The 57,671-nt window shown below is 28.8% G+C and carries 63 protein-coding genes, 2 tRNA genes and 1 other annotated feature (2 of these 66 cut by a window edge); of the genes, 11 read left to right on the top strand and 54 right to left on the bottom strand.

The features are described 5' to 3' along the window. The 27 genes from ACQZHJ_RS04660 to ACQZHJ_RS04530 all read right to left on the bottom strand — a co-directional run. Window positions 1–2,389 carry the 5' portion of a phage tail tape measure protein gene (locus ACQZHJ_RS04660; RefSeq protein WP_430484374.1) on the bottom strand. Its footprint begins 1,403 nt before the window's first position, so 2,389 of the gene's 3,792 nt are visible here — the first part of the coding sequence; its start codon is at window positions 2,387–2,389; its stop codon lies off the left edge, out of view. A gap of 235 nt (window positions 2,390–2,624) precedes the next feature. Further along, window positions 2,625–2,948, bottom strand: a complete 324-nt coding sequence (locus ACQZHJ_RS04655) for a hypothetical protein (RefSeq protein ID WP_430484373.1) — start codon at window positions 2,946–2,948, stop codon at window positions 2,625–2,627. 43 nt (window positions 2,949–2,991) lie between these two features. Beyond that, complete coding sequence (locus tag ACQZHJ_RS04650; RefSeq protein ID WP_430484372.1) at window positions 2,992–3,573, bottom strand: major tail protein; 582 nt, start codon at window positions 3,571–3,573, stop codon at window positions 2,992–2,994. A 20-nt stretch (window positions 3,574–3,593) separates the two neighbouring features. Next, entirely contained in the window at window positions 3,594–3,905 is a 312-nt protein-coding gene (locus ACQZHJ_RS04645; RefSeq protein WP_075810615.1) for a hypothetical protein, read from the bottom strand. Window positions 3,906–3,909: 4 nt separating this feature from the next. Further along, a complete protein-coding gene (locus ACQZHJ_RS04640; RefSeq protein WP_430484371.1) occupies window positions 3,910–4,329 on the bottom strand; it encodes a hypothetical protein in 420 nt (139 codons plus the stop codon). Next, window positions 4,329–4,664 carry a phage head closure protein gene (locus ACQZHJ_RS04635; protein WP_430484370.1) on the bottom strand — a complete coding sequence of 112 codons (336 nt, stop codon included), beginning with the start codon at window positions 4,662–4,664 and terminating at the stop codon, window positions 4,329–4,331. Before ACQZHJ_RS04635 ends, ACQZHJ_RS04640 begins: the two co-directional genes overlap by 1 nt. Continuing rightward, window positions 4,661–4,930 carry a hypothetical protein gene (locus ACQZHJ_RS04630; protein WP_430484369.1) on the bottom strand — a complete coding sequence of 90 codons (270 nt, stop codon included), beginning with the start codon at window positions 4,928–4,930 and terminating at the stop codon, window positions 4,661–4,663. The genes ACQZHJ_RS04635 and ACQZHJ_RS04630 overlap by 4 nt, the downstream gene beginning before the upstream one ends. Window positions 4,931–4,954: 24 nt before the next feature. Then, complete coding sequence (locus ACQZHJ_RS04625; protein ID WP_430484368.1) at window positions 4,955–6,145, bottom strand: phage major capsid protein; 1,191 nt, start codon at window positions 6,143–6,145, stop codon at window positions 4,955–4,957. 22 nt (window positions 6,146–6,167) lie between these two features. Next, window positions 6,168–6,908, bottom strand: a complete 741-nt coding sequence (locus tag ACQZHJ_RS04620) for a head maturation protease, ClpP-related (RefSeq protein ID WP_430484367.1) — start codon at window positions 6,906–6,908, stop codon at window positions 6,168–6,170. Next, the gene (locus ACQZHJ_RS04615) at window positions 6,901–8,166 is read right to left on the bottom strand and encodes a phage portal protein (protein WP_430484366.1); all 1,266 of its coding nucleotides are present in this window, start codon (window positions 8,164–8,166) and stop codon (window positions 6,901–6,903) included. Before ACQZHJ_RS04615 ends, ACQZHJ_RS04620 begins: the two co-directional genes overlap by 8 nt. Window positions 8,167–8,181: 15 nt before the next feature. Beyond that, complete coding sequence (locus tag ACQZHJ_RS04610; protein WP_430484365.1) at window positions 8,182–8,367, bottom strand: hypothetical protein; 186 nt, start codon at window positions 8,365–8,367, stop codon at window positions 8,182–8,184. An 11-nt stretch (window positions 8,368–8,378) separates the two neighbouring features. Then, window positions 8,379–10,109 carry a terminase TerL endonuclease subunit gene (locus ACQZHJ_RS04605; RefSeq protein WP_430484364.1) on the bottom strand — a complete coding sequence of 577 codons (1,731 nt, stop codon included), beginning with the start codon at window positions 10,107–10,109 and terminating at the stop codon, window positions 8,379–8,381. Then, window positions 10,096–10,569 carry a P27 family phage terminase small subunit gene (locus tag ACQZHJ_RS04600; protein ID WP_430484363.1) on the bottom strand — a complete coding sequence of 158 codons (474 nt, stop codon included), beginning with the start codon at window positions 10,567–10,569 and terminating at the stop codon, window positions 10,096–10,098. The genes ACQZHJ_RS04605 and ACQZHJ_RS04600 overlap by 14 nt, the downstream gene beginning before the upstream one ends. 99 nt (window positions 10,570–10,668) lie before the next feature. Next, window positions 10,669–11,100: a hypothetical protein gene (locus tag ACQZHJ_RS04595; protein WP_430484362.1), complete on the bottom strand. Its 432-nt coding sequence runs from the start codon at window positions 11,098–11,100 to the stop codon at window positions 10,669–10,671. After that, on the bottom strand, window positions 11,097–11,579 hold the full coding sequence (locus tag ACQZHJ_RS04590; RefSeq protein ID WP_110003713.1) for a Xaa-His dipeptidase: 483 nt from the start codon (window positions 11,577–11,579) through the stop codon (window positions 11,097–11,099). Before ACQZHJ_RS04590 ends, ACQZHJ_RS04595 begins: the two co-directional genes overlap by 4 nt. A 257-nt stretch (window positions 11,580–11,836) precedes the next feature. Continuing rightward, window positions 11,837–12,496: a tyrosine-type recombinase/integrase gene (locus ACQZHJ_RS04585; RefSeq protein WP_430484361.1), complete on the bottom strand. Its 660-nt coding sequence runs from the start codon at window positions 12,494–12,496 to the stop codon at window positions 11,837–11,839. Window positions 12,497–12,590: 94 nt separating this feature from the next. Beyond that, a tRNA-OTHER gene (locus tag ACQZHJ_RS04580) sits at window positions 12,591–12,690 on the bottom strand. Window positions 12,691–12,761: 71 nt separating this feature from the next. Then, window positions 12,762–12,834, bottom strand: a tRNA-Ile gene (locus ACQZHJ_RS04575). Beyond that, window positions 12,820–13,284 carry a hypothetical protein gene (locus ACQZHJ_RS04570; protein ID WP_430484360.1) on the bottom strand — a complete coding sequence of 155 codons (465 nt, stop codon included), beginning with the start codon at window positions 13,282–13,284 and terminating at the stop codon, window positions 12,820–12,822. Before ACQZHJ_RS04570 ends, ACQZHJ_RS04575 begins: the two co-directional genes overlap by 15 nt. 148 nt (window positions 13,285–13,432) lie before the next feature. Further along, window positions 13,433–13,774, bottom strand: coding sequence for a sigma factor-like helix-turn-helix DNA-binding protein (locus tag ACQZHJ_RS04565; RefSeq protein WP_061414436.1), 342 nt, complete (start codon window positions 13,772–13,774; stop codon window positions 13,433–13,435). Between the two features lies 1 nt (window position 13,775). Next, complete coding sequence (locus ACQZHJ_RS04560; protein ID WP_430484359.1) at window positions 13,776–14,078, bottom strand: sporulation transcriptional regulator SpoIIID; 303 nt, start codon at window positions 14,076–14,078, stop codon at window positions 13,776–13,778. Between the two features lie 8 nt (window positions 14,079–14,086). After that, entirely contained in the window at window positions 14,087–14,362 is a 276-nt protein-coding gene (locus tag ACQZHJ_RS04555; RefSeq protein ID WP_430484358.1) for a winged helix-turn-helix domain-containing protein, read from the bottom strand. 77 nt (window positions 14,363–14,439) lie between these two features. Continuing rightward, complete coding sequence (locus tag ACQZHJ_RS04550) at window positions 14,440–14,673, bottom strand: glutamate racemase (RefSeq protein ID WP_430484357.1); 234 nt, start codon at window positions 14,671–14,673, stop codon at window positions 14,440–14,442. A gap of 19 nt (window positions 14,674–14,692) precedes the next feature. Continuing rightward, window positions 14,693–15,409, bottom strand: a complete 717-nt coding sequence (locus ACQZHJ_RS04545) for a hypothetical protein (protein WP_430484356.1) — start codon at window positions 15,407–15,409, stop codon at window positions 14,693–14,695. Window position 15,410: 1 nt separating this feature from the next. Then, window positions 15,411–16,178: an ATP-binding protein gene (locus tag ACQZHJ_RS04540; protein ID WP_430484355.1), complete on the bottom strand. Its 768-nt coding sequence runs from the start codon at window positions 16,176–16,178 to the stop codon at window positions 15,411–15,413. Beyond that, the gene (locus tag ACQZHJ_RS04535; protein WP_430484354.1) at window positions 16,129–16,953 is read right to left on the bottom strand and encodes a hypothetical protein; all 825 of its coding nucleotides are present in this window, start codon (window positions 16,951–16,953) and stop codon (window positions 16,129–16,131) included. The genes ACQZHJ_RS04540 and ACQZHJ_RS04535 overlap by 50 nt, the downstream gene beginning before the upstream one ends. A gap of 36 nt (window positions 16,954–16,989) precedes the next feature. Then, window positions 16,990–17,163, bottom strand: coding sequence for a hypothetical protein (locus tag ACQZHJ_RS04530; RefSeq protein ID WP_430484353.1), 174 nt, complete (start codon window positions 17,161–17,163; stop codon window positions 16,990–16,992). Window positions 17,164–17,566: 403 nt separating this feature from the next. Here ACQZHJ_RS04530 and ACQZHJ_RS04525 point away from each other — a divergent pair, with 403 nt between their 5' ends. Further along, window positions 17,567–17,863 (top strand): hypothetical protein, encoded by a 297-nt coding sequence (locus tag ACQZHJ_RS04525; protein WP_430484351.1) that lies wholly within the window; start codon window positions 17,567–17,569, stop codon window positions 17,861–17,863. A gap of 53 nt (window positions 17,864–17,916) precedes the next feature. Here the strand turns inward: ACQZHJ_RS04525 and ACQZHJ_RS04520 are convergent, their stop codons facing one another. From ACQZHJ_RS04520 to ACQZHJ_RS04500, 5 genes are all read right to left on the bottom strand, one after another. Continuing rightward, window positions 17,917–18,096, bottom strand: a complete 180-nt coding sequence (locus ACQZHJ_RS04520) for a hypothetical protein (protein ID WP_430484350.1) — start codon at window positions 18,094–18,096, stop codon at window positions 17,917–17,919. A gap of 11 nt (window positions 18,097–18,107) precedes the next feature. After that, the gene (locus tag ACQZHJ_RS04515; protein ID WP_430484349.1) at window positions 18,108–18,302 is read right to left on the bottom strand and encodes a hypothetical protein; all 195 of its coding nucleotides are present in this window, start codon (window positions 18,300–18,302) and stop codon (window positions 18,108–18,110) included. A gap of 141 nt (window positions 18,303–18,443) precedes the next feature. Then, window positions 18,444–18,698: a hypothetical protein gene (locus ACQZHJ_RS04510; RefSeq protein WP_430484348.1), complete on the bottom strand. Its 255-nt coding sequence runs from the start codon at window positions 18,696–18,698 to the stop codon at window positions 18,444–18,446. Between the two features lie 12 nt (window positions 18,699–18,710). Then, window positions 18,711–19,463: a phage antirepressor gene (locus tag ACQZHJ_RS04505; RefSeq protein WP_430484347.1), complete on the bottom strand. Its 753-nt coding sequence runs from the start codon at window positions 19,461–19,463 to the stop codon at window positions 18,711–18,713. After that, entirely contained in the window at window positions 19,460–19,669 is a 210-nt protein-coding gene (locus tag ACQZHJ_RS04500) for a helix-turn-helix domain-containing protein (protein ID WP_430484346.1), read from the bottom strand. The genes ACQZHJ_RS04505 and ACQZHJ_RS04500 overlap by 4 nt, the downstream gene beginning before the upstream one ends. A gap of 275 nt (window positions 19,670–19,944) precedes the next feature. Here ACQZHJ_RS04500 and ACQZHJ_RS04495 point away from each other — a divergent pair, with 275 nt between their 5' ends. Both ACQZHJ_RS04495 and ACQZHJ_RS04490 read left to right on the top strand, forming a co-directional pair. After that, the gene (locus ACQZHJ_RS04495) at window positions 19,945–20,304 is read left to right on the top strand and encodes a helix-turn-helix domain-containing protein (RefSeq protein WP_430484345.1); all 360 of its coding nucleotides are present in this window, start codon (window positions 19,945–19,947) and stop codon (window positions 20,302–20,304) included. Window positions 20,305–20,524: 220 nt separating this feature from the next. Continuing rightward, complete coding sequence (locus ACQZHJ_RS04490; protein WP_430484344.1) at window positions 20,525–22,087, top strand: recombinase family protein; 1,563 nt, start codon at window positions 20,525–20,527, stop codon at window positions 22,085–22,087. A 23-nt stretch (window positions 22,088–22,110) separates the two neighbouring features. On the opposite strand, the gene ACQZHJ_RS04485 is transcribed toward ACQZHJ_RS04490, so the two are convergent. The 5 genes from ACQZHJ_RS04485 to ACQZHJ_RS04465 all read right to left on the bottom strand — a co-directional run bounded on the left by ACQZHJ_RS04485 (window position 22,111) and on the right by ACQZHJ_RS04465 (window position 30,954). Beyond that, window positions 22,111–22,866, bottom strand: a complete 756-nt coding sequence (locus ACQZHJ_RS04485; protein WP_430484343.1) for an MATE family efflux transporter — start codon at window positions 22,864–22,866, stop codon at window positions 22,111–22,113. Window positions 22,867–23,204: 338 nt separating this feature from the next. After that, window positions 23,205–24,113 carry a LysR family transcriptional regulator gene (locus ACQZHJ_RS04480; protein ID WP_430484342.1) on the bottom strand — a complete coding sequence of 303 codons (909 nt, stop codon included), beginning with the start codon at window positions 24,111–24,113 and terminating at the stop codon, window positions 23,205–23,207. A 16-nt stretch (window positions 24,114–24,129) separates the two neighbouring features. Then, window positions 24,130–25,113 (bottom strand): biotin--[acetyl-CoA-carboxylase] ligase, encoded by a 984-nt coding sequence (locus ACQZHJ_RS04475; protein ID WP_430484341.1) that lies wholly within the window; start codon window positions 25,111–25,113, stop codon window positions 24,130–24,132. 171 nt (window positions 25,114–25,284) lie between these two features. Then, window positions 25,285–30,168, bottom strand: coding sequence for a S8 family serine peptidase (locus ACQZHJ_RS04470; protein ID WP_430484340.1), 4,884 nt, complete (start codon window positions 30,166–30,168; stop codon window positions 25,285–25,287). A 429-nt stretch (window positions 30,169–30,597) separates the two neighbouring features. Next, on the bottom strand, window positions 30,598–30,954 hold the full coding sequence (locus tag ACQZHJ_RS04465; protein WP_430484339.1) for a hypothetical protein: 357 nt from the start codon (window positions 30,952–30,954) through the stop codon (window positions 30,598–30,600). A gap of 365 nt (window positions 30,955–31,319) precedes the next feature. Between ACQZHJ_RS04465 and ACQZHJ_RS04460 the strand changes: the two genes are divergently transcribed. Next, window positions 31,320–31,883, top strand: a complete 564-nt coding sequence (locus ACQZHJ_RS04460; RefSeq protein ID WP_430484338.1) for an NUDIX hydrolase — start codon at window positions 31,320–31,322, stop codon at window positions 31,881–31,883. A 163-nt stretch (window positions 31,884–32,046) separates the two neighbouring features. Here the strand turns inward: ACQZHJ_RS04460 and ACQZHJ_RS04455 are convergent, their stop codons facing one another. The 5 genes from ACQZHJ_RS04455 to ACQZHJ_RS04435 form a co-directional block, all read right to left on the bottom strand. Beyond that, the gene (locus ACQZHJ_RS04455; protein ID WP_430484337.1) at window positions 32,047–32,781 is read right to left on the bottom strand and encodes a nitrite reductase; all 735 of its coding nucleotides are present in this window, start codon (window positions 32,779–32,781) and stop codon (window positions 32,047–32,049) included. A gap of 377 nt (window positions 32,782–33,158) precedes the next feature. Beyond that, window positions 33,159–34,415, bottom strand: coding sequence for a chloride channel protein (locus ACQZHJ_RS04450; RefSeq protein ID WP_430484336.1), 1,257 nt, complete (start codon window positions 34,413–34,415; stop codon window positions 33,159–33,161). Window positions 34,416–34,542: 127 nt separating this feature from the next. Beyond that, window positions 34,543–34,722 (bottom strand): hypothetical protein, encoded by a 180-nt coding sequence (locus ACQZHJ_RS04445; RefSeq protein ID WP_430484335.1) that lies wholly within the window; start codon window positions 34,720–34,722, stop codon window positions 34,543–34,545. A 27-nt stretch (window positions 34,723–34,749) separates the two neighbouring features. After that, window positions 34,750–34,917 carry a hypothetical protein gene (locus ACQZHJ_RS04440; RefSeq protein ID WP_430484334.1) on the bottom strand — a complete coding sequence of 56 codons (168 nt, stop codon included), beginning with the start codon at window positions 34,915–34,917 and terminating at the stop codon, window positions 34,750–34,752. A gap of 240 nt (window positions 34,918–35,157) precedes the next feature. Further along, on the bottom strand, window positions 35,158–35,304 hold the full coding sequence (locus ACQZHJ_RS04435) for a hypothetical protein (protein ID WP_430484333.1): 147 nt from the start codon (window positions 35,302–35,304) through the stop codon (window positions 35,158–35,160). 251 nt (window positions 35,305–35,555) lie between these two features. Further along, window positions 35,556–35,763: a binding site (T-box leader), on the top strand. Between the two features lie 92 nt (window positions 35,764–35,855). Between ACQZHJ_RS04435 and leuS the strand changes: the two genes are divergently transcribed. Further along, the gene (gene leuS, locus ACQZHJ_RS04430; RefSeq protein WP_430484332.1) at window positions 35,856–38,306 is read left to right on the top strand and encodes a leucine--tRNA ligase; all 2,451 of its coding nucleotides are present in this window, start codon (window positions 35,856–35,858) and stop codon (window positions 38,304–38,306) included. A gap of 145 nt (window positions 38,307–38,451) precedes the next feature. On the opposite strand, the gene ACQZHJ_RS04425 is transcribed toward leuS, so the two are convergent. Then, on the bottom strand, window positions 38,452–39,450 hold the full coding sequence (locus tag ACQZHJ_RS04425; RefSeq protein ID WP_430484331.1) for a pectate lyase-like adhesive domain-containing protein: 999 nt from the start codon (window positions 39,448–39,450) through the stop codon (window positions 38,452–38,454). 448 nt (window positions 39,451–39,898) lie between these two features. Continuing rightward, the gene (locus ACQZHJ_RS04420) at window positions 39,899–40,630 is read right to left on the bottom strand and encodes a hypothetical protein (RefSeq protein WP_430484330.1); all 732 of its coding nucleotides are present in this window, start codon (window positions 40,628–40,630) and stop codon (window positions 39,899–39,901) included. Window positions 40,631–40,961: 331 nt separating this feature from the next. On the opposite strand from ACQZHJ_RS04420, the gene ACQZHJ_RS04415 reads away from it, so the two are divergent. From ACQZHJ_RS04415 to ACQZHJ_RS04395, 5 genes are all read left to right on the top strand, one after another. After that, window positions 40,962–41,306 (top strand): HesB-like protein, encoded by a 345-nt coding sequence (locus ACQZHJ_RS04415; RefSeq protein WP_430484329.1) that lies wholly within the window; start codon window positions 40,962–40,964, stop codon window positions 41,304–41,306. Between the two features lie 103 nt (window positions 41,307–41,409). After that, complete coding sequence (locus ACQZHJ_RS04410) at window positions 41,410–41,736, top strand: HesB-like protein (protein ID WP_430484328.1); 327 nt, start codon at window positions 41,410–41,412, stop codon at window positions 41,734–41,736. Between the two features lie 420 nt (window positions 41,737–42,156). Further along, on the top strand, window positions 42,157–43,839 hold the full coding sequence (locus ACQZHJ_RS04405; RefSeq protein ID WP_430484327.1) for a PTS transporter subunit EIIC: 1,683 nt from the start codon (window positions 42,157–42,159) through the stop codon (window positions 43,837–43,839). Between the two features lie 170 nt (window positions 43,840–44,009). After that, entirely contained in the window at window positions 44,010–45,320 is a 1,311-nt protein-coding gene (locus tag ACQZHJ_RS04400) for an alpha-L-fucosidase (protein ID WP_430484326.1), read from the top strand. Window positions 45,321–45,781: 461 nt separating this feature from the next. After that, window positions 45,782–46,582, top strand: a complete 801-nt coding sequence (locus tag ACQZHJ_RS04395) for a tetratricopeptide repeat protein (protein WP_430484325.1) — start codon at window positions 45,782–45,784, stop codon at window positions 46,580–46,582. 116 nt (window positions 46,583–46,698) lie between these two features. Here the strand turns inward: ACQZHJ_RS04395 and ACQZHJ_RS04390 are convergent, their stop codons facing one another. From ACQZHJ_RS04390 to ulaG, 7 genes are all read right to left on the bottom strand, one after another. Then, a complete protein-coding gene (locus tag ACQZHJ_RS04390) occupies window positions 46,699–47,547 on the bottom strand; it encodes an L-ribulose-5-phosphate 3-epimerase (protein WP_430484324.1) in 849 nt (282 codons plus the stop codon). Between the two features lie 19 nt (window positions 47,548–47,566). Then, on the bottom strand, window positions 47,567–48,265 hold the full coding sequence (gene araD, locus ACQZHJ_RS04385) for an L-ribulose-5-phosphate 4-epimerase (RefSeq protein WP_430484323.1): 699 nt from the start codon (window positions 48,263–48,265) through the stop codon (window positions 47,567–47,569). A 151-nt stretch (window positions 48,266–48,416) separates the two neighbouring features. Then, a complete protein-coding gene (locus ACQZHJ_RS04380; RefSeq protein WP_430484322.1) occupies window positions 48,417–49,451 on the bottom strand; it encodes a hypothetical protein in 1,035 nt (344 codons plus the stop codon). 100 nt (window positions 49,452–49,551) lie between these two features. Then, window positions 49,552–49,842: a PTS sugar transporter subunit IIB gene (locus tag ACQZHJ_RS04375; protein ID WP_430484321.1), complete on the bottom strand. Its 291-nt coding sequence runs from the start codon at window positions 49,840–49,842 to the stop codon at window positions 49,552–49,554. Window positions 49,843–49,949: 107 nt separating this feature from the next. Beyond that, window positions 49,950–51,416, bottom strand: coding sequence for a PTS ascorbate transporter subunit IIC (locus ACQZHJ_RS04370; protein WP_430484320.1), 1,467 nt, complete (start codon window positions 51,414–51,416; stop codon window positions 49,950–49,952). Between the two features lie 199 nt (window positions 51,417–51,615). Then, on the bottom strand, window positions 51,616–52,050 hold the full coding sequence (locus ACQZHJ_RS04365) for a PTS sugar transporter subunit IIA (RefSeq protein WP_430484319.1): 435 nt from the start codon (window positions 52,048–52,050) through the stop codon (window positions 51,616–51,618). Window positions 52,051–52,073: 23 nt separating this feature from the next. Further along, on the bottom strand, window positions 52,074–53,138 hold the full coding sequence (gene ulaG / locus ACQZHJ_RS04360; RefSeq protein ID WP_430484318.1) for an L-ascorbate 6-phosphate lactonase: 1,065 nt from the start codon (window positions 53,136–53,138) through the stop codon (window positions 52,074–52,076). 397 nt (window positions 53,139–53,535) lie between these two features. Between ulaG and ACQZHJ_RS04355 the strand changes: the two genes are divergently transcribed. Further along, complete coding sequence (locus tag ACQZHJ_RS04355; protein ID WP_430484317.1) at window positions 53,536–54,312, top strand: DeoR/GlpR family DNA-binding transcription regulator; 777 nt, start codon at window positions 53,536–53,538, stop codon at window positions 54,310–54,312. Between the two features lie 163 nt (window positions 54,313–54,475). Here the strand turns inward: ACQZHJ_RS04355 and ACQZHJ_RS04350 are convergent, their stop codons facing one another. From ACQZHJ_RS04350 to ACQZHJ_RS04340, 3 genes are all read right to left on the bottom strand, one after another. Then, window positions 54,476–55,858, bottom strand: coding sequence for a polysaccharide deacetylase family protein (locus ACQZHJ_RS04350; protein WP_430484316.1), 1,383 nt, complete (start codon window positions 55,856–55,858; stop codon window positions 54,476–54,478). Between the two features lie 110 nt (window positions 55,859–55,968). After that, window positions 55,969–57,306 carry a vWA domain-containing protein gene (locus tag ACQZHJ_RS04345; RefSeq protein WP_430484315.1) on the bottom strand — a complete coding sequence of 446 codons (1,338 nt, stop codon included), beginning with the start codon at window positions 57,304–57,306 and terminating at the stop codon, window positions 55,969–55,971. A 15-nt stretch (window positions 57,307–57,321) separates the two neighbouring features. Beyond that, on the bottom strand, window positions 57,322–57,671 hold the end of the coding sequence (locus ACQZHJ_RS04340) for an AAA family ATPase (RefSeq protein ID WP_430484314.1). 766 nt of this gene lie beyond the right edge of the window; the window shows 350 of its 1,116 coding nt (coding positions 767–1,116); its start codon lies off the right edge, out of view; it ends in the stop codon at window positions 57,322–57,324.

The following is a 57,671-nucleotide window of genomic DNA, read 5'->3' as shown; positions in this document are numbered from 1 at the left end:
TGTTTCTTATTATCTCAATTTCTTCATTACTCAAGCTTCTTTTATCTTCAAGAGCCTTTTGTTCTATATCAAATATATCTTTCTTCAACTGTGTAACTTCATCAATATTTGCTTTACTTATTCTTTCAAGAGATTCTAATACTACTTTTTCATTTTCACTTAATACATCATCTCTTAAAAAAAATTCTTTCATTGCTTTTGCAGATTCCTCTTGTTTAGCTTTTACTGAATTTATAGCACCATCACACATTTCAGTAACTCTTCCATTTAAAGCCTCTGCTTCTTCTTTTGTAATGACACCATCAACATTAATTTCAGCTAATTTCATATTAAATTCATTAACTTTTGCTGTGCTTTCAATTACTTTCTCCTGGAACTCTTTACTTATATTTTCTGAAAAATCTTTATAAACTAATCCTATTTCAATTAACTCTTCTTTAGACTTTGCATTAACTCCAGTAAATTTAGCAACCGCTTTTTCTAGTCCACTCATTTGATCTGTAGTATATAAAATATTTTTATTCATTAATTCGCTGTGCGTTTTATAAAGTGCTACGCCTGCTGTTAATGCGGCTATAGAAGCAGTTACTGCAATAGTAGCAGGATTTAATAATCCCATTCCATTTTTTAATAGCCCTACACCCTTAGTAGCTGCATTTGCTGTCTTACCAACTTCAAGCATTTTTTCTGCATTTTCTGCTGATTTTTTAGCAAGTTTTCCATAAACACCAACTAAACTCCCTGCTCCTTGTACTACTCCACCAAGCATTTTAGTCGTTGCTCCACCAGCAAATGTAAATAAACCAAATTTAATTATTGCTTGTTGAGTTTCTGTATCTAAGCTTCCAAACCATTCTATAAGTTTACTTAATTCCTCTATAAAATCATTTATATGTGGTACTAAATGTTCTCCTACTTGTATTCCTAATCCTTCTAACTGACTTTTCAATTTAGTTATATTTCCATATGCATTATTTTGCATAGTATGTGCCATTTCATTTAAAGCTCCATTAGAATTAGTTATCGATTCATTTAATGTTCCATACTCTTCATTAGTACCAGCTAATAAAGCGTTTAATGTATCTATTTGAGTTTTGCCACCTATCATAGCAAGATAGGTATTTTTTTGTTCTTCAGTACATTTACTTAACTTAGTGTTTAATTCTTTTAATACAACATTAATTCCTTTAAAATTTCCTTTACTGTCAAATGCATTTAAACCTAACTTTTCCATTGCTTCACCAGCTTGTCCAGCTCCACTTGTCAAGTTAACCAAAACAGAATTTAATGCATTACCAGCTTCACTACCTTTTTTACCTCTGTTTGCTAATATCCCTATATAAGTAGCACTTTCTTCTAGTGGAACTTTTAAGTTTTTCATAGTACCACCACAAGCAATATATGCTTCCATCATCATATCAGCTGTAGTATTAGATTTTCTTTGTGCTTGGGCACAAATATCTAAATATCTAGTTAAATCACTAACTTGTAAACCTAAGGCTGATAACGAATCTGTTGTTAAATCTGATGCTCTTCCTAAATCTAAATTACCTGCTTCTGATAATCTTAGAACTGGTTCTATGCCTTCTAACATCTGTTGAGTATTCCAACCTGCAAGAGCCATATATGACATACCATCTGCTGCATCTTTTGCACTCTTAGAAGTATTTTTACCCATTTCTTTAGCCTTATCTGATAATTTTATTAAATCATCTCCAGTAGCTCCAGAAATAGCTTGAACATTACTCATTGCAGCTTCAAAGTTCATAGTAGCTTTTAATGCATATCCAGTAAACGCTACTACTGGGGCTGTTGCTTTCATTAAATTACCGCCAACTGTAGACATTCCCTGTCCAAAGCTTTTCATATTAGAGCTTACTTTTTCGGCTCTATTCGCTATTTCTTCCATCTTTTGTTTATATTCAGTTAGTGGTACTTGTTGAATAGCAACTTTATTATTACTTAATTCTTTATTTAGTAACTTTAATTCTATTTCTGTCAAAGATATTTCTTTAGTAGAATTATTTAATTGAGTTTTATAAGTTTCTAGTTGCTTTTCGGCCTTTTCTATAGCTTTAGTGTTATCTCCTTCAGCACTTTTTAACTTTTCTAACTCCTCTTTCTTCTTTTGAATACGTTCCCTAGATTCTTTTACTTTATTGTTATATACTTCTAACTTTGTCTTTTGTATATCATACTTTTTTTCTAAAGTATTTAATTTAGTTTTTAATCCTTCCTGGCTTTTTTCGAAATCTTTACTCCCCTTAGCTGTAGCTTTGTATTCTTTATCCAGGAACCTTAGTTCTCTATTTAAAGCTTGTATCTGCTTACTAGCCCCTTTATCTTGAACACCTAAAGTAACTAATAATTGTTCATCTGCCAAACTCACACCCCCTTTTAATCTAAAACTTTTAATCTTACTGGTTCATCTTCAATTTCATGTGAGTTATTGTTCTTCTTATTCTTTGAAGTTTTACTATTAATAAATTCACTATGAACTTCTATTTGCTTAAAAATTTTAGCTGGTGTAGCTTCCCAAAACTCTTTTTCACTTTTTCCTAATATAGTAGTGTAACAATAATAAAGCCAATCTAAATCAATATCCTCTTTACTATTGTTACTTTTTACTTTTTTCCCTTTGAGCTTATAGGCAATGACATATTTACATAGTCAATAGCTTCTAATCTTAAAACTGCTAGAGCAAATAACAAATTACCATTATCAATAAAATCTTTTCCAAGCGGTTCTTCAGGATCAGATTTTGTTCTTAATGTTGAAGCAATAAAATTAATTGCTTCTATATCATCAAAAAGTTGCAATTTTAAAAATCCCTCTGCAAAACTCACATTACTCAGTTCTTGATATACTGCTATACTTTTCATATCAAACATCATGATGTATTCTTCACCTTCAACAGTAATATCAAGTTTCTTTTTTAGTAAGCTCATAACTCCTCCTTGTAATAAAAAAGAGCATCTAAGATGCTCTTTCCTATGCTACTTCTTCATCTAAAAATCTAACTTTTTCAAAGAATTTATCCAACTTATTCTTATCAATTTCCGGATCAGTTGAATCCATTGTAAAGTCTATATCACCATCAACTGTTTCATTTTCTAATGGAAGTGCTCTTCCTGTTATAGTTTTAGGTGTAAAATCAATATTTTCACCAGCTGTTTTAGCTGAATTTTCATCCATTGAAAGTTTAACATTATAGAAAACTTTATTCTCATAACTTCCATCACTATAAGTTTCTTGAAAAAGTATAGCTACTCTAGGTGGTTGATCTTTTACATTGGTAGTAGTACCACCTTTTTTATTTTTCTTACCTAACATTTTTGCTACTAATTTAGATTTTATATCTGAAAATGTTAAAGTAATATTTGCACCAGTTGGTTTTTTAATATAAATATTTTGAATATTATCAGCATAGTTACTTCCCTCTGCATAAGTATATTGATATTGTAATTCCTCTAAATCTTTAATAGGTTCTGGTGCTAAAAACTCTGTTCCATCTTCATTCCAAAAAGCAACCATACAACTTCTACATCCTTGTTTTTTTCTAGCTTCCGCCATTTAAATCACTTCCTTTGTTATTATATAAATCCTTTGAATTTTATAGCTGTATTATAAAATCCATTTTGTAATTTAAAAGGGACTTGAACTTGTCCCCCTTTAAATCCTGCTTCTAACATAGCTTTTCTTACAGTTTCATTTCTAAAATCTATCCTTTTATTAGAATAAACATTTAATAGTATTGTATATTCTCTTATTCTTTCTTTATTATCTGCAAAGACAATACCATTAGAAAAATAATTATATACAACACATTCTTCATCTGAATCTCTTTCCAAATAAGAATTTTTAAACTTTATACTATCTAAAACTTTTCTGATTTTTTCATTCATGGTATCACCTTAAAGCATTTCTAACTTCTTTTCTTAATTTTTCTTTAAGTTGCTTTTGTATTTCTTTACCTGAGCTCTTAACAGTTTCATCAAACCAAAATTGATGTTTATTTATATAAATATCACCATTAAAATTTAACCCTTTATCAAAATAACCCCAGTTTTGAAACCAGAGTGATTTCCATAAATCAAAAGGGGCATTATCTTTACTAAATCCAACATCAATAAAGCAACTTAATCCATATACTCTTTTTTCGCCTTTTCCAACATACATATAACTTGTATTAGAAAATGTTTTTGCCTTATCTGATATTTTCTTTTCTAATTCTTCAGCAGCCTCTTCAATAACTTTTTCTTTTTCAATATGTGATAAATTCTCTAATTTTTTTAATATGTTATTAATACCTTTTATTTCTAATCCCATTACTTAACATACTCCGTTTTAATTTCTAAATAAACATTCATTTCTTCAATGTTATTTGCATAGATAATATTGTAAGTTTTATTTTTGTATAAAACTTTATCACCTTCAGTTATTTCTATACTTCTAGGAAACCTAATGTAAAAAGTTTTAGCTATTTTAACTCCTTTACCATTAGCAAGTACAAATTCTTCTCCTCTTACATTAAGAATCTTAGCTTTTGTTTTTAAAACTGTTTTTGGCTCTGTAATTGGTCTATTATCTTCATCTCTTCCTGAAACTTCTCTCTGAATTTCAATAGGATGTCTAAGTTCTGCACTTTTTATTTTAAAATTCATGACTTACTCCTAAACATTTCTTTTATAATCATAGAATTTATTGAAGTTTTCATGTAAGTTTTATTATTTTCAAATAGTTCTTTATTATCATAAAAATGCTGTATGAAAGTTAACATTATTAATTTTTGTCTTGATGTTAATTTATTTTCATCAAAATTCGGTATTAATTCTTTTAACTCTTCCACTACAGCATCTTTAACTATTTTTATATAATTTTTATCCTCTTCATAAGCTCCAACCAATTCAATTATTTCTTCTAATTCCATAAAATCACCTAGAAATATTTAACTTTAGACTAATTTAGTAATATCAACTAATAAAATCTTTACAGCTGCTTTATCTACTAATTGGCCATCAAATCTAAATACGCCTTTAAGCTCTGTATTATTTTTTCTCCATGAATCTCCACCTATTCTAGTAGACTCAATAGACATTTTCTTTCTATCATAAAGAGTATATAAAGCTTTAAGATCACCTATTATAAATGGAACTCTTGTTATATCACTATCTGTAATATTTTTTAAGAATTTTGAAGGAACTTTAACAGTATTTTTACCATCAAAAACTAATTTCCCTGGTTTTGTTACATCAGGCTTTAAATATGGTATTCCTTTCTTATCTGTCATTCCATCTAAGAAGTCATATCCATCAGCATTAGTAAATATATTAATATTCTCACTTGCTAAGTCCTCTAAATCTTTATTAAACACAGTTTTAAATGTCTTTAAAGTTGGTGTTTCATCTATTTTTTTAACACAATTTTCTAACGCACCACTTCCTTTAGTAGCTTCTGTAAGAATACCAACAGCACTTTTATTACCTGTTCCATTAAATACTTGATAGTTATATGTATTAAGCTCATTTTTAGCCATCCATCTTTCTACAAAAGCAAGTATAGCTTCTGGACTATCTTCTAATAAATCATTTGTCATAGGGATATATCCTGCATAATCTCTTATAGCATACTCAATATCTCCAAAAGTCGGCTCATGTAATGCTTGTATTTCATTTCCTTCATCTACTGATGCAAATCCTTGAGCCTCTGGTTCATTTTCCTCTATTGGTCTTGATCCTTTATTAGTTCCAACTGGTTCAACATTTAAATATGGTCTTATATCAAATTGATTTCTTTGAAGTTCTATAATTCTAGTTTGTATATCTTGTGGTACTAAAACCCCACCTTTGTTTTTTTCTCCTTCAACCATTAAATTTTTAACCTCATCTTGCTCTTCTGAAGATAATTTCTCTCCAACTAAAGCTTTAGCAACTGCTATACCTATATTTACAACTTCATCATCTTCATTAACTTCATTTACTGGTGTTGGATCAACTTTATTTTTTTCTAATTCAATTTTAGCCTTAATGGTTTTTATTTTATTTACACAGGCTTTTATTTCCTCTACATTTTCAGAGTTTTCTAATTGCTCTGCTTCCTTTTGAGCTTCTTCTAATTGGTTCATTAAATCTTCTAATCTATTCATTTTATCCCTCCAAATAAAAAAACTAAGATATTTCTAATCTTAGTTTTGCTTTCATTAACTCTAATTCTTTTTTCTTTAATTTTTCCTTTTTTAAAAGTTCATCATCATTAGTATTATTGATTTCATTCTTTATTAGTTCTTTTGGTACATGCTTATAACAACTAAAATCAAAATTACTACATGCAGCAATATTAACTTCATCTGCAACTTTAACATTTTTAAAATATTTAGCTGCTTCTTCTCCATTTAGCCAAGTTTCATCCTGGACCATTTGTTTAATAATGTCTTTATCTTCACTATTAATCAAATTTTCCTCATATATACTTAACATACCTACCTCAATGCTATCTAACATTTCTATAGCCTTTTGTAAATCAAGGGCATTTCCAGCTACCCCAACTATAGGTTTGTGAATCATTAGAAAAGCATTTTTAGGAATTATTACTTCATCACCAGCCATAGCGATTATACTTGCTGCACTTGCTGCGGAACCATCAACATATATCTTTTTATGTGCTAAGTGATTTTTAAGTAAATTATACATAGTTACTCCAGCAAATAAAACTCCCCCAGGAGAGTTAATATGAATAACTAGATTTTTAACATCTTTTAAATCTTGTAATGTCTTTATAAAATCTCTTAAACAATTTTCATTGTTCACTTCATCATCTTTCCACCAAGGCTTTTCAGTTTGAATCTGGCCAACTATATAAATTTCTGCACTATCCTCTGTTTGATTTTTCACTTCAAAAAAACTACTCATTTTTTATACCCCCTTTCTCATATATTCTTTTAGATTTATTTAATTGATATTCATTCATTATCTCTAAATCAACATAATTTAAACTTCTATAATGTCTATCTCCTATATCACCAATTGATTCTTCCTCTTCTAAAGCTAAACATTTATTTAATGAATAAATACCACTATCCAACATTTTAGTATAAAAATCTGCTCTTGATAAATCATCAGCTCTCATTGCTACAGCCATATTAAACTTGCAATAATAACCTTTTTGTTTTTCAGTAGTGTAATAATATTTATATGAGATTTCTTCCTCCCAATCTGTTATGAGTGGTTGAATTGTAGTTGTAACAAAGTCCATAGCTTGTGATTGAACATTATTAAACTTTGCTCCGTCCATTATTCCAACCATATATGGTGGAACATTAAAGAACCTAGCTATTTCCTCAACACTAAATTTATTCAAACTAAGGAATTGAGCATCTTCAAAACTCATAGATATATCTTTATACTCTAATCCAGCATCTAAAACTGGTATTTCATAAGCTTTTTCTATTCCAGTATTAGCATCTTTCCAAGCTTTTTTTATATTATCCTTTGATTCTTTTCCTAATGCTGCTGGATGTGTTAAAAATCCTTTTGCTAAAGTACCATTTTCATAGTATTTAGATAAAAGTTTATTACTGGCTTTATTATTTGATATGGTTTCCCTTGCAATTTGAATTTTACTTTTACCTAACATTCCATCTGTACTTATCTCTTTAAAGTGCATAATTTCATCGTCAGTATAATGTTCTATTCTATTGGTTATAGGATTACTATAATCATAATTTAGGCTCCCATCACTCATAAGCTTAACTTTAACTAGCCATGGTTCTAACCTTTTTAAACTTTTTCTTTTTTTAGTTATTAGCACATAAGAATTTCCCCATAAATCAACATCCAATGACATCATTTTTTTAAGTTGAGATGGTGTAGTTAATCTGTTTGGTCTAGTTTCTAAAAGATATGATGCATCATCATTAACTCTTTTTTTTCCACCATTTTCACACTTCATAAATGTTTGTAAGGGCATCTTACTTATAGTTCCAGCTCTTATTAATACACATTTGAATACTGTGCTTAAATTTAATGCAAGTTCTGGCGTTACCGATATACCATTAGTCGATATCCCTCCTAATAAATCAACAAACCATCTTTCAGGAGTGCTTAAATTACTTGGTTTCTTTTCTGACTTATTAAATATCTTTTCAAAAATAATTTCACCCCCTTTCAAATTAATTTAATTCTTTTAACTTCTTATCTTACTTAAAGTAGCACCTAAAAGAATTAAAACTATGCTTAAACTTAAACTTCCTGCAAATACAGAAACATGTTTAAACATAGTTATAATAAACAATCCTATTCCACCTAATATTAAAATATCTTGTGCCTTTTCAAAAATTATACAACCTAAATATTTAATTATATTAGCCATAATTCCTCCCTCTACATAGAATAATCGCTTCCAAATGCATCATTAGGGTTACCACCTAATTGTTGTTGTTGTAATAAATAAACTGCTATTATTAAACTTACAACCATATCAACTTTACCTGCTGATTTCTTTTTATTAACATACTTATTTTTATTAGTATCTTCTGTACATCTAGCATTTTGAAAATTAATCTCTAAAAGTCTATTTTCATCATACTTAAAAGTTCTGTGAATCATATCACCTTTAGATATTTTGTGTAATATATATTCTTTTAATAATTTAGTTGCTCCATGAAGCACACTACTATGTTGCTTAACTTCTACTGTTTCAAATCCAGCTCTTTCTAATTTTTGAGCTGTAGATAAACAGTTGTATCTATCATATCCTATTTGTAAAATTTCAACACCATAAACTAAAGGTAAATTAATTATAAATTCTTCAACGAATCCATAATCTACTGCATCATCTCCACACTCAAAACAAACTTTTTTTCTAATCATCGTTTTATAATCTAAAGATTCTTTATTAGACTTTATTTCAACTTTAGAACTTGGAATGAATGCCCATACCTTAGCATATAATATACCTTCATATTCAGTAATCATAGCTACGCTTGTATTATCCTCTGTCATAGATAAATCTAGTCCTAAATAAACCTTTTTACCTCTCCAAAAGTTTAAATCTTCTATAATAACACATTCTTTAACTATGTTAATATCAATATAACCTTCAGTTCCAAGGCCTTTATACATTATATTATTATGTTTACAAAGGTAATTTTCTCTTTTATTTTCATATAATATAGCCTTAGTTCTTTTCTTCTTAATTTCTTTAAATACTCTAGCTGTGCTATATGCAACTGGATTTGATTGATAAATAACTAAATCATTTGTTTCCCACTCCTTTCTCAACTCGTCATTAGGCTCGTATAGAAGTGAAAAATATCTTTTATCTTCAGTTAATCCATCTAGCACCTTTTTAGCAAAGTCAATTTCATCAATCATAACATTTTTATCATTAGGATATTGAGTTGATATTATAATTCCTAACTTATTTATTAAAGTTATCTGTGATGATCTCATAGCTTCAACTGGATAATCATCTAATGCTCCTGCTTCATCAGCTAAAAAGATATTTGCTAATTTACCATCCATCCCATCGTTAGAATATGCTAATGGAACATATTCTATCTCTGTCAATTTACATAAAATCATATCTCTATTTATTTTAAAATGATTAACCAGTGCTGGACTACATTTAATTATTTTTCTAACAGCTAGTCTTAACTCACTTGATAATTTATAATCTGGTGCAACACTAAAGAATCTACTAAATTGAGGTTCTATAAGCATTCCTATTATAAAAATAATAGCCGATACAAATGTCTTATAGTTCTTACGACTAATTTCTAATAATCCAGTTTCATAATATCGACTTTTATCTTCTCTGCTCCTTGTACATAAAACTGCTATAACAAAGAACCAAGCATAATCTTCCATGCCTTTATAGATAGATATTTGTCCTCCTAGATCTGGATGAACCATTAATTTAAGTAATTTACAAATTTTCTTAAATAGCTTAACATCAACATAAGCCTCTTCATTCTTATCATTAACAATATCTATCCATGATTGAGCTTGTTTTTTTACATAAACCCCAACATAATTATTATCTTCTTCAACACACCAAGTAGCATATTTAAAAGCTTTTGACTTCTTTATTAAGTCTTTATTCTTCGTCATCTTCATCATCTTCTAAAGCTTTAATTAAAGGATCATCCTTTTTCTTATTAACATTCATATTTATATTTGCTAATTTTGCTCTACTTTGAGGAGATAAAGACAATTCATTACAACCTCTATAAAAATCACTAGAATAAATTTTCTTATTATTCATCACTTCTCTACTAAATTGTAAAGATGGATTTTTATTTATGGCATATTCTATACTTAAAAGTCTATCTGTAGCTATGCAAGTATTTATTAAAATAAATAAATCTAAGTTACCCAATAACTTAGATTCTTCTAATTCTTCTAATATGAAATTAAAAATCTTTTTTTGATTTTCTGTTAATTCTTTAGGTGCAATTAACTTATCTGAATATCCTTTTAAAGCTTCTTCATTTTCTATTCTCTCTCGAATTTCATCTTTAGTTTGACTACATTCACTCAAAACTCTTGCTGCCTTTGTTGGTCTAGCCAAAATCTCTCCTCCTTTCTAAAAAAACTAAAAAAATCTCATTTTACAGATTTTTTGTGAAAAAGGGTAGCCCTGTCATGATAATTCTTAGGCTCAAACTTTTCAAAAGTGGGGGGTATATAAACTAAGAATATTTTTATATTTTCCTAGTTCTATATTTCCATTATTATAATCAAAAATCATTTTTATTAATAATTCTTGTATTCTTTTCTTATCTATTAAATAAAGTCTATGCACTAGCTTATGATTAGCTTCAGTTAATGGTATTAAGTTGGATGTATCAGCACTCTTACTCTCATCTTCAAGTATCTCTATGATATGATGAGTTATATTTGTTTTTCTAATCTTTCCATCAACAAATAAAGACCATAAACAATTATTATCAAATACTACTAACACATTCTTTCTAGCTTTTCTATATTGTTTAGATTCATACACTTTATTGTCAGCTCTAGTTCTATCAAGCTTACGCTTACTATGCTGACACTTATGTGGTTTCTCCACTATCCCACATATCTTACATGTTGTTTTCATAGAACTATCCTCCTTGATTTAAATTCTTCAGTTTTAAGTTTAAGCATCTTCTTATCATGTTCAACTTTGTTAGGATCTTCTTTCCATACTGCCTTCTTCTTATTATTTAACCAATACTTTTGAGCTGCTAAGTCTGCTGCTTTCCACTTCTTAACTTTAGATATAACTACTTTCTCTACAGTCAAAATAGTACCTTTCTCATTTTCAACTTCTTCTTTTACTTTAGTTGGTACTTCTTCATAGTAATGATAGCCTTTGCAATTTTTAAATAGAGCTTCTTCTACTTCTTGATTTCTAATATCCTTAATCTCATCTATTGCATCTTTAATAACTTTATTTTTGGCCTTTTTATTTTTCCATGTTGAATAACTTATTCCAAGCTTTTCCGATATTTCTTTATCAGTTATACCATCTCTAACCCAAGTTTTTATGCGGTCTATAGCATTTTCTAAATACTCATCATAATTCTGTCTTCCCACTATATCACCTCACTTTTTAAAAAAATAAATAGACTTTTAAAAAATAAAGTATTTTTATTTTTTAAAGTTCTAAAAAAGTTCTAAAAATGTTACTTTTTCTCCCTAAAATCATCGTATTAATGTTACTTTACTATAGGGACTACGAAATAACTAAAATTTTCTTTCTTCTTATATATACTCACTAAATTTTATCCCCATATGTTACTTCACCTTTTTAAAGTTACATTGAGTACAAAAATAAAAAACTTAATTTCCAATTATTTTAATGTAGCATCAGCTAATACACTAGCACCATATATATCTTCTTCTTTTTTCAATCCTATATATCTTCTAGTATCTTCTAACTTAGCATGCCCAAAATGATCTTGTACTTTAAGTAAGGCGAATTGTGGTTCTTCTCTCTTACAATATCCAGTATAAAGCAAATAACCATAAGTTTTTCTTAGCCCATGTGATGATACATTTCCTTCTATTCCACAAGCTGTTGCAGCAAGTTTTATTTCTCTACTAATATGCCTTATGCAATAATGCTTTGATGCTCCTGTAATTTTATCTTTTTCAGTAGATTCAAAAATATATTGCCAATCCTTTTTCCCCTCTATGCATTCATAAAGAAATGCTTTAAAAGTATCATTTATAATTACAGATCTATTCTTAACTTTCTTTAATACTAATTTTTCATCTTCATATTTAGCTATAGCCATGTTAGTTTTCTTTTTCTCTTTAATAGAAAACTTGCCATTTCTTATTGCTTCTTTAATATCTGCTACAGTTAAATCAATCATATCACTAGCTCTGAATCCAGTATTTATAGCAATAATAAAATATCTATAAATAACAATATTTTTATCTCTTAGATATTCTCTTAATCTCTTTATTTGCTTTAAGTCCTTAATAGGACTAGTTTCCGCTCCCACATAGTCACCTCCCTTTTTAAAGTAAAATAAAAGAGCCTGGTCAAAAGACCAACCAGCTCTAGTGTACCCCCCTCCTATGAGGGATATTTAATTTTGGAAAGTAAGAGATTCGAACTCCTGATAAAAGTTTACTAATCAATCCACTCAAAGGATGATAAATAAACAGTTTCCTTAACCAACTTGGATAACTTTCCATGAGAAGCAGGGTTTTATCCCCTGCTTGACTTTAATCTATATATTAACATCTTAAGGAGGTATATCTCCTTGGAGAGTAAAGGAATTGAACCTTCAACTTATAACCTTATAGGGAAATGCTTTACCAGTTAAGCTAACTCTCCATAGTGTTTGTTTACCACCTCAAATATACTTTTATCTAATTCAATATCTGATTTTTTATTTTTAACTTTATTTTCATTAACCAATCTCTTTGGCATATCTCCAGCAAAAACAAAATTAATATCTTTTTCTTTTTTTAAAACAATATCTCCATCTTTTTTAGTTTCATATACACTTCTATTTTTAAGAATTAAAGCTCTATCACCAATGTATTTTTTAGATTCATAATCAACAGCTTTTATAACTTCTTTTCTTGCAGCTTCATTAATCTTATGCTCTTTTTTATACTCTTTAAAATTTCTCTGAATACATTTTTTAATAGCTTCTCTAGTAGTTACTTTAAAGATTCCTTCTGCTCTATTCTCTTTAGTTATAATTCTAGCAATTTCTGATGAATTATAGCCTTTTCTATAAAGTTCTTTAATTCTTTTTTTCTTCTTACTAGACTTCATAAGCTTTCTCCTTTCCTAAAAAAAGTGTATAGTTATCCCCAACCCATCAAAGGGGACATTTTTTTTAATTTCTCTGTTACTTTTTCTAAATATTTTTTATTTATGTAATATATCTTAACATAAAAAAGGACACATAAGTGTCCCGTTTTTATACCGTTTTTGTCCCGTTTTTATAAACCCCTAATAATTTTATTATTGATTCTAAAGCTCTATTTTTAATAACATGACATCTAGTATTACTTATATATAAACTTTCGGCTATAAGTTTCCAACTCTGCCTTCCCATTCCTTCTATATATCTTAATTCTATTATTGCTTTTTCTTTTTCACTTAAGCTATCAATAGCATTATCAATCCTAGCTATTAAAATTTTATATTTATTTGCCTCTTCTTCATTGCCTAAGATTTCAAAATCCTTTACTTTTTTGTGTAATATTTTATAATCACTCAATAAATTTTCTAATTCTTTTTTATTATTTATATTCATCATCTTAAACTCCACCTTGTATAACTTTGTTGCCCATTTCTCTTAACATTAAAAACTTTAATTTTGTTGCTCTCGCTCCTCTTAAATGTCTCTCACTCTTATTGAATAAAAGAACTTTTTCAACTTCAATAGCCTTTTGAGGATTTAATTCAAATATTCTTTCCGTAACATCTTTGTGTATAGTGCTTTTACTTACTCCAAAAAATATAGCTGTTTCTCTTATAGTCGCTTTATTTTCTAATATATAATTAACAACATTTAAAACTCTTTTCTCTATTTGCTTACTTTTATATTTCTTTTTATACATAACTCCTCCTAAATAATCTTCATTTGTCCGATTATATTTAACTTCAATCTTTTAACATCAACTAATCTATAATACTTATTAGATCCTTTTATTTCTTTGATCTCTATCAAACCAAGTTTCTCCAACTCTCTAAAAACTCTATTTACATTCTGCTTTTTTAAACCAAGTAAATTTTTAATATCTGATTGAGTATAATCTTCACTTATAAGCAAAAGTAATACTTTATAATGGTATTTTCCTAGTTCTTTAATATTCGCTATATGTTCAAAATATTTCTTATCCATATCTTTTTATTGAGTAATCAAATACTATTACTTTCGTAATGATATTTGATTACCCTTAACTCCATTATTAAATTCCTCTAAAAAGTTATTTCTTTAATTAACTTTGATTTTTCTAATAAATCTGGAAATTGATTTAACGCTGCTACATATGCATCAACTGATATTTCTAAACTTTCATCATAATCAAATTCATAATATTTAACTTCTCCACTTGTCAACCTGCTTCTCATTCCCAGAATATTACTTCTAACAGTTCCTGTACCTTCAAGAATTCTTATTATATTATTCTCTTTAACAAAAACTCTCTTCATAAAATCACCTCAATATACTTCACTGTTTTCCTTGCAAAGATTTATATTTAACATTTATAGTCCAACTGGATCTGCATAACTTTTTCCCTATTTCAAAATCACTCATACCTTTATTTTTCATGTTTATTAACATCTTTATTTCTTTTTTAGAAAATGGAATTATCACTCTTTTTTTTATTCCAAGAATCCTTGCTCTAGTATTAACCGCATCCTCTGTTCTTCCTAAAGTTTTACCTATCTCTTTTAGAGTGTGATATTTATACATAGTTTTTAATGTATCATCATCTTGCTTTGTCCATCTTTTACATTTATTTTTATAGTATTTGATGTCAGTTCGTCTTTTATCTTTCACCCAGCTTGGTTCAGACCCCAATATATTTCTTTCTATTTTTGCAAAATTAATATCGTCTTGGTTTTTGTAAGCAAACTCCCAAAAATCTTTTATTTTTATAAAAGTATATCTAGCAGACCTATATTTGATACTCTTTTTAGCTTTCAAACCTTTTTCTATCCATCTTCTAACAGTACCTTCTCCAACTCCACAAGTTTCAGAAAGCTTATTTAAAGTAATTCCTTCTGTATTAGAAACTCCGCCACCTAAGCCTAATCTTGTTATTTTATTAGTAATTGAAGCCTCTGTTCTGTTAAGTCTCTTAGCAATAGTGTGAATTGCATATATTCCCACCATATTCTCCAGCTTAATTTCTTCTTCTTCAGTCCATCTTCTTCCACTCAATTTAAACACCTCTTAAATCTTTAAATCTATAGTTATATTGTTCTCCTAAGAAAACAACCATATTTTTATTAGAACGTTCAACTATTCTACCAGCTAGAGCACCATCTAATTGCTCTAGCATTTCAATAGTACATTCTGTAGAAATAATTGTAGTAAGGTTTTTGTAATATCTATAATTTATCAATGGGTATATGTGTTTCATATCAATGTCACTTAATGGTGCTATGATTTGACCATTTCTAACCTTATCTTTAAATAAATCATCTATTACCAGTATTTCTGCTTCTTTGTATTTATCTAGTAATACAGTGTATTGTTCAAAATCTCGTGCTGAACCTTTCAATCCCATGATTGCTTCAGTATAAGGCATATAAATAACATGTCTTTTTTTATCTTTAAACAATGCAGCTCCAAGAGCAGTTGCTAAATGAGTTTTCCCTGATCCAGGTTGTCCCATAAACATAAACCAACTATGCTCATTAGTTTTATTAAAATTAAATATATAATCTATAACTTTATTTTTAGCATTTTCAGTCACTCTGTCGTATGGAACAAATTCATTTACTTTCTTAACTTTACTTGGCTCCAAACCAAATTCTATCCATGCTTTTTCTACACTATTAGTAAGTTTACATGTACAAGGTCTTCCTATTGGTTGTAAATGCTCTCTATACTCTAATATGATTCCAGTATCTTTGCACTTATTGCATTTATACTGTTTAGATTCCATTGATTTTGTCGTAGTTGTATTTTGGTTCTTTTCTTTCACTGTAGCTAGAATCCTGTTTAGCGCTGCAAAAGTCATTTTCACTCACTCCTTTATCTTTATAGTTACCTTCAAGCACTTTAATGAAATTATTAGGCTTTACTAACCAATCAAAATTTACTACCCAATTCCTATTATTTTGTCCTTTAAGAAAGCTACTCTCATTTATATTTTTAATAGCTTTTATAACTTTTTCTATTCCATATTCATTAATTCTTGCTTTCAAAGATTTATATCTATTGGTACCTGCATTTACAGATATAATTTTTTGTAATCCTATAGAGTTCCATTCATCTATAACTCGTTGCACAGAAGTGCTACTTAATATATCTTTAGATATATTATTAATAGAATCACTTATGGGAGTATCTTTGTTGTGCAATTTTTTCGTAGGGGTTACGCTTTTTTTTCGTAGGGGTGTGCAATTTTTTCGTAGGGTATCATATTCACTTAAATCATCTAAATTAGCTGTAATATTTATATATGAAAAACTACCCTTTGTACCATTTTTAATGTTTAATAATCTTCTCTCTATAATTCCTTTTTCACAAAGTTTTTTTAATCTTGATTGTAACTTTCTACGTGTACCAATTATAGGAATATATTCTAATAAATATCCTTGATCTATCCAAATAAATCTCTCTCCATCAATTATTTGATACTCCATTTTCTTACTAGCATACATTTCTTTTATAACTGCTAATATAAGAGCATCATCATTATCTAATCCCATTTCTAATAATTTATCTTGTTGCAATCCATGTACGGTATACTTCATTTGCAATACACCTCTTTCTTTTTTATCTTTAAGATGTTAATATAATAATAGTTTGTTTTCTTGAGTACATTGGTTGCTTTGGTCGGTGCCAATGCACTCTCTTTTTATTTCTTCCTCTATTAAAACGTTTAGAGGTTTGTCTATTGTTAGTTTGCTTAGTCTTTCTTGTACTCTGTAAGCTATCTTTTTAGCTATTTCAATTAAGTCCATAGCCAACACCAAACTTTATAAGATACGTAAAATAAGATAATCCAAATAACTATACTTCCTATCAAAGCTACTAAGCAACCTGTATTAACTTTCTTCATAACGCCCTCCTATACATTTTTTCTGTTATGTTAAGAACCCCTAAAAACTTCTCTTTGTAACAGGTTTCTTAAATCTAAGATTATTGAATTTTAAATCCTATTCTACAGCTAATAAGATACTTTCAAATTCCTCTTTGCTATATCTGTTTTTCAAATCTTCTATATACAAATAACTCATATACATCATTCCTTATTTTCTTAATTTCACCACTATAAAAATCAATGTATATTTTAATTGCTAAAATCAAAATATTATATTAGGCGGTGATTTAAATATGAAAAAGAAATTATTTATTTTTATTTTTTTGTTTTTTCTTTCAATTAACTTAATCAATAAACCTGTTTTTGCAGTAAATTCATTTACAGAGGGGGTTTATAATGTTGCTGATTTAAACTTTTCAGACAAGAATGAATATCTAGTCCAAAATATTTCAAATAATGAAACTACCTATCTTCAAGTATTTAATGAAAATCAAATAATACTACAATCTATACGGCTTGAACCACAATCTCAAAAATTCAATTTAGTTAAATTAAAACCAGATTATAGAATTGTACTAGTCGGTAAAGGTACTACATATATCTATCCTGCTAATAGTTAATGTATATGAATTCCTGCTCTTGAAACTTTAATTCTTGAGCAGATTTTTCATATTTAAATAACATTCATCGAAAATATAAAACTTAAAATACATCCGATAGATAACATTAAATACTTAAAACTTTCTCTAGGTTCTTTCTCATTTACAGATTTATCTAAAAAATAAATAATTGAAAATAAAGCTGTTGATGTTGCTATTATTCCTAAGATTATTCTTCCTGCTGGAGTTAACATATACTACCTCCTTAATATACTGATTCTCTATTTACTCTCTTCTGAGCTAGCTCAATATTACGCTTTATAAGTTTTTCTTCCATAGCAGGTATTACTTCTGGATTGCCAGTTCTAAGAGTTACCCCATCAGAAAAAACAAGTTTAAGTGGTAGCATCCCCTTTCCTTCGTGATAATTAACTCTATCAACTACAGTTATTCCGCTCATATTATCCCTCCCTTTTGTTTATTTACCTTTAGCTCTAAAAGGATTTTAATAGAGCTTGTCCTATTCATTCCCTTAGTATCAGAGGGATCTGCTGTTTACTGATACTTGTCCACTATCATTTTGTCGATGTTAGCAATATTACTATTTACTGACTACCTCAACATTTTTAAAATACCAATTTAAAGCAAATACTCTTAATTCTTCTAATCCTATCGGCATCTCTTCTTCATCTATTTGTTCAAGAAATTCCTCTCTACCTTCATCTCCGATTAAATAAACATTAACCCATGGGTATCTTTCATCCTGTTCAAATGCTAAATCTCCAATTTCAACTACTTGTATATTAGTAGTTCTTACTTCTAAATCTGTATTTGCTGTTACAAATTTTCCTTCCATACTAGAACCTCCTTAATTTAAAAACTTATTTATAAAATACTGTTGACCTTTTCCGGTTATCTTTGGTGTCTTAGTAATTCTGATGCTTCCATCTGGATTATTGATTGTTCTTTCTTTAGTTTCTATTATCTTAAGCTCTAAACTCTTTTGAGTTGGCATATTGTAATCTGTTCCTTTACGCTTTATAAGGTAACCATTATCTCTAAGCCACTTAAACAATCTCTTTTCTCCAGTGTCTATTCCATTTTGTTTCATCAACTTAGCTAACTCTCCAACAAGTATTGACGTATGACTTGTACTAACAGCATCAGCAAAAAGAACTTTTGGAGCATTGCGTTCCCTTTCTTCTTCAAGCAGCTTTCTTTTTTCTTGCTCTTCTTTTAAGTTAGTTGCTAATTGAATTAAGAAGTCTGGACTTGTTAATGCTTTTTCTAAAGTATTTTCAGTCATATATGCTCCATGCTTTCTTATTGAAGGTAGTACTTCATCGAATACCCATTCTTCAAACTTTTCAGCTTGAGGCAACTCACTATTTGTAATGAGCCTATACATATCACCTTCTGTTATTAATGAAATTTTATTTCCATTAATTTTAAACCCCTCGTGTTTCACGACCCCTTTACAATGTCTTGTAATTGCATCATTAGTATTTTTATATCCTAAAGATTTTGCTATATCTTTTCCTACAAAATATGGCTTACCATTAATTTCAGCCATTCTTACTTGTCCAAAATTTTCATTTTTAAAAATAATTAAGTTATTCATTTTTTATCCTCCTTTTCTCTGATATAAATTTTTGCTAAATCAATATCAAGTTTTTCAGAGTAAAGCTTGATATATTTAGGACTTATCGTTCTACCAGTAAGATGATGTGATAATGTCCCTCTAGCTACACCAAGAAATTCAGCAAATTGTTGTTGAGTAAACCCTCTTTTTAGTCTTTCGTAATCCAAAATCTTAGCTATGCTCATTTTTCATCTCTTCCTTTATTTTTTTTTGCTTGTCCAAAAGCACTTTTATTAACTTATTCATTCTTTCGTTCATTCGTTGCACCTCCTTTGCACATACTCATCATACATCAGAGCGCAATATCGCGCAAATATACAAAAGGTTATTTTGTTAACAAAACACCACTTTTTCTTTAATTTTCTTAATATTTCTCTAATTTTTTAATGAATTTACTGTTTTATTTTGTGCGCTTTTGTGCTACAATATATACATAAAGAGACGCAAGGAGGTGTCATTTATGGATTTAGCAACATTTCTAAAAGAAACTAGAAAAGCTAAACATCTTTCTCAAGATGCTTTTTCTAAAGAACTAAAGATTACAAGAGGAACTTTATCACATTTAGAAAGAGGTCGTGCTCCAAGCATCGAAACATCTAGAAAATTAGAAGAATACTTTAAAAAACCAATTTCTGAATTAATAGGAGAAAAGAAGGTTACTAAGCTACTAAACTTAGAAACTACTAATATGCTTATTGATTTACTTATAGAAGATGGTGAAATTAAAGAAGATGGTAGCATAAGTGAGTATGCTGAAAAGAGCATTTGGAATAATATCAAAATTGAAATTGCTCTAAAACTAGAACAAAAAAAGAGATAAGGTTAAACCTTATCTCCTTTTTTAGAAATTTTATTTTGATTATCTAATAGTTTTTTTATTAATTCTTCCACATAACCCACTCCATTTGTTCTTTATTTATACGAACATATGTTCTATTTTTATAGTTTTATTTTACTAGCTTTTATTAAATTTTGCAAATATATTAAGTTATTAACACAATGTACATTTATTCACAATTAATTTTTAAGGAGGTACTTATATGAAAAGAGTAGCAATTTACAGTAGAAAATCTGTAGAATCATTTAAAGGTGACAGTATAAGTGTTCAAAACAAATTAGTTAAAAACTATTTTTCTGGCCAAGAATGCGAATTTGAATTATTTGAAGATGAAGGTTTTTCTGGTGGTAACAATAATAGACCAGCTTATAAGCTAATGATGGAAAAAGTTAAAAGAAAGGAAATAGATATCGTAGCTATTTATAAACTTGATAGGATAGCTAGAAATATAATAGACTTTTTTAAAACTTATGAAGAGTTTAAAAAATATAATGTTACATTAATTAGTGTAACTGAAAACTTTGACCCTAGAACTCCTGCTGGAATGATGATGATGACAATGCTTGCAGGAATGGCTGAAATGGAAAGAATGAATATAAAACAAAGAGTAAAAGATAATATGCTCGAATTAGCTAAGAGTGGTAAATGGACAGGTGGAACTTTGTTATTAGGATATGAAAGTTATAGAACTACTGAAAATGGTAAGGAATGTTCTTACTTAAAAGAAAACAAATCTGAAAGCAGCATAGTAAAAGATATATTCAATATTTACCTTGAATGTTTTAGTGCTAATAAAGTTAAAAATGAAATAAATAAAAGATATAATTTAAACACAAGTACAAGAAGAATATTAAACATATTATCTAGTCCATGTTATGTAAATTCATCAAAGAAAATGGATATATATTTATCTACTTTAGGATATGATGTTATAGTGAATGGTAAATCCAAAGCTTATTTAACATATGGGAAAAATACTACTTCTCCAAATGGCGGTGCTATACTTAATAAAGATGCCAAAACTCTAGTTGCACCATCTAATCATGTAGGAATAATAAGTGAAGATATTTGGATAAAAACTCAAGAAAAATTAAAACAAAACTCTCTTGATCCTAAACCTAGAATAAGTAAATTCACATGGCTAGCACATATGGTTAAGTGTGGATATTGTAAAAAGAATATGGTTGTAGAAACTTCTTATAAACTAGGTAAACCTAATATATACTTTAGAAAGAAATGCAAATGTAACCATACTCCTTATGGTTCTAATGGTAAAAAACAAATTAAAAATAGTAGATTAACAATCCCCAATGCTGAAACTTATGTTTTTAATTATCTAAAAGATATAAATTCAAAGGGAATACATTCATTTATAAGCAAACAAAATACTGATGATAAATATACTAAACAAATAAAATCTGTAAATAAGGAATTATTGAAAGTGGATAAGCTAATTGATGGCTTAACAGATAAACTCTCATTAGCTAATGATGACATATTAGAAATACTTCTTAATAAATTAACAGACTACTCAAACAGAAAGAAAAAACTTCAAGAAGATTTATTAATACTTAAGCAAAAACAAGTTACACTTGAATCAAAAGAAAATAATATAAATATCTTAAGTGATACTTTGGAAAAGTTTTTAAATAATTTTTCAGAATTATCTATTGAAGAAAAACAAATTGAAATTAGAAAGATAATCAAAGATATTGAATGGAAAGGTGATAAAAAGGAGTTTGTTGTAAACTTACTTGATGTGTGATTATTATATAATTAACTATGTTATTATATAATTGTTGCAGTACCTACAGTTAAAACTTCTCTAAACATTTTTATACTTGGAGCAAATTTTTTAAGCTTTATTTCAATGTAATTTTTCTTCATAACAAAGTATAATATTAAAATTACCACTGTTAAAACTTGACTTAATGCAGTGGCAACAGCTGCACCCTTAACTCCCATATCTAGTGAGAAAATGAATATTGGGTCTAATATAATATTAGCCACTCCACCAGCACCAATTGCAATGGCACTAAATTTAGTATTTCCTTCTGATCTTATTATATTAGCTAAAGTTGGCATTAAAATAGCAAATACTGACCCTAAAACTAAAGGTATAGAGTACTCTATTGCTAAAGGTAGAATTGTATCTGTAGCACCTAATACTCTAAGTATTGGGCTTAAGAATATCATTACTAATACAGTTAAAAATAAGCCTGTGCCAAAAGCTACCCAAGTAATTGTTGATGCAACCTTGTCAGCATTATCTTTTTCATCTCCACCTAACAATCTAGCTATATATGAAGCAGCACCTACTCCATACATTTGCCCTACCGAATTAATAAGCAAAAATACTGGGAAAGCTACTGAAACTGCTCCTAATGCACTTGTATCATTTAAAAGTCCTACGAACATTGTATCTACTATATTATAAATAGCACTTATAAGAGCACTTGCTATAGCTGGTATAGCAAACTTCCAAAGAACGCTTCCCATATCGCCCTCAGCCATTAATCTAGTTCTTTCTTCTCTACTATTCAAATTCATATCCCTCCTATAAAAAATTCAACCTACTTAAAAATCTATCTTTTAAAATTAAAAGAACATTTTTCAGCAGGCTAAACTTACACAAATTTATATTTACTACTAAATAAAGTTTAATATATTTCAAATTTTTCTCTAATTCAATGTTATCACAAAATATTTTTTATTCATAATATAAAAAAACAGACAGTTGTTATAAATATTACTTATAACAACTGTCTGTTTTACTTAATAGTTTTTCTCTCATTTAAAGAAATCCACTAATTTATATAGAAATTTTAATTTAGTAAATATTAATTGATAAGTTGAATTTTATATCTACAAACATAAACTCCTTAAGTATCTAGTATACTTTTTAAATCATTTATAAATATTTTAGCTTCCTCACTTAACTCTATGTCTTTTCTCTTTATCCATCCTAACGTAAAGTCCACATCATAATTCTCCATAGGCACAGCCTTTATACCATTATTATCTAAAACTTTTTTAGACCAATTAAAACCAATTCCATAAGCATTAGTCTCTCTTAAAATTTTATAATAAGTAAATCTATCATCAACATAAATGATTTTTTTAATCTCTTCTAAATCAATTAAAGACCTTTCAACATTATAGTTTAAAGCTGATACATGGTCACGATCTATTGTTATAAATGGATATTCCTTCAAATCATTGAATGTTAATTCTTTTTTATTCATAAACTCATTGCTTTCTCCAAGAAAAATATGAGGTTTTCTTCTTAAGAGCTCGTTAAATTCAATCTTATTAACCTTAAATATATGTCTCCAAATCTTATTTTGAATATCTGTAATGATTATAATTCCAATATCAAATGACCCATTTGATATATCTCTTATAATATTTTCAGGTGAGCTATCTTTAACATAAATGTCCATATCTCTATCGCTGAATCTCTTAACTAAATTACAAGTAGCATCAGAAGTAAAATTTAAATATTGAGAAGCAACTCTTAATGATGTTTTCTTCTCAGAGGTATTAAATACATGCTTTATCTCCTCCATTTGATTAACAATAGATTTAGCATAATCAAAAAAGTTACGTCCTTCTTTAGTCAGTACTACTCCCTTATTACTCCTATTAAATATTTTTATATTAAGTTCTTCTTCTAACTTCTTTATAGAATTACTAAGATTAGGTTGTGATATATACAAGCTTTCTGCTGCCTTATTTAAAGAACCTTTTTCCACAACTTCAATTATATAAACTAGTTGTTGAAACTTCATTATTATTCCCCCTACATTATCTATAATCCTTTATTGATATCTCTCCTGAATTTAAATAGTCTCTTTCTCCATTCTCAAATTCAATTATTAAAGCTCCATCATTACTTATATCTACAGCCTTACCTCTTCTAACTAAGTTATTTTTCATAAAACTTACTTCTTTTCCTATTACAAATGAAAGCACCTTATATTCCTTCATTATACTTTCATCATTTAAATCATCGCACATTTCAAAAAGTTCATTTAATATACCAGCCACCAACTGATTTCTAGTTATATTAGGTTCTTCTCCTTTGAATATTGAACCTGCAGTATTTTTAATATCTTCTGGAAAATCATTTTCATCAGTTTTAAAGTTTATCCCTATTCCAACAACAACACTCTCAACTCTTCCACTTTCAAAATTCCCAGTAGCTTCAGTTAGTATTCCACAAATTTTCCTATCATTTAAAAATATATCATTAACCCACTTTATTTTCGGAAATTTTCTTGTTAAATTTTCTATCGCTCTACAAACAGCAACAGCTGTTGATGTAGTAATATGTATAGCTTTTGAAAGTTCTATATTAGGTCTTAAAATAACACTCATATATATACCTTTATTTAATGGTGAGAAAAAATTTCTTCTAAATCTTCCCCTTCCAGCTGTTTGTTCTTCTGATATTAAAACTGATCCATGAGGAATTTCTTCATTCATAAGTAACTTTTTAGCTTCTTGATTTGTTGAACCTATAGTCTTATATACCTTTATAAAATTATCTTTATATTCATTATTTAAATATAGTTTTATTCCCTCTGAAGATAATAGATCATTATCCCCTGTTAACTGATACCCTCTATTAGTACCAGCTGCAATATTATATCCCTCATTTCTTAAAGAATTTATAGCTTTCCATACAGCTGCTCTAGATACAGATAGACTTTTTGCCAATTCTTCTCCTGAAATACTTATCTCCCTATTCTCCTCTAAAATTTTCAAAACAGACTCTTTAACTGTCAATGTTTTTTCCTCCAATCACTCTATATAAATTATTCTCCAATTCTATAATCATCTAACTCTGATTATATTTTCTATGCTCTCCATTGACAACCTTTTTAAACATTAAAGTCTACAATATATATAAAAGAGTAAGTTGAATTTAATATTCAACTTACTCTTTTATAAAAATTATTATCTCTTAGTTCTAAGGGTTAGTGTTTCTTTAGTTGAAAGTTCTCCGTTAGCATACTTAGCTGCTACTTTGAAGTTATAAATTGTATGTCTATTTAACCCCTTAAATGTATAGCTTGTTTCATTTGTTCCTATTTCTCCAACTTTCTTTCCATCTTTGTAAAGAACATATCCTCTTAGTCCCTTAGTATTTTCTGGTGCATTCCATTCTACAGTAACATTTTTCTTTTCTATATTAGTAGCCCTAAAGTTACTAAGTGGTGAAACAATTATGCTATCTAAGGATTCTACAGTATGAGTTATTGTATCTTGAATTTCTTGTCCACTTGGATGGATTGCTCTAACTCTTACTTCATACTTACCTGCACTTTCAGGTACCCACTCAAATACATTATCTCCACTTTCTTCTCTAGATAAAGTCCAATCAACTTCGCCTTCTTTTCTAGTATAGAATCTAAACTTATAGTATCCTGGATCATATTCTGGATTTGCAGTAAATGTTACTGTTTCTCTTTCAAAAGATTCTATAACATCAGAATCAAGATTTATTCCAAAACCCTCACCATTTTCAAATATACCCAATTCTTCTAAAACATCAATTATATCTTTTCCATCAATAATTAACTCTGGTACTTTTGAATCATCTCTATTAAAATCTTGCTTGCCATAATTTTCATACAAGCTTATAAAGTCCTCTAAATCTACAACTCCATCTTGATTGAAATCTGGAGAATTTCCTGGAGTATTAACCACTTCCTTATCAAATTGGTTCATAACTTTATTAACATCATGCATATCTATAGCACCATCTTCATTAGCATCACCGGCAACCCCCATTAATGGTCTTGCAAAAAAGCTATCTGAACCTAAATGGACTTGTGTTCCTACTAATTCTCCATTTTTAAGTTCTCCACCTGCAATGTTTGCTATAGCTCCAAAATGTCCTGGCATATCAACGAATACTCTATATTCACCATCTATTACAGGAAGATTGTTAAATATAAATGTTCTTTCATATCTATAATTCCCTTCATATTCTGGCTCATATTTATTACCCTCTGAGTCTAAAGCATATACTTCAACATCTTGTGATTCAAACCCTACAGTAGCAACAGTTCCATATACTCTTGTTTTTTCTTGATCAATAAAGTCTACATAATCCTTTACTGTTTCAACACTTACATTTAAAACCTCATCATTAGAATTTTTAAATTCACTATTTTTACAGCTAAATGTACTTTCAGCAAACATTCCTATTGGATATTCATTATCCATAATTCCTCTTAATTTTGATAAATTATAAGTTACATCAAATAAAGGTATATCACCATTTATTCCAACTACATTCTCTCCATTTATTTCAAAACTAACAAAATGTTTATTTTGAGTATTGAAATCACCTTCTCTTTTTTCAAAATTAATTTCTATAGAATTATTATTTTTGTTTAGGTATTCCTGTAACTCTTCTGTAGGCTTAATATCAACAATATCAAATATAGCATTACCATAATTTAAAATTTCAAAGCTACCTTTTGAAAGATCTTCTACATTATTCAATGTTAATTGACCTACAACCTCGTCTCCAACCTTGACTGTATCTTTATTCATTTTAAGTTCTAAATAACTTTCTCCCTCATTTATAAATATATAAGCTTCTGGAGTAGATCCTATTTTCCCAGTATTTATAGATTTACCTTCAACTACAAATGGACCGCTTTCTAAATCACTTTTTTCTATTCCTGCTAGTAAAAATTCACCATCTTGTTTAGCCCACGCACCTAAATTCACATTTAATCCACTTCCAAGAACATAGGTAAATGAAGGAAAGTTAACTTCTGATTGCTCTAGATAATCCATTCCATGATTAACCTTTAACTCTTCAACAATAGGATGACTTATATTTCCTTTCATCCATATACCTTCATAATCATTTCCATCTGCCCAAGTTTCAGTAGTATAATCCTCTTCTGTAATCTCTGTAACTCCTGGCTCAAAATTTAATGTCATTTTATTTTCATCTGCATCATTTATTATACCCATAGGAATGTTGCCTTTAAAAGTACTACCATCGCCTCTTACTCCTACTAGTTCCAATTCATATACACCTTCATCAAGAAGTATATGCTCATTAGTTATATTTTCTCCCTTAAGCTTTTGAACTCTTCCATTTGGTACTAAACCACTTATAACAGCAGGAACGCCCATTGGTATCCATGAAGTATCCATATCTCCACCAGCATATCCTAAATATTCGCCAGTATCTTTATCCTTAACAAATCCGTATATTTTAGAAATTGGTTCATTAACTTGAACTGCAACCTCTATATCAGCAAATAAATTTGATTGACTTATATCTCTATTAAATAAATTGGATGATGTCATAGAAGTTATTCCTTTTGCAAAACCACCTTGCATTTCTGGATAAGTTATATTATCAAATCCTGAGTTTTTGTATGAAGCTGAGAATGGTAATTGATAATCTTTTTGACTTCCTGAATCAACTACAAGAATATAGCCTTCATAAATACCAGTTTTAGCAGCACCCTCTATATTTAATGTTGCATCTAAAGTTACTTTAGACCTTGGTGCCACAGTAATACTATTTTCTATATCAATTGAAACTCCATTTTCTTCTGCATTTATAGCTCTATCACTCTCTGAATATTTAACACTTATATTATAAGTTTTTTCAGAATCAGAATTATTTTCTATTGTTAATGGAACTATTTTAGATTTATTTTCTGGATTTTCTTCTTCTTTATTAAACTTTCCAAATGAAATCAATCCACTTTCATTATCTAACTCTCTATTATCAATTCCATCGTAAACTTTATAATTAGCTGTTATATGAGTTTCTTCATGTACAGCTTCATAAGCATTTACCCTTCCTGCACCTTGTTGGTGTACACTATATTCATCTTCTCTAAACTGATTTAAATTTTCCGATGTATTCATCATTACAGCTTTTACATCTGCTGGTGTGTAATCTGGATTTTCTTGAAGAATAAGAGCCGCTACTCCTGCTATATGAGGAGCTGCCATTGATGTTCCACTCATTCTTCCATATGCTGCTGAATAATCATCAACATCTAAGTTCTTATCATTAATAAACTCTGGAACAGTAGAAAATGTTTGATATCCTGGTGCAACTATATCAGGCCTTATCTCGTCTGTATTACGAACTGGTCCTGCTGAACTAAATCCAGTAATATCATCCCCCTTTAATATTCCATCTGATAATTTATTTAAAGTTATATTAGTTATTCCATCTTGATTTAAAGTATTTTTTAAAGCCTCACCTTCAGCTTGATTTAATGCTATAGCATTTCCAGCCTTATGCTCACCTTGATTTGGTATTTCATTTGCAGTTGTATTATTCATTATTATTGTAAATTCAGCTCCAGCATTCTTAGCATTTCTAGCCTTCTCAACAAAAGTTATATCTCCTCTATCAACTAAAGCAACTTTTCCCGTTAAGTCTTTTCCTTCAAAATCACTTTCATATCCTAACCCACAATAAACAGCTTCATATGAAACTCCATAATTTTCTTCTAACCCTTTATCAAAATCTTTTACAACCTGATTTGCTGTACTTAATTTAGTTCCGGCATTAATTTCTAACTCTATTTCTTCAAATTTAGTAGGTGTAGTAGATGCGCCTACTGCTATAGGAAGTTGTGCTGTACCTGGTGAACCTACAGTTACTGCATTTGGGCCAGCATTACCATTTGATATTACAGTAACTACTCCAGCCATACTTGCATTATTAACCGCTGTTACCAATGGGTCAAATGGTGTTCCATTAGAACTACCTAGAGACATATTTATAACGTCCATACCATCTTTAACAGATTTTTCTACTGCAGCTATGATTCCAGATGTTGCTCCTGATCCATATTTACCTAAAACTCTATATCCATAAAGTTCTACTCCAGGTGCAACTCCTTTTACAGCCATATTATTTTCAGTATTTTCAGCTTGTCCAGCTATAGTTCCAGAAACATGTGTACCATGAGAAGTATAGTATGAATTCCCATTTGCATTTATTTCTGGCTCATCACTCTCTAACCAATCTTCATAAGTAGTTTCCATAGGATCTGCATCATTATTTATAAAATCCCAGCCCAATGTACTATCTATATCCTGAGAATTTGAATCTCCATGTTCTCCTCTAAATCCTTTATAAACATTAGTTAAATCTGGATGATTATAGTCTATTCCTGTATCTAAAACTCCAACTTTTATTCCTTCACCTGTTATATTCTCTTCATGTAAGTCTTCTACACCTATATGAGGAACACTATCCATCATTTTTCCTTCTGGTAAGTTTTTTACGCCTTCTTCATTAAATTCTAATTTCTCTGGTATCTCTACCTGAACAGTTGAGTCTGGATGAACTCTTTTTACAACCGGACAATTAATTAAATTCTTAACCTCTGAACCTGGTATTGTTAAACTTACCCCATTAAATACTTCTTTGTAAGAATATTTTATAGACGTATCTCCTGTTGAATTATATGTCTCTGGCATACTATCTAAAAATTCATTAAATGTTCTATGATCTCTCTCAACCTTGCTTTCTGCAAAACTTTTAACTTCTCCACTATTGCTTGCCCCCTCAGCAATAGATGGACTAACAAATTCAACGATAACTGAAATCTCTTCTTGAGATTCCACATCTATTCCTTCAACAATTTTATTCTCTGGAATTTCTACCTCATCTTTTCTAAGATATGATGAATCAATCTTACTTTCTCTAGTGATTGACTTATCAACATTATCTGCTCCTCCTGTAACTGCATATGAAACCACTGGTGTCATATTAGCAGCTAAAACCAAAGCTAATGTCAATCCACACATAGATTTTAATTTTCTTCTTATCATTTTTTAGCCCCCTTATTCAAATAACATAATATTAATAATTCAAAAAATTAAACAATTATTTAATAATACATCAATAATATTCTTTTTAGCTTAACGAATTATTAATTTAAAAACGATTATAATATTAAATTTTATATCTGTAAATATATTACATATATTTTTTCGATAATAATTTTATATTATTTCCTCAAAATTAAATGCTTTTTTTTTATTTATCTTAATAATAGGTTTATTACCAAAATTTTTATTTTATTTAACTTTTATTTATAAGCATTTTTGATATAGTTATATATTTTTTAACTTTTAAGATTTATTTTTTTGATAAACTAACTTCAAATAAAAACAAATAAATAAAGTAGCCAGTGGATTTTAAAAATTCACTGGCTACTTTATTTAACTTTATTTAACTTTATCCCAAATTATTTCTAACTAAAATTCTATTTCTGAAATTTGCTTTAAAGACTTGTGAATGTCCTCATTTATGTTTCCTATAGCTTCTTCTAAAGCTTCATATATATTTGATGCCTTTGCTAGTATCTTTTTTATTTCTTCATTTTCTTCATATTTTCTATATACTGCTATAAAATCAAATACTATTGCTGAAGATCTTTTTAAATTATCTTTTAAATTTTCTCTAAATCCAGGTGTACCAATTTCATATTCATTACCAAAAACCTTTGGTCCCTCTAAGTATATAACTAATTTTTCCTTTACTAAGTCCATAGCATTTGAGTATTCATCTTTACAAGTTGATATTATTCCATTAATATTTATGTTTTGTTCCATTTACTTCATCTCCTTACGTCTTCTTTTATACTCATCCTTACTTATAATATTGTGTAGTTATTATATTTTTTATTATAAGTTATATATAAATTCATATTAGTAATATGATTATATCTTACAAAAGAAAAAAAGGAAATATTTATTTAAGTTTTATTTAAATTTTTGTTAACTATAACAAAATTAAGTAAAATTTAAATAAATCATATAAAAAGCTATTTGCTTTAAAAACTACCTTTAAGGTAAGTTACATATTTTAAAGGTAAATAACACTAATTCAAATTTTTCCATATTATTTTTATCATCAAACCTCTTATTACTTCCAATTATGATGTATAATTTATATAAAAACTTTAGGTGGTGTTAAGATGAATTATGTTGAGGATATACAAAACTATATTCCATTTAATGAACAAGAAGAAAAAGATAAAAATTTATTCTTAAAATGCATGAATGACTTTGATGATATATTAACTAGAGAGAATACAATCGCTCACTTAACAAGCTCTGCATTTGCAATAAACAAAGATAGAACTAAATTTTTAATGATATATCATAATATTTACGATTCATGGGCTTGGACTGGTGGACATTCAGATGGTGATGAAGATCAACTTCAAGTTGCCATAAAAGAATTGAAAGAAGAAACTGGGATTAAAAACCCAAAGGCTCTTTTGAATGAAGCTTACGCTTTAGATGTCTTAACTGTAAATGGGCATGTAAAAAGAGGTGAATATGTATCATCTCACCTTCACTTAAACCTTACTTATTTAATTGAATGTTCTGAAGACGAAGCCTTAACTCTAAAAGAAGATGAAAATAGTGGCGTTAAGTGGATTCCTTTTGATGAGGTAAAAAATTATTGTAGTGAACCGCATATGATTCCAATATACGAAAAACTTATCAAAAAGCTTTTAACAATATCAGTATAGTAAATCTTTATTAAAGTGAGTGTTGATTTTATATATACCTTAATCCCAATTAAATTTTCAAAGATTTTCTCATTTTACTCTAACGATATACGTTCAAATGAATAGTAGTTTTACTCTCTTCATTTGAACATTAAATCAAGGCAATTTCAACTATTAATTAAAATTAACATTCAACTTTAACTTTATTGTTAAACTTTTGAATTAAATATTCTTCAAATTTATTTTCACCAATTCTTTCTATAATTTCTGCTAATCTTTCTTTTCCATTAGCTAATTCAATATACGATTCTATAGTAGCCTCAACTAAACTTATTAATTCATCTTCTTTAAATTTTCTATTCATAGGTTCAGCCTTTCTAGCTTTTCTACCTGCTCTTCCTCCTATAAACACTAAAAATTCTACTTCTTTATTTTTTATATTTATTGTTGGAAGTATAGCAAAATCATTGCTTTGCGCTTTACCATAACTATTTATACATCCAAATACGCCTATTTTAAACTTGGCTGGAACTTTAATAGCTAAGAATTTTTTTTCTAATATTTCACCAATCCTTCTAGTATCTATAAGTCCATGTTTACAAACACTTCCTTTGCATGTAACTACTGCTCTTACAGTATTTCCAGCGCCTCCAATTTTTAAATTTAATTTTTCAGCTTCACTAACTACTTTATATATATCATCTTCTTTTATATAAGGTATTTCTATAGTTAATCTACTCGTAAGACTTATTTCTCCATTTCCATATTTTTTAGATATATTAGCTAAATTTATTATATCATCAGCCTTAAAATATCCAACTGAACTTAAAAATCTTATAACATAAAACTCTTCTTGTTTTTGATTTATTACTCCCATTTTTTTTAATTCCATTTTTTCCTTTTGTGTTAATCTACCCATATTTAATCTGATAATCAAAATATGTTCAAATATATAAATACTTTTACTATTTATTTTTGGATATTTTGACCAACAGCTCTCCCTTCTTTTATTTTCATCTTGTTATTTCAGTTTTATTCTAAACCATTGTTGATTTTTATCTATAATTTAATTATATAAATTCATTGACTATAAATAAAACATTTTAATCTTATAATTAATATAAGTAATTATTTATGTCTTCTTACTTTATACCCTTATTTCTAAAATTACACATTAAAAGAAAGCTTACCAAATAGAAATTTGGTAAGCTTTCTTTATAATAGCATACTATTATTAGATGAATCTCCCAAAAGCTATATCCACCATTTTTTAAGCAATATATTTATTAATATGTACTAAATAGCTTCTTCTAGCTCTTCAGATTCTGTTCCTCTTGAATCCCATTTTTTCATTAAATATGTGGCTAAGAATGCTGCTATTAACATTACCCATATCAATTCTGTTGGGAAGAAAAGAACTAATAAAAGTAATACTATTACTGCATTTCTTAAAGCTGCACTGGCAAAAGATGTAGTTAAAATTGTAACTGTAACTACAGGATCTATAGGAAATATCATTGATATAGCATATGCAATAGTTGTTCCAGAAAAGATTATTGGGAATATATGTCCTCCTCTCCATCCAGTTGATAAACAAACCTCTGTTAAGAAAAGTTTTAATATTCCACTTAATAAAAGAATGTACATTGGTATTGTACTCCATTCCCTAACCAATTCTTTTATTTCATGCTCTCCTGAAAACAAAGTATATGGAAGATATGTTCCTATTACCCCTAAAATAATCCCACCTATTATTGCTTTCAATATTTTCATGTTATGTAATGGATGGAAAATCTTATGTAATGTTTTTCCGAAAAATTCATACATTAGTCCTAATAAAACTCCTAGAATAATTAATGGTAGTATTGATACTATCTCATTGATGCCTATATTATATCCCTGAAAATGCACTATAAACGAAGGTCTATTATCTATTCTTGATAAAAACATCAATACTCCAAACCCAGCTGCTGTAGTTGTTGAGTATACTATTGTTTTAATTCTTTTTATGACATTCGAATCATTTTCTTCTATCAGCGGACTTAATCCAACTAAAGGAGCATGGAATATTATTCCTAAAGTAGCTTCCATACTAAATTCAGTTATCATCCCACCATATTTTTCCAGCGTTCTTCCTTTAACAGTCCATTTTAGTATATCTCCTACTAAAGTTGAAAGTCCTCCAACTATACCAACAAGAGCAGCCTCAGGACCTAAGCTAGCTCCTGAAAAAAGAACTATTAAAGCTGTTAATAAAGCCTTTGGAATAGTCTTATACTCCACTCTGTTATTTTTTTTAAATTCTCCCATTACTTCTGGCATTAATCTTGGATACTCTCCAAAATATTTTTGGCATAATCCAACTAATACCCCACCAGTTGTACAGACAATTATAGTCCAATATGGTAGGTTAAATTTTTCAGGTAATTCTGTCCATATAAAGTGTATTCCTAAATTGACAATAGCTAAAAATGCCCAACTGACAACTCCAACTATCCCTCCTAGAACTAAACCATAAATGATTAAAATACCTAAACTAAAATATTTCTTCATACTATAGGCTCTCCTTATTTTTAATCTTTTGTAAGTTTTATAATTTAAATAGTTACTAACTTTTAAACACAATTTTAATAATAAACCCTAATGTTATTTTTTCCTAAGTCTTAATAAAAGTCAATTATTAATCTTCCTTTTTTATACTTCCACATATAGCTCCTAATAATGCAAAACACACATAATAGACATCATTTGATATAGTTACATCAAATAATTCATAAAAAGCATTGCTTACCATTACATCAAAATTAAAAATACTTAATATCCAAGCACAAATAAGACCTCCAACTAATCCTCCAAACATAATAAATCCCCCTTTAATATAATATTTTTAGAAAACCCCACTTAAAACTCCTAAAAATGCAAAAATCAAATAATAAGTATCTTTAGTAATTTTTTTATCAAAAATCTCATTAAAACCCTTAATAAAAACCTCATCAAAATCAAAAACACTTAAGAACCAAGCAATAAAAACTCCTTGTAATAAGCCAATAAGCATACACTATCTCCCTTTTATTTAAGTTTAAATATCATAAAATCCTCTTAGGATAATATATTTGTATATAGTTTATTTGATAACCTAAAATTATTCTTTTAAATAAAAAAGCTTACCAAAGCCATACATAACGACTTTGGTAAGTATTCTTTTGCTTTTTATTATGTTCAACTTTTCTTCTATGCAACCTAAATATTAATCAAATATCAATAATATTTTATTTAATATTATTTGAGTTTATATTTATTGGTCCATTGAATTTTTTGAAGTTGATGTCCATTGATTATTTCCTGCAGTCTTTGGTTGTCTGTCCTTAGCTGGTACCATATTAGGATCAACAGTTGTTGATACCCACTGATTATTAGTAGCTGATTTTAATTTTTTACCCATAATTTTCACATCCTCTAAAAATATTATAGGAAAATTTTTGACTTTAAGTATTTTTATAAAATATAATCTTCATATCATTGATTAATTAATATTCTTTTGTCAACAATTGAAGATAATGCTTATAATATACAAAGTGAATTTTCCTATAAAATTATTCTTTGTAATTAAAAATTCTTTATCCTAGGTATTTATTAGAAACTTTAATTGACTTATTTTAAAGTTTTGATATATAATAGATAAAAACTGAATCATTAAAAGCTTTGATTAGGAGTAGTAGTATTATCTCATAGCCCAAAGAGAGTTGTGGTTTGCTGTGACACAATGGTATGAAAATATGAACTTGCCTATGAGCATATGTGTGAATAAAAGCACATACGGGGAATCCCCGTTATAAAACCGAGTGAGGAAAAGAAATTTTCCTAATAAGAGTGGTACCGCGAATATCCTTTCGTCTCTTAAGTTTTAAGAGATGGAAGGTTTTTTTTATTTGTTTTTTTATTCAGATTTGGCAAATAATAAATTAATATACAAACTTAGAGGAGGATTAGTTAATGGGTAACTATAGTACTGCCATAGATAAGAAATGGCAAGAAAAATGGACTGAATCAGGTCTTTATAAATTTGATCCAAACAAAGAAGGAGAGAAACTTTACGTTTTAGAAATGTTCTCATATCCTTCAGGAAGCCAATTACATGCAGGTCACTGGTTTAACTATGGACCAGTTGATTCATGGGCTAGATTTAAGAGAATGCAAGGATACAATGTATTCCAACCAATGGGATTTGATGCTTTCGGTTTACCAGCTGAAAACTTTGCTATAAAAACAGGAATACACCCACAGGACTCTACAGTTAAAAACATAGCTAAAATGGAAGAACAATTAAAAGCTATGGGAGCTATGTTCAACTGGGATAACGAGGTTGTTACTTGTTCACCAGAATACTATAAGTGGACTCAATGGTTATTCTTAAAATTATATGAAAAAGGATTAGCTTACAGAAAGAAAGCTCCTGTAAACTGGTGTCCTTCATGTCAAACAGTTCTTGCTAACGAGCAGGTTGTTGACGGAGAATGTGAAAGATGTTCAACAGAGGTTACTAAGAAAGACCTTACTCAATGGTTCTTCAAAATAACTGATTATGCTGATGAATTATTAGATAAATTAGATGGTTTAGACTGGCCAGAAAAAACAGTTTCAATGCAAAAACACTGGATTGGAAGATCAACTGGTGCTCAAGTTAATTTCAAAGTTAAAGATAGTGATTTAAACTTTGATGTATTCACTACAAGAGTTGATACTTTATGTGGAGTTAGCTATGTTGTTTTAGCGCCTGAAAATCCATTAGTAGACAAAATAGTTTCAGCTGATCAAAAAGAAGCTGTTGAAAACTACAAAGAAGAAGCTAAAAAGCAAACTGATATAGAAAGACAATCTATCTCAAGAGAAAAAACTGGTGTATTCACTGGTGCATATGCTATTCACCCAATCAGTGGAAAAGAAGTTCCAATATGGGTTGGAGATTATGTTTTAGCAACTTATGGAACTGGAGCTGTTATGGCTGTTCCTGCTCACGATGAAAGAGACTTTGCTTTTGCTGAAAAATTTAATCTTCCAATAAACAGAGTTATAGCCGCTAAAGATGGTAGTGAAACTGAATTACCATTCTGTGAACATGGTGTATTAGTTAACTCTGGAGAATTCGATGGATTAACTACTGCTGAAGCTAAGGAAAAAATAGTTGAAAAACTTGCTTCAATGAACCTTGGAGAGCAAAAAGTTAACTTCAGATTAAGAGATTGGTTAGTTTCAAGACAAAGATACTGGGGAGCTCCAATTCCTGTAGTTTACTGTGATGAGTGTGGTATAGTTCCTGTACCTGAAAATCAATTACCAGTTGAATTACCATATGATGTTGAGTTTGCTCCAGACGGAAAATCTCCACTAGCTAAGAGTGAATCATTTGTTAATACAACTTGTCCTCATTGTGGAAAACCTGCTAAGAGAGAAACTGATACTTTAGATACATTCGTATGTTCATCATGGTACTATTTAAGATACCCTGATAACAAAAATACTGAAGCTCCATTCAACCCAGAATTAATCAACAAAATCCTACCTGTTGATAAATATGTTGGTGGACCTGAGCATGCTTGTATGCACCTTCTTTATGCTAGATTCATAACTAAAGCATTAAGAGATATGGGATATCTAAACTTTGATGAGCCATTTACTTCATTAACTCACCAAGGATTAATCTTAGGACCAGACGGATTAAAAATGAGTAAATCAAAAGGAAACACAATTTCTCCTGATGATTATATAAAAGAATATGGTGCAGACGTATTTAGAATGTACTTAATGTTTGGATTTGCTTACACTGAAGGTGGAGCTTGGAGTGATGACGGAATCAAATCTGTAAACAGATTCGTTGAAAGAATCGAAAGAGTTATAGATGCTGCAAGAGATGCTATAAACAAAGGTGAAAATAACAAAACTACTATAGATAAGGCTGAAAAAGAGCTTAACTTCTGGAGACATAATGCTATTAAATCAGTTACTGATGATACAGATAAGCTTCAATTCAACACTGCTATAGCAAGAATGATGGAATTCATAAACGCTTTATCAAAATATACTCAAGAGAAAGAAATGAACCTTGAGTTCTTAAAAGAAGTTGTTTCTGATTACCTAAGATTATTATCACCATTTGCACCTCACTTCAGCGAAGAGCAATGGAGCTTACTTGGAAATACAGACTCAATATTCAACGAAGCTTGGCCAAAATTCGATCCTAAAGCTTTAGTTAAAGATGAGATTGAAATAGCTATCCAAGTTAATGGAAAAGTTAAAAATAAAATAATGGTTTCTTCAGATTTAGATGAAGAAGGAATTAAGGCTGCTGCTTTAGCTGACGAAAAAATCGTAGCTACAACTGAAGGAAAAACAGTTGTAAAAGTTATAGTTATAAAAGGAAGACTTGTAAATATCGTTGTTAAGTAATATAATAATAACGTTGCAAATTTTATTGATTGATTAAAAATTGCTAGTTAACCTTAATAATTAACACTTTTTAGCATTGAGCTATATATTATTAGAAAAGGTATATAAACGCTGAGAATTGACTCCGTTTATATACCTTTATTTTTTACATGGTTATATGGTAATTATTTTTATCTATATTTGTTCCTTTTTCTAAAACTTTATAATAATCTGCCTCATGACCTCTTAAATCAATATTATTCATAAGCTTTATATTCTTGACTATGTTACTATCTATTGCTTCTAGGAACTCATTTTTATTTCTAACCTCTTCAGTTTCCTTTGCAACATCATAGTAAGTATATCCAAATACTCTTTTTTCATGAACTAATTGCCCATTATCGCAAGTTATTTTTCCGCCATCTCTTAGTTGTGCTCTTATTTCAATTGGAGAATTAATTTTTATATCACCATTTATATTTAGTTCTGAATTCTTTCCAAGCACCTCTATTCCTAATCCATTTTCATTATTTAATGAAACATTATTAAGTGTAACTTGTCCATTCTCAATTTTTAAATTTTCTCCCTTTTCTTCTCTATTTTTAACCTCAGTGTTATCAATAATTACGTTTTTCCCATCTAAAACTTTGATAGCAGTACCCCCATTAGAGTCTACAAAAACGTTTTCTAAAATTATGTTATCCCCTGATATAGTTATAAGATTATTCTTTTGGTTAAATTCATCACCTTCATTTTCCCATACTATATTCAGATTTTTTAATACTATTCCATCTCCTTGTAGTGTAAAAAAATCTTTTTTTAGATTATTAGTTAATTTAGGAACATATACGTTATTTCCTTGTCCGTCTATTACTATGTTTGAAGCCTTAATATCTACTCCCTTTGAACTTAAATCATTTAGATTAATATCCCTTGAAAGTTTTATTTCTTCAACGCTTCTATCATTTATTAAATCTACAAAATTTGTTGCATTTCCTGCTATTTTTTCTATTTTAAAAAAGTTATTATATTTATTACTTTCGTTTATACTCTGATTTATTATTGCATTTTCTTTGTTTTTGTCTTTTAAATTAACTTCTTTACCTAATACTACGCTACTGGAGAGGTTGTTTACTACTATAGCCGTAGCTATTATTTTCGCCACCTTTTTATGTGCCACGTAAAATCACCTCTTCATTAATAATTATTTTCTATACTTCTATTATGCACTAATTATATCACTTTGTGTATAGGTTTTCAAAAAATAAATTATAGATTTTTTTGACATATCATAGATTTTCTTTAACTTCACTCAAAACTTATGCATTAATTATAGATTTTTTTGTTAATCTAAGTAAGTTTCTTTTGAAATTATTTTTAATTATATTACTACTTTAAGCTAATTTGGTTAAGGAATTAAGACAAAAAAAGATTATAAATATTACAAATTTAATTAAAACATCTAAAAGCTTTAATTCTTTATAATATTTATAATCATTAAAATACTAAAAATTTATTTAAGCGTTAGCTTACTTTATTCCTATATAGCTACTTGAATTTATTATATAACCTATGAGTTACACTACTGTATTTTGTTCATATAACCCTTCTAATTACAATACCTTACCAAACTCCTTAAGAACTACCAAAACCTCTGATTCTTTTATAGGAGAGAAATACTCTATATATTTACTATGATTAAATCTTGTAAATAAATCTTTAGCCATATCCATCCACTCTTCCAATATATAAACCCATATTATCTCGCTAGTTGGACAACTTAATATAAATGCTTCTACCCCAAAGAAGCTATACTCTTTTATGTCATGTAACTCAGCTAGTTTTACATAGTCATCTACAACTTTTGTGCTAATTTTGTATTCATATATGTCTGAATAAAAGAAATCAAAGCTTTCTTTTTGAGCCTTAAATCCATCACCTTTTACTATTTTAATTTTGGTGTTTTCGCCAAAATTTTCAAGATAGAGTTCTATTATTTCTTCGCTCATTTCGTATACTACAATTTGCTCTACCTCTTCTTTTTTACTTATTTCTTGCACAAAATATCCTAAACCTAATCCAAGAACTCCTACTTTTCCTTTAGCTCGCTTTATACTTTCATAAGCACCTTGAATCTCATGCGGTGAAATTCTCATCCAAAGCTTATCACCTTCAAATAATTCTATAGGAGCTTCATTCATTTTTTCTTTATTTTCATAAAGGTATCCATCAAATTCTTTTTGATTACTATATTTAATAATAAAATTGCCTTTTTGATTTTCTTTAATTTTTTGTTTATATTCTTTTATCTTTTCTTCACAATAATTTAGTGCGTATGGTATCATAATTATTTTCCTTTCCTAAAATATATAGCTAACTTTATATTGCTCAAAGTTTAAGCTACTTATTTATCTAAAACTCAAACTAGTACTATTTTCATATTTTGCTTAACTATTCTATTTTAATTTGATAATGTCAAGTTAACAACCTATTTTTAATAAAAATTCTCATATTATTACAAAAATATTATACTTCTCACCAATTTTTCTACCTTTTATACTAATTATATTCATCTTTTATTAAATTCCTAGTAAAATGGTCTTGATTTATTTTCACTAAAATTATATAATTTAATCACTATTAATTATTAATTATTTAATTAAGAAGGTGTATGAGATGAAAAAAGTTGCAATGAGCGATGAAGCTTATGTTGAATTTAAAAATTTTTTAAAATCTAATGATATAGATAGTGATGTTATTAGAATAAACTTTGGTGGAAATGGCCCTATGGGACCTATGTTTTATGTTACAGCTGGAGAGCAAAATGAAAGTGATGAAGTTGAAGTTATAAAAGATTTAACTTTTGTTATTGAATCTTCATTAATTGATACTTTCTTAGGTTTCTCAATTCTTTCAGACGAAGAAAACTTTGGTGAAGGATTAACTCTTGATCCATTAATGAGTGATTATTCAGGTGGTGGATGTAGTGGAAACTGCGGAAGCTGTGGAAGTTGCCACTAAAAATAACATAATATTTTTAATTTTGATTAATATTATTTATAAACATATTAATAATAAATACATAAAGCAAAAGCTTTAAATTAAATTTTAGGAGGAAATAGATATGTCAGTTGTTAAAATGAGTAATGAAGCTTATACTGAATTCAAATCTTTTCTACAAGAAAACGGCATAGAAAAATTTGATATAAGAATTAATCTAGCAGGAGTTGGCTGAGGAGGCCCAGTATTTAATATTGTTCTGGATGAACAATCAGAAAATGATGAAGTTGTAAAAATCGAAGATATAACTTTCTTCGTAGATAAAGAATTAATTAAAGACTTTGAAGGATTTGTTCTTCTTTCTTCTGACGAAAATGGTGGTAGAGGTTTATCACTTAAGCCAGTTAAAGAAAGCGAAGGCGGATGTTCTTCTTGCTCAAGCTGTCATTAATTTTTACATAAAGAGCTCTTATTAGTAAAGTTATATTTGCTAATAAGAGCTCTTTTCATTTTCTATATATTACTAATTAATAACTTTTACTCCATTTTTATATCATTTTGGTTAGTAAACAAACTTTTATATTATAAAGTATTAATATTTTAAGAATATTTTTATTTTTTTATCAAAATCAACTTTACAAAGAAACGTTTTCATGCTATCATTTACACAAAGATTAATAACTATCTTGTTACTATTGAATTAGGCAAGACTTAAATGATTCTAATTATATAGAATAATGAGAAATGGCACTACCCTTTCTTATATTCTATAGGTTTCATTTAAGTCTTTTTTTATTTTTTACTGACAAGATATAATTTAATCCTTACTAATAATTATTAAATTATATTAATAAAATGAGGAGGACTTATTATGTTACAAAAACTTCAAAGAATAGGTAAAGCTATTATGCTTCCAATTGCAGCATTACCTATTGCCGGTATTTTACTTGGGGTTGGTGGAGCCTTATTGGGTATTGCTACTTTAGATAATCCGCCAGCTATTTATGAACCTTTAATTTCATTCATAACGATTCCTGCAGTAACAGCTATTTTAACTGTTATGAAAAATATTGGTGATATAATTTTTGCAAACCTTCCAGTCTTATTCGCTGTAGGTGTTGCAGTAGGACTTGCTAATAAAGATAAAGGAACTGCTGGTCTTGCTTCAATATTTGGTTTCTTAGTAATGAACCAAGTTATCTCTACACTTTTAGCATTAGGTGTTACTCAACTTGGTGTATTAACTCCTGATAACGTTGGTAATTATGGTACTTATGTTACAACTAACCTTGGTATTTTCACTCTTAACATGTCAGTATTTGGTGGTATCATAACAGGTATTATTACTTCTATATTACATAATAAATATTATAAAATTCAATTACCAGCAGTTATAGGTTTCTTCTCAGGAGCTAGATTTGTTCCTATAATAACTGCATTAGTAATGGCTTTAGTTGGTGGTGCTTTAGCATTCATTTGGCCATTTGTTCAAGATGGAATCATGGTATTAGCTAGATTAGTTAATGAAGCTGGATTCATTGGAACATTCTTCTATGGAGTTATTGAAAGAGCACTTATTCCATTTGGGTTACATCACGTATTCTATACTCCATTCTGGTTTGGATCATTTGTACAAGCTGATGTTATTATAAATGGAGCTCACACTATAATCGATGGAGCTAATACTGCATACTTTGCTCAATTATCAAGTATGTCAGACTTAGTTGGTGCTAGCCAACAAACTATGTCTCAAGTAGTTTCTGGAACTACTAGATTTATGGCCGGTAAATTCCCATTCATGATGTTTGGTTTACCTGCTGCTGCCTTTGCTATGTATAAATGTGCTGCACCTAGCAAGAAAAAGTTAGTAGCGTCACTTATGATATCAGCTGCTGTTACTTCATTCTTAACAGGTATTACAGAGCCACTTGAATTTACATTCTTATTCGTTGCTCCTGGCTTATATGCTGTTCACTGTGTATTAGCTGGTTTATCATTCATGCTAATGGATATATTAAATGTATTTGTTGGTATGACATTCTCAGGTGGATTTATAGATTTCTCATTATTTGGTTTATTACCAGCAGGTGCTGGAGTTCCAACACACTGGTTCTGGATTGTAATAATTGGTTTAATTTACGCAGTAATTTACTACTTCCTATTCACTTTCCTAATCAAAAAGTTTAACTTAAAAACTCCTGGTAGAGATGAAAATGAAGAAGTTAAATTACATAGTAAACAAGAATTCCAAGAAGCTAAAGGTATTTCACCAAATTCTCAAAAAGGAAATGCTTCTAATAGTGGTAATGAAATTCAAGATAATGCACCACTTGTTTTAGCTGCACTAGGTGGCGAAGAAAACATTGTAAGTGTTGATGCGTGTATTACTAGACTTAGAGTTGAAGTTAAAGATAAGTCTAAAGTTAATAAAACTACATTAAAAGATTTAGGTGCTGCTGGTGTTGTTGAAGTTGGTAATGGAATTCAAGCTATCTTTGGTGCTAAAGCCGATGCTTATAAAAATGAAATAAAAGAAATTTTAGGTATTGATTAATAATCATAAATAATATTTTAATATGAGTTATAGCTGGTAAAATAAATTTACTAGCTATAACTTTTTTAATACAAATTTATTTTATTTTACTTTTTTTACCTTTTATGGTTGTTTATGTATAAAATAAGTATTATAATTTAATAAATGCTTTATTTTGAGGAGGAGAGATAATGAATACAACCTTAATTAACCTAACTCCAACTAAAGAACAAAGAAAATACCAAGAAGATGAACTAATTGCTTTTTTAGACCTTAGCTTGAATACATTTACAGCTAATTGTGATGATAGTGATGAAGCTCCTTCTTTATTAAAAGAATATACTTCATTTAACACAGATAACTGGGCAGAAAATTTATTCAAATTCGGATTTAAAAAAGTTATTTTACCAGCTAAACTTAATAATGGTTTATGTTTATGGAATAGTAACTGTCCAAAAGTTAATATAAATGATTCATCTTTAGAAAAATTCGATGAAGATTTAGTAAAAAAAGTTAGTAAATCATGTAAGAAGTTTGGTCTTAAATTTGGAATACATCTTACATTAAAAGATTATCTCAAATTAAATTGTACTCCTGAAGAATATAATAATTATTATTTAGCACAAATAAAGGAACTTATGACTAATTATGCTCCTATATCTGAGATTATTATGGACAAGACTTCCCTAGATGAATCTTATTCTGAGCTTAATTTTGAAAGTTATTTTAAACTTGTTAAAGAAATAAACCCTAAATGTATGGTTTCTAGTCCAATAGGACCTGATGTTAGATATACTTATTATTCTAATGTTGAGGCTGTTAAGAGTTCATTCTACTCTTCTATTGAGTTAAATGTATTAAAAGAAAATTCTAATGATGAAGATGTTAGAAATGGAAACATTAATGGTGATACTTGGATTGTTGGAGAAAGTATCTACTCTTTAGCTGATTGCATAAGTAGCGAAAAAGACTCTGTTGAAGTATTAAAACATGTTTGTCGTAACTCCTTAGGAAGAAACACAAACCTAATTTTAGTTTTAACTCCAGATGTTAATGGAATGCTTAGTGGTAATGATGTTACAACTCTTTCAGAATTCTCTAAATATATGAAAGATACATTTGCTGAGAATTTAATTAAAGGTTCTTCTATTTTAGCAACTAATTCATCATCTAGTGATAGCTACAATCTTATAGATGATTATAAAAAATCTTATTGGATAGCTAATGAAAATGCTTATAATCCATATATAGAAATAGACTTTAATGGCACTAAAGAATTCAATATCTTGGAAATAAGAGAATGGATTGCTGAAGGTCAAAATGTTGAAGAATTTAAAGTATATGCTTATAGCAATGGATGGTTTGAACTTTATAATGGTTCTTCTATAGGATATAGACATATAGCTAAACTTAATAATATTAAAACTGATAAAATAAAGATTTCATTTACTAAATATAAAAATCCACCTATGATCAATCATATAGGTGCATATATAGGATAAAATAATTTATTAAATTGTATAAAAGCTTTGTTAAATTAGTGCTGATTTTAGATAAAACTACAAGATTTTCTTAATTGAGTAGGTCTGAAATGTTAATTAAAATCAGCACTTTCTTAAAATAAATCCTATTTATTAAATCATATCTTCAAAGTCTTTATCTAAAAATAATTTAGCTGCTGTTTAATGTATATCCTTATTGCGTATATTCCCATCTCTTTTTTCAAATTTTAATAATATATTTAACATTTTATTCTTAGAGAAATTAACAAATTCATGAATATTATATTATTTTCATAAATAATTTTATTGTCAAATATATACTTTATAAAATGTATAAACTCAAGTAATTTAGAACATTTTTTATACTTAGTATAAGTAAAGTTGTATTAAGAATAAAATTCCATTAAAATTAATCTTATAATAGAATTACAACAAATTGTATTTACTGGAGGAACAATAGGATGAATACAGCTTATGACTTTATTTTCACTTTATTACTTGCTTTTGTGCTTGTAATGATGAAACAATACATATTAGCTCTTGTTGTTGTAGCAATATATGCTTTTTACAAATACAACAAGAAAAAGCCTTACCTTTTAGCTTATAAAGGTAACTTAGCATTTAAAAATGGAGAAAGAGAGAAAGCTTTAGAGCTTTACAGAAAATCTTGCTCATATAAAAATGTTAGTGATAGCATTAAGCTACAGTATGCTTATCTTACTCTTTATTTAGGAAATCTTGAAGAAGCCTCTAAGCTTTTAGCTGCTATAGACTATGAAAAGCTACCTGAAAGATTAAGAGCATCTTATACAATGACAGAATCACTTATAACTTGGAAAAATGGCAACTTAAAAGAAGCTATAGAAAAGCTAAAAACTCTTCATACTGAATATGAAAATACTACTGTTTATGAAACATTAGGATACTTCTTAGTTTTAGATAAGGATTATAATGAAGCATTAAAGTATAATCTTTTAGCTTATGAATATGATGCGGATAACTCAGTTATCATGGATAACTTAGCACAATCATATTATTTTACTGGCGATAAGGAAAAAGCAAAAGAAATTTATAATAAACTTCTTGAGCAAGAACCTAGTATGCCTGAACCATATTATTTCTATGGATTAATATTAAAAGATGAAGGTAACGTAGAAGGTGCTTTAGAATATTTAGATAAAGCCTTAACAAAAAAAGAGTCTTATTTATCTGAATTAAAGAAAGATACTATAAGAGAAACAATAGCTGAATTAAAGCTTTAATTAATAGCTTTTCGTTTTAATAAAAAAGGATTATATCTAGACCGTCGTTATATGGTCATTGATATAATCCTTTTGTTTTAAGTTATGTATTATAAATATCACCTTAAATCACTATATTATTTACATAAGGCCTTTTGAAATTTATCTTCCATAAACTCTCTAGCCTCTTTGATATCTTTTCTATAATCTCCAAAGCCTGTGTACCAAAACTCTGTTACAAATCTTCTTACTCCCATATCAAAGGATGTTTTTATTATTTTCTCAAAATCTACATGTCCTGTTCCAAAAGGAATCTCTCTAAATTTTCCTGGAACTGTTTCTTTAAGGTGTACAGCCATGACATGACCTTCTCCAATTTTTAAATCTTCAATAACATCCTTTTTATAAATATTAGCTGCATTAGTTATATTACCACAATCAGGATATACTCCTAAATATGGTGAGTCTATCCTATTTACATAGTTCATGGCTTTTTCTACAGTATTCATAAACTCTGTTTCCATTGTTTCAAAAGCCAATAATATTCCTGACCTTGCTGCCATTTCTGTTGCTTTTTTTAGATTTTCATAAAATAAAGCTCTTGTATTTTCATTGCCTTCCTCATAATAAACATCATATCCAGCTAACTGGATTATTCTTATGCCTAAATCATCCGCTAATTCAATAGCCTTCTCCATAATTTTCATTCCACGATTTCTTGTAACTTCATCTTCACTTCCAATAGGATACTTTCTATGCCCACTTAAACACATAGTTCTTATTGGAACTCCAACTTCATACATAAGTTTAACAAGAACTTCTCTTTCTTCCTTAGTCATATCTAGCCTTTTTAACTTTTCATCACTCTCATCTATACTAATTTCTACAAAATCAAAATTATTTTCTTTTGCACATTGAAGTTTTTCTCTCCATGTAAGTGTATTTGGCATTGCTTTCTCATATAAACCTACAAAGTACTCTTTCATAAAACTCACTCCTCTTATTTTATGCTCCTGTTTGTCCATAATAAGCATTTGGTCCATGTTTTCTTGAAAAATGTTTATTTAATAAATCATCTGACATACTATTTACCTTTTGATTTGCTAATATTTCTGTGTTATACGCCATCATTGCTACTTCTTCTAAGACTACAGCATTATGAACTGCTTCATGTGCATCTTTTCCCCAAGTAAATGGACCATGATTTTTAACAAGTACTGCAGGTATATGATCTGGATTTATATGTTTAAATCTCTCAACTATTACTACTCCAGTATTGTATTCATAATTTTCCTCAATTTCTTCCTTTGTCATATCTCTAGTACAAGGGATCTCATCTGCAAAATAATCTGCTTGAGTTGTTCCATATGGTTTTATTCCTCTTCCTGCTTGTGCAAATATTGTTGCCCATCTTGAATGAGTATGAACCACTCCCCCTATATTCTCAAAAGCTTTATAAAGTTTTAAGTGAGTATCTGTATCTGATGAAGGCTTATATTTGCCTTCGATTATATTTCCCTCTAAATCAACTACAACCATATCTTCTGGTTTCATTACATCGTATTCCACTCCAGATGGCTTAATTACTACAAGGCCTTTTTCCCTATCTATAGCAGATACATTTCCCCAAGTGAAAGTTACTAAATTATATTTTGGAAGAAGCATATTAGCCTCATAAACTTCTTTTTTTAAGTTTTCTAACATATATAAAAACCTCCTTAAAATATATTAACTACCCTTTTATTTAATTGAGTATTAATTTATATTATTCTTTTAATATCACTAACTTAGAATAAATGCTTTCACCTAATAAAACTAACTAAATCAATACTCTTTAATTCTCAAAAAAAATATATTACTCTGTTACAATGTATAAAGCTGCTTGTCCTAATTCTCTATTAGCAGATATTATAATATCTCTATCCTCTTCATTTATAACCGCTACATTACTTGGTCCAACGCCAGATTCAATAACTACTGTATCAAATTTCAAATTTTCTTTATCAGTACATTGAATGTAGAATAAATCTTTATCACATCTTCTATATCCACCAATAATAGTTGGAACGCCTCTTAACTTTCCACCCCAAACAACATGTCCAAAATCCATTTCTTTTGGATATTCATAAATAACCTTATATTCATCTCCATATTTCTTATTTATTCTGAAGTATTTTCCATGGAATTCCTCAATTGTAACTAATTCATCTTCTCCATCCTCATCTATATCCACGACAGCTACATCACTTGTTGGTCTATCCATTATCTTCTCAACTTTCCACTCTTCATTTTCCTTTTGAGGTGGTGTTACTCTAAATACTCCCTCTTGTGAAGTTACAAGACCAATCATTTTTCCATCATGCTCAGCTCTGCAATATCCATGATTTTTAGTTAACCCTTCTTTTATAACTCTAAGCTCTATAGGAATATTTAAATCTTCTGGAATTTCTCCAGCATAGATTTTACCTGGGTCACTCCAATCATCCTTAAACTCCTTACTATTACATAGAACAGCGCCTAAGAAGTATAATTTTCCATTGGCCTCTAATATATCAAAACGATGTAAATATGGTAATTTAAATAATGTTTTAATCTCCCACTTACCATCAACATATTTACCCCATACTATTTCAGCATCCTCTGATTGAAATGTTGGGAAAAATCTTTGAACTGCAAGAAAGTCTCCATTTTTTCCTGGTATAGGTATTATAGACATAGTTCCGCCAGGACCATCCCATACAGTTGACTGTTTGAATCCTTCTCCTTCATACATGAAACAAGGGCCTTCCCCTTCTGTTGCTATAAGTATCTTTCTATCTCCATCAATTACTGTACTGCTAGTTGCATAACATCTATGTAAGTCAGTTAAAAATTTCTTTTCTATTTTCATCTTAATTTCCTCCACTCATAAATTTCAAAATAAGTCCTATTTATGACATAGTACCTATCCCCTAGACTACTAAAAGATAAGTACTACTTAAAATTTATATTTATTTATTAACTATATTCTCAATTATTTTCTCTTCTATTTCTTTTTCTGATAAAAGGTTTTTAAGCCCTATAACTGTAGTTCCTGAAGCTTTTGCTTTATCAAAGTTTCCTTTTAAAGCTTCTGAACAAAATACTACGTCATAACTTGAAGCCTCTGTTTTTGCTGCTCCTATACTTGTATGATGAATTGATACTGGAATATTTAACTTCTTAAAAATCTTCTCTATTTTCATTTTTATAATTTGGCTTGATCCCATTCCATTTCCACATGCTGCTATTACTTTTAACATAAATATCTCCTCCTAAATTACACCATTCTTTTACTTACATATTTTAAATTTTATTTATTTCATTTTACCTAGTTAGAATCAAATCCTAACTAGGTATTAATTTAAAACTAATTTTGAACTGCTTCTTGCTCTTTGTCTTCTAGGTATCCTTCATAGTCTTCAACTAATTTGAAGTAACCTTTTTTATTTTTAAAGTATTGAATTTGAGGTATTAAAAGCATACCTACGATTGCTATTATTACTCCTATATAAGCGAATTTATCCATTAATACTCCAATTACAGGCCATAATGTATCCCAGTCAAAGTTTCCATGCCATCCTCCAAACTGAGCTAATCCGAAGTAATAAGCTGCAAATGCTCCACCTAAAACCTGAATAATACCAGATACAAAAGGAATTATCATTGCTGCTTTTAATCCACCTTTTCTATTAGCAAATACTGCGAAAGTAGCATTATCAAAGAATAGAGGTACGAATCCACTTATTATTAAAACTGGGCTTTGGAATACTACAAGTCCTATAATTGCTAGGAATTGTCCTAAAGCTCCAAATAAGAATCCAATTGTTACTGCATTTGGATGTCCAAATCCATAAGTAGCTGCACAGTCTACAGCAGGGACTGAACCTGGAAGTATTTTATTTGAAATACCTTGGAATGACTCAGTAAGTTCTGAAACGAACATCCTAACACCCATTTGTAATATACTTAAGTACACTGCGAAATTAAGTGATTTTTCTAATATATAGAATAAGAAGTTTGTATTTTGATTAAATCCTTTATCAATTGTATGCATTAAATCTGGTCCAAGTATTCCCATGATTATTCCAAAGAATACAGTCATTAATATACCAGTTGCTACAACGTTATCACTAAATATAGATAAAAATCCAGGAAGCTCTAAATCTTCAATACTCTTCTTGCTATTTCCTATTTTTCCTGCAATCTTATCTGTTATCCAAACACCAAGCATTTGTTGGTGTCCAATTGCAAATCCACCACCCTCAGTAAGATCTTGGCATGGTTCAACAGTAAGATTTGAAAATACTGCCCAATATGTTCCTAGTAATAATCCTAGCATTACTACTACACCCATATTACTTAAACTTGGGAAACAATAGAATACTAACCATAAAGCTGTAGCTGATTGTTGCACCATTACATGACCAGTAATAAATACTGTACGAACTTTTGTAAATTTTCTAAGTAATACAAGTACTAAATTGAATAAGAATGCTATAAGTAAAACTACCATCATCATTGAGAATGACTTACCTATACTTCCTATTGCCTCTTGTGCTGCAGTTTGTCCAAAATAAGGATCTATAACTGCTGCCTGTAGATTAAACCTATCTTTAAGACCTGCAAGTATTGGACGGAAGTTACTAACAAGTCCACCTGCTGCAACGTTTAAAATTAAATAACCAACTGTTGCTTTTATAAATCCTGCTAAAGCATCATAGAAAGGTCTTTTAAGTAGTAAGTAACCAATAAGAACTATAAATCCAATAAAAAATGCAGGTTTTGTTAGAATGTTATTCTGGAAAAACTCCCAAATGTAGATTATAAAATCCATAATATTTCTCCTCCCATTATCCCTTTTATTATTCACTTTTAAGAACTTGTTAAAATGACATTTATTATTACTGTTTAATTGATAACTTGACTTAGCTAAATTCCTCTAGTTTTATTATGTATTTATAGATTCCACAGCACTTTAGGCATCCTCTATACTAAAGCACTGTAGAAGCTTTAGAATCTTATTTTTCTAATCTCTATATTAATTTTTTAAGATCTTCAACTGAATTAGCCTGTAGAAGCTTGTCTACTGTTTCTTCATTAGAAATAAGTTCTACCATTCTTGTAAGGTTTTGTAGATGAACATCATTATCTACTGATGCTAAAACGAAGAACAGCTGAGCATCATACTCTTCACCCTCTCCAAAACTCACAGGAGTATTCGTTTTCATAAAACATATAGCAGTTTCATTAACTCCATATCCCTCTTGTGCATGTGGTATTGCTATCTTTGGAGCAATTACTATATATGGTCCATGTTTTTTTATACTTTTTATTATTAAATCTGCATATTCTTTCTCGATGGCTTTTTCATTTTCTAAAGGAGCACATGCAGCTTTCACTGCATCCTCCCAATTATCAAAACCTTCGTGGAAAGAATATCTTCCTTTTTCTATTAATTCTTTTAGCATATCAATACCCTCCACCTTTAATCTTATAGGAATGAATTATATGGTAAGTTTATATCTACTGAGAAGCAATCATCAAATCCTCTTGGATAATGGTACTCTCTATTATCCTTATCTGTTGGGAATGTAAATTTTCCACCTACTTGCCATATGAATGGTTTAAATTTATATTGTAATCTGTATTTTTTCATGTCGTATAATGCTAATATTTCATGTGTATCAGCTTGGAAGTTTGACCATATATCATGATGGAATGGTATAACAACCTGTGTGTTTAAAGCTTCTGCCATTCTTAAAATATCAACTGAAGTCATTTTATCTGTAATTCCCCTTGGATTTTCTCCATATGAACCAAGTGCAACATCTATCTTATAATCATTTCCATGCTTAGCATAGTAATTTGAATAATGTGAATCTCCACTATGATATAGATTTCCGCCAGGAGTTTGAATTAAGTAATTTACAGCCTTGTAGTCCATGTCCACTGGCATTTTTCCTCTTAAATCTCCTTCAGGAGGTGCTGTTATTAATGCTGTTCTATCAAAAGATTCTAAGGCATGTAATTCAATGTCTTTTATCTTTACTACATCTCCAGGTTTAACAACTATACATCTTTCTTTAGGTACTCCCCAACCAACCCATTTATCTACACAAGCTTGAGGTCCTATAAATGGAACATCTGGTGAACAGTTTTTAAGTACTGCTGCAGCAACATTTATATCTATATGATCATTATGATCATGTGTTGATATTATTGCATCAACATTTTTTATAGCAAATGGATCTAAAACAAATGGTGCTACTCTTAAATTAGGTTGTAATTTCTTACCTCCACACATTCTTGCCATTTGATGTTCTGGATTTATGTAAGGATTCTTTTTAGTTTTCTTACCACTTCCACACCAGAAGTCTATACATATGTTAGTATTTCCTTGAGTTTTTACCCAAATGCCTGTACATCCTAACCACCACATTGAAAATGTTCCAGGTTTAACAATTTCATTTTCTATTTCTTCATTTAACCAAGTTCCCCATTCTGGAAATGTATTTAATATCCATGATTCTCTTGTTATTTCATTTACTGTACTCATAATTTATCCCTCCATACCTTTGATCGTTTTGAACGTTTATTAAGTTCCTTCAATCACCTTATGACTAAATTATATATTGTAATTGTTTTCTTTGCAAGTATTTTTTGAATGTTTTTCATATTTTTTTGAACTTTTTATTAAAAATCACACTTCAAAACTCCATTTTATGTTCTTTTTGTTCGTTTTATAGTTATTTTATTGATTTATTAATACCTTTTATGTACAATTATTATACAAAGTAATTTATGTTATATTATTAGATATTTTTAAAAGATTTAGAAATTTTAACATAAATTATAATTTTAGATTTATAATAGTCGTTGAAATAGATACAGTATTAAGTGATATTAATTATCATAGTTTTTACAAATCAATAAATTTATAAGGAGGCGTTATAATGAAAAATGCAAAAGGATTTGTTTTTAAAAGACAACAAGCAATATTAAAATACCTAAAGGATCACAAATTTGCTAAGACTGAAGATTTAGCAACCCTATTAAATACATCAAATATTACTATAAGAAGAGATTTTCAAAATCTCGAGAAAGAAGGAGTCATAAGAAGAAAATACGGAGGTGCTGAACTTATAGAAGGCGCTCTAAATGAAGACCCTTATTTTAAAGAAAGCACTGAAGAAATAGATCAGATAAAATCATCAATAGCAAAAAAAGCTGCAGAATTTATAGAGGATGGAGATAGTATTTTCATAAATTCTAGTTCAACAGCCATAAAAGTTTTAGAATATATAGAAGATAAACGAGTTTTGGTTATAACAAATAACGGAAAAATACTTGGAATGGACTTATCCCCTAGAGTTGAAGTAATACTTACTGGTGGAGAAGTTTACGGAAGAAAACAATCAATGGTTGGCGATATAGCTACTCAAATAATTTCAAAAATAACTGCTACAAAATGTTTCATGGGAGTTAGCGGTATAAACGCTAATACTGGTATAAGCACATCAGTTTTACAAGAAACAACAGTTAATATGAAAATGTTAGAAAACTGTAATGGACCAACCTTTATACTAGCTGACAACTCAAAAGTTGGAATTCATCATAATTTTTCTAGTGGAGATATTTCAAAAGTTAATCATTTAATTACTAATAAAGGTTCAAAAGAAAAAGAAATCAAAGAGCTTGAAGATGCTGGAGTTAAAATAATCTTTGCATAAGGTAATTTTATATTTAATAAAATCAACAAATTATATAAAATCTAAAATAACAAAAAATATTACTGGAGAAGCTATGAAATTAAATATAATCATAGTTTTCCAGTAATATTTTTCACTTTCACACCCTTATTATGTTATCCCAATAGCCATAATCATTTTAAACTTATTTAACTTGATTGTTTAATTCGTCAACAGTTATAGTTCTACATCCTCTTTCCTTCAATGCTGAAAGTATTTTTATTATAGGAGAATCCTCAGAAAATCCATATATTTGCTCTTTATTAGAAATACTTTTTTCATCTTTTATACTTCCCAAGAACTTATATGGATGTATAAAAAATGCTGTTAATATTTCATTACTATAACTCTCTATTCTATTGGCAACAGTCTGTCCATCATCTTTAACATAGCCTAATGGAGCCGGCACATATAATGTTGATCTATTACTTAAACTTATTAAAGGGTTTAAATTCCAATATCCTGCATATGGCTCAAACATTATTGGAAAATAGTTTTCTATTATTTTTTGTTGTCCTCTATCAGCTTTATAATGAGGACTTTCAAAAAATCCTATAGGTATATTTAATGTATTAGCTGTCTTTAAAGCTGAATTTATAACATTTAAGACATTCTTCCTATTACTATTAACATTCCATTTTAGTTCAACACCAACTCCACTTATTTCTTTGTTATGTTGATGTGTATACCCATGCAATCCAACTACTGCTCCTCTATTTATTAAATAATCTAGCATATTTATAAAATGAACATTCTCAAAATCATTATTTTTTAATAAATCATTATCAATATTTTCTTTAGGATTTATATACCTAGGTATCCAAGCTATGTGGAAAGCAATATTATTCGCTTTAAAATAATCTCCTAAATACTTCATTTTCTCCATATTATTATCTTTAGAAAATACGCCTCCTGCTGACACATCTTCTATTCTTATCAATGCAGCTTTACCATTATCCACCTTATAATCAGGCTTTATGATATTATCCTTTTCATTAAATAGATATATAGACTTACTTTCTTTATACCAATCATCTTTCAAATTTAAAATCTCATTTAAATCATTTATAGATATGTACTTTTCATTATTTATTTCTAATATTTCACCTCTAAGGCTTAATAATTTATTGTTTATGTAAATCTTTTTATTGTCTAAATCTATATAATTTCCATTAGTCTTATTTAAAAACTTATTATTTTCTTGCATGGCTTGTCCTAAATTTATTGCATCCTCTAAAGCAATATAATATCTTAAGTTTTTTTCATAAATATTACTCTTTAAATTAATTTTATTATTATTCATGAAAATATTTAATCCATCAACCTTAGTTATGTCTCTATTTTTTTCTCCATCTATCTTAATATACTCTCTTTCTTTTCTTTTAATATTAGAATTATAACTTAATTTATTATCATCAACTCTTATATCAGTAATAGAATACCCTCTAAACCTCCATATTTTAAATACTATTACTAAAATAGCTACTAAAAAAACAATACCAATTAGAGCAAATATCTTTTTCTTCACTTGTACACCTCTTAAATTAAAATATATTAAAACTTTTAGCTATCATTTATTGTTACTTAAAAACAATAATAGCACATATTGACTATTAAAAAAATCAATATGTGCTATATTTATCTTGCCCAGTCATGAAGATTGTCTTTCATTTCTTGTAATCCATCCATTAATGTGTATCCATCACCATCATTTTTAGCTATACGCTTAACACTTCCAAATGGTCTATCTAAGCTTAATTTATCTTCTCCAGTAAGAACCCAAAGTGTTCTATAATTTATAGGTCTAACTTCTAATTCCTTCTCTCCTACACCATCTGTAAAATAAACTAATATATGATTTCTCATATTGTTTTCTTTAATATATCTAAACACTGGTGAGAATTTTGTTGATCCATTCTTTTTACTTCTTGGCTTTATATCCTTTATCCCTTTAAGGTCATAAACTCTTCTTATCTCATCATCACATTCAATAACCTTTATTTCAGCACTTTTATTTTTAACTATTCCTAAAACTTCAACTATTATATTTTCAAATTCTTTATCAGAAATAGATGCTGAAACGTCTATTGCTATTAATATCTTTGGAACTGAATTTGGAAGTTTTCCTCTTAAATCCAACCTATCTGGAAGCCTTCTATCTTTTCTTGTAATAGTTTTTCTATAGCTCCCCCTAGTTGTAGGAAGTATATTCTTTAAAAATTCACTCCATTTAATTTCTGGTTTTTCTTTCATAAGAAGTATTATTTTCTCTAAATCCTTAGGCGCTTTACCTTTATAAGCATTTATTGCAGTTTTTTTAGTTGTACCTTCAAGGCTATCTAAACTTACAGAAACCTCTTCCCAAACTTCATGAGACTCTCCTTGATCTACTAAATCTCCTGCTTCTCCATCTTTATCTAATATTCCATACTTCTTTCTTCTTTCTATAGCCTTTTGGATTTCCTCAGCATACTTCTCCATTGGCATATCCGCTTTTAAATCTATATTATATTCTAAATTAACATAGTCTAATCTCTTGCTATATGCTGGCAAATTCTTAATATACTGATTTATAGCTATATCCATAGCTATACTTACTGCAAGCTTAGAATATTTTCTACTTAAAGCTTTTTCCCTCTCATAATGAGACATCATTATATGATATACCTCATGTTTTAAGAGAGCTTGCATCTCCTTTAAATCACACTCTAGTATTATTCTTGGATTAAATGCCATTGTAAAGTGACCTACCTCTGGCTTGGTTGCTATAGGCCACTTTATATCTATTCTTATTATTCTTTTAACATGAATAAGAAACTGACCAAAAAAAGCATTTTCTTTATCATAAAATGAAATTATAACCTTCTCTATAAGATTCCAAAACTCTCTATTAAAATCTTCAGTTAACTCTCTATTTTCATATTCTGCTTCTATAACTTCATTAAGAAGCTTCCTTCTAGTTCTTTCAAAATCCATAAGATTTTTCACCACCTAGCTATATATATCAAAGAATGCCTCCAAGAACTTATCTTCCTGTAATAATTTATTGTAAAGCTCCCTTGAATGGTCGCTTTTTATCTCCTTCATTATTCCAAGTCTTAAATCCTTTGGATAACAGCTTAACAAATCTGAGAATACTCCAAGTTCTTCATCATATTTATCTAAAGCCTCAAGGTAGTGTAATGCACTCTTTGCTATAATATACATTCTTGAGTGATTTTCACTCATTATTCTTTCTCTTACATTGAATCCTAAAACCTTACTTTCAAATATTTCTTCATTTGAAATCATTGGTTTATTTAATGTATTTATATATGATATAAATTCTTGTGCTATAGTTG

Origin of the sequence: Clostridium sp. B9 (assembly GCF_050509515.1) — a bacterium.
Lineage (GTDB): Bacteria > Bacillota > Clostridia > Clostridiales > Clostridiaceae > Sarcina.
Note: the sequence above shows the minus strand (reverse complement) of the source record. Positions and strands in the feature narration are given on the sequence as shown.

Excerpts from the sequence above, each read along its gene's own strand:
- ACQZHJ_RS04655 (WP_430484373.1), bottom strand. The coding sequence starts at position 2,948 with ATGAGCTTACTAAAAAAGAAACTTGATATTACTGTTGAAGGTGAAGAA.
- ACQZHJ_RS04650 (WP_430484372.1), bottom strand. The coding sequence starts at position 3,573 with ATGGCGGAAGCTAGAAAAAAACAAGGATGTAGAAGTTGTATGGTTGCT.
- ACQZHJ_RS04645 (WP_075810615.1), bottom strand. The coding sequence starts at position 3,905 with ATGAATGAAAAAATCAGAAAAGTTTTAGATAGTATAAAGTTTAAAAAT.
- ACQZHJ_RS04640 (WP_430484371.1), bottom strand. The coding sequence starts at position 4,329 with ATGGGATTAGAAATAAAAGGTATTAATAACATATTAAAAAAATTAGAG.
- ACQZHJ_RS04635 (WP_430484370.1), bottom strand. The coding sequence starts at position 4,664 with ATGAATTTTAAAATAAAAAGTGCAGAACTTAGACATCCTATTGAAATT.
- ACQZHJ_RS04630 (WP_430484369.1), bottom strand. The coding sequence starts at position 4,930 with ATGGAATTAGAAGAAATAATTGAATTGGTTGGAGCTTATGAAGAGGAT.
- ACQZHJ_RS04625 (WP_430484368.1), bottom strand. The coding sequence starts at position 6,145 with ATGAATAGATTAGAAGATTTAATGAACCAATTAGAAGAAGCTCAAAAG.
- ACQZHJ_RS04620 (WP_430484367.1), bottom strand. The coding sequence starts at position 6,908 with ATGAGTAGTTTTTTTGAAGTGAAAAATCAAACAGAGGATAGTGCAGAA.
- ACQZHJ_RS04610 (WP_430484365.1), bottom strand. The coding sequence starts at position 8,367 with ATGGCTAATATAATTAAATATTTAGGTTGTATAATTTTTGAAAAGGCA.
- ACQZHJ_RS04605 (WP_430484364.1), bottom strand. The coding sequence starts at position 10,109 with ATGACGAAGAATAAAGACTTAATAAAGAAGTCAAAAGCTTTTAAATAT.
- ACQZHJ_RS04595 (WP_430484362.1), bottom strand. The coding sequence starts at position 11,100 with ATGAAAACAACATGTAAGATATGTGGGATAGTGGAGAAACCACATAAG.
- ACQZHJ_RS04570 (WP_430484360.1), bottom strand. The coding sequence starts at position 13,284 with ATGAAGTCTAGTAAGAAGAAAAAAAGAATTAAAGAACTTTATAGAAAA.
- ACQZHJ_RS04565 (WP_061414436.1), bottom strand. The coding sequence starts at position 13,774 with ATGATGAATATAAATAATAAAAAAGAATTAGAAAATTTATTGAGTGAT.
- ACQZHJ_RS04560 (WP_430484359.1), bottom strand. The coding sequence starts at position 14,078 with ATGTATAAAAAGAAATATAAAAGTAAGCAAATAGAGAAAAGAGTTTTA.
- ACQZHJ_RS04555 (WP_430484358.1), bottom strand. The coding sequence starts at position 14,362 with ATGGATAAGAAATATTTTGAACATATAGCGAATATTAAAGAACTAGGA.
- ACQZHJ_RS04550 (WP_430484357.1), bottom strand. The coding sequence starts at position 14,673 with ATGAAGAGAGTTTTTGTTAAAGAGAATAATATAATAAGAATTCTTGAA.
- ACQZHJ_RS04535 (WP_430484354.1), bottom strand. The coding sequence starts at position 16,953 with ATGAAGTATACCGTACATGGATTGCAACAAGATAAATTATTAGAAATG.
- ACQZHJ_RS04530 (WP_430484353.1), bottom strand. The coding sequence starts at position 17,163 with ATGGACTTAATTGAAATAGCTAAAAAGATAGCTTACAGAGTACAAGAA.
- ACQZHJ_RS04520 (WP_430484350.1), bottom strand. The coding sequence starts at position 18,096 with ATGTTAACTCCAGCAGGAAGAATAATCTTAGGAATAATAGCAACATCA.
- ACQZHJ_RS04515 (WP_430484349.1), bottom strand. The coding sequence starts at position 18,302 with ATGAGCGGAATAACTGTAGTTGATAGAGTTAATTATCACGAAGGAAAG.
- ACQZHJ_RS04510 (WP_430484348.1), bottom strand. The coding sequence starts at position 18,698 with ATGGAAGGAAAATTTGTAACAGCAAATACAGATTTAGAAGTAAGAACT.
- ACQZHJ_RS04505 (WP_430484347.1), bottom strand. The coding sequence starts at position 19,463 with ATGAATAACTTAATTATTTTTAAAAATGAAAATTTTGGACAAGTAAGA.
- ACQZHJ_RS04500 (WP_430484346.1), bottom strand. The coding sequence starts at position 19,669 with ATGAGCATAGCTAAGATTTTGGATTACGAAAGACTAAAAAGAGGGTTT.
- ACQZHJ_RS04495 (WP_430484345.1), top strand. The coding sequence starts at position 19,945 with ATGGATTTAGCAACATTTCTAAAAGAAACTAGAAAAGCTAAACATCTT.
- ACQZHJ_RS04490 (WP_430484344.1), top strand. The coding sequence starts at position 20,525 with ATGAAAAGAGTAGCAATTTACAGTAGAAAATCTGTAGAATCATTTAAA.
- ACQZHJ_RS04480 (WP_430484342.1), bottom strand. The coding sequence starts at position 24,113 with ATGAAGTTTCAACAACTAGTTTATATAATTGAAGTTGTGGAAAAAGGT.
- ACQZHJ_RS04470 (WP_430484340.1), bottom strand. The coding sequence starts at position 30,168 with ATGATAAGAAGAAAATTAAAATCTATGTGTGGATTGACATTAGCTTTG.
- ACQZHJ_RS04465 (WP_430484339.1), bottom strand. The coding sequence starts at position 30,954 with ATGGAACAAAACATAAATATTAATGGAATAATATCAACTTGTAAAGAT.
- ACQZHJ_RS04460 (WP_430484338.1), top strand. The coding sequence starts at position 31,320 with ATGAATTATGTTGAGGATATACAAAACTATATTCCATTTAATGAACAA.
- ACQZHJ_RS04455 (WP_430484337.1), bottom strand. The coding sequence starts at position 32,781 with ATGGGTAGATTAACACAAAAGGAAAAAATGGAATTAAAAAAAATGGGA.
- ACQZHJ_RS04450 (WP_430484336.1), bottom strand. The coding sequence starts at position 34,415 with ATGAAGAAATATTTTAGTTTAGGTATTTTAATCATTTATGGTTTAGTT.
- ACQZHJ_RS04445 (WP_430484335.1), bottom strand. The coding sequence starts at position 34,722 with ATGTTTGGAGGATTAGTTGGAGGTCTTATTTGTGCTTGGATATTAAGT.
- ACQZHJ_RS04440 (WP_430484334.1), bottom strand. The coding sequence starts at position 34,917 with ATGCTTATTGGCTTATTACAAGGAGTTTTTATTGCTTGGTTCTTAAGT.
- ACQZHJ_RS04435 (WP_430484333.1), bottom strand. The coding sequence starts at position 35,304 with ATGGGTAAAAAATTAAAATCAGCTACTAATAATCAGTGGGTATCAACA.
- leuS (WP_430484332.1), top strand. The coding sequence starts at position 35,856 with ATGGGTAACTATAGTACTGCCATAGATAAGAAATGGCAAGAAAAATGG.
- ACQZHJ_RS04420 (WP_430484330.1), bottom strand. The coding sequence starts at position 40,630 with ATGATACCATACGCACTAAATTATTGTGAAGAAAAGATAAAAGAATAT.
- ACQZHJ_RS04415 (WP_430484329.1), top strand. The coding sequence starts at position 40,962 with ATGAAAAAAGTTGCAATGAGCGATGAAGCTTATGTTGAATTTAAAAAT.
- ACQZHJ_RS04405 (WP_430484327.1), top strand. The coding sequence starts at position 42,157 with ATGTTACAAAAACTTCAAAGAATAGGTAAAGCTATTATGCTTCCAATT.
- ACQZHJ_RS04400 (WP_430484326.1), top strand. The coding sequence starts at position 44,010 with ATGAATACAACCTTAATTAACCTAACTCCAACTAAAGAACAAAGAAAA.
- ACQZHJ_RS04395 (WP_430484325.1), top strand. The coding sequence starts at position 45,782 with ATGAATACAGCTTATGACTTTATTTTCACTTTATTACTTGCTTTTGTG.
- ACQZHJ_RS04390 (WP_430484324.1), bottom strand. The coding sequence starts at position 47,547 with ATGAAAGAGTACTTTGTAGGTTTATATGAGAAAGCAATGCCAAATACA.
- araD (WP_430484323.1), bottom strand. The coding sequence starts at position 48,265 with ATGTTAGAAAACTTAAAAAAAGAAGTTTATGAGGCTAATATGCTTCTT.
- ACQZHJ_RS04380 (WP_430484322.1), bottom strand. The coding sequence starts at position 49,451 with ATGAAAATAGAAAAGAAATTTTTAACTGACTTACATAGATGTTATGCA.
- ACQZHJ_RS04375 (WP_430484321.1), bottom strand. The coding sequence starts at position 49,842 with ATGTTAAAAGTAATAGCAGCATGTGGAAATGGAATGGGATCAAGCCAA.
- ACQZHJ_RS04370 (WP_430484320.1), bottom strand. The coding sequence starts at position 51,416 with ATGGATTTTATAATCTACATTTGGGAGTTTTTCCAGAATAACATTCTA.
- ACQZHJ_RS04365 (WP_430484319.1), bottom strand. The coding sequence starts at position 52,050 with ATGCTAAAAGAATTAATAGAAAAAGGAAGATATTCTTTCCACGAAGGT.
- ulaG (WP_430484318.1), bottom strand. The coding sequence starts at position 53,138 with ATGAGTACAGTAAATGAAATAACAAGAGAATCATGGATATTAAATACA.
- ACQZHJ_RS04355 (WP_430484317.1), top strand. The coding sequence starts at position 53,536 with ATGAAAAATGCAAAAGGATTTGTTTTTAAAAGACAACAAGCAATATTA.
- ACQZHJ_RS04345 (WP_430484315.1), bottom strand. The coding sequence starts at position 57,306 with ATGGATTTTGAAAGAACTAGAAGGAAGCTTCTTAATGAAGTTATAGAA.